Source organism: Nostoc sp. (genome assembly GCF_036917535.1).
Classification (GTDB): domain Bacteria; phylum Cyanobacteriota; class Cyanobacteriia; order Cyanobacteriales; family Nostocaceae; genus Nostoc.
This window is the reverse complement of the sequence record NZ_JBALDA010000006.1, coordinates 1-57671: the sequence shown is the minus strand read 5'-3', so window position 1 is coordinate 57671 and position 57671 is coordinate 1. Positions and strand designations below refer to the sequence as shown.

The 57671-nt window shown below is 41.8% G+C and carries 53 protein-coding genes, 3 pseudogenes and 1 riboswitch (1 of these 57 running past the window's edge); of the genes and pseudogenes, 28 read left to right on the top strand and 28 right to left on the bottom strand.

Annotated elements, in window-relative coordinates:
• Together V7K56_RS01755 and V7K56_RS01750 are read left to right on the top strand one after the other, a co-directional pair.
• Window positions 1-253: the final stretch of an ABC transporter ATP-binding protein gene (locus V7K56_RS01755; RefSeq protein WP_334907016.1), read on the top strand. 608 nt of this gene lie to the left of the window's left edge; only the last 253 of its 861 coding nucleotides appear in the window; its start codon lies off the left edge, out of view; it ends in the stop codon at window positions 251-253.
• Between the two features lie 16 nt (window positions 254-269).
• Window positions 270-508, top strand: a riboswitch (cyclic di-AMP (ydaO/yuaA leader).
• 200 nt (window positions 509-708) lie between these two features.
• Entirely contained in the window at window positions 709-1329 is a 621-nt protein-coding gene (locus V7K56_RS01750) for a universal stress protein (protein ID WP_334907014.1), read from the top strand.
• A gap of 305 nt (window positions 1330-1634) precedes the next feature.
• Here V7K56_RS01750 and V7K56_RS01745 read toward each other — a convergent pair whose 3' ends face one another.
• The 3 genes and pseudogenes from V7K56_RS01745 to V7K56_RS01735 all read right to left on the bottom strand — a co-directional run bounded on the left by V7K56_RS01745 (window position 1635) and on the right by V7K56_RS01735 (window position 2318).
• Window positions 1635-1844 (bottom strand): high light inducible protein, encoded by a 210-nt coding sequence (locus tag V7K56_RS01745; protein WP_334906998.1) that lies wholly within the window; start codon window positions 1842-1844, stop codon window positions 1635-1637.
• 40 nt (window positions 1845-1884) lie between these two features.
• Window positions 1885-2097 carry a high light inducible protein gene (locus V7K56_RS01740; RefSeq protein WP_334906996.1) on the bottom strand — a complete coding sequence of 71 codons (213 nt, stop codon included), beginning with the start codon at window positions 2095-2097 and terminating at the stop codon, window positions 1885-1887.
• Window positions 2098-2137: 40 nt separating this feature from the next.
• Window positions 2138-2318, bottom strand: a pseudogene (locus V7K56_RS01735) (high light inducible protein).
• Between the two features lie 506 nt (window positions 2319-2824).
• Between V7K56_RS01735 and V7K56_RS01730 the strand changes: the two are divergent.
• The 4 genes and pseudogenes from V7K56_RS01730 to V7K56_RS36880 form a co-directional block, all read left to right on the top strand.
• Window positions 2825-5938 (top strand): MFS transporter, encoded by a 3114-nt coding sequence (locus tag V7K56_RS01730; protein WP_334906994.1) that lies wholly within the window; start codon window positions 2825-2827, stop codon window positions 5936-5938.
• Between the two features lie 380 nt (window positions 5939-6318).
• Window positions 6319-6591: a hypothetical protein gene (locus V7K56_RS01725; RefSeq protein WP_334906992.1), complete on the top strand. Its 273-nt coding sequence runs from the start codon at window positions 6319-6321 to the stop codon at window positions 6589-6591.
• 279 nt (window positions 6592-6870) lie between these two features.
• Entirely contained in the window at window positions 6871-7113 is a 243-nt protein-coding gene (locus V7K56_RS01720) for a hypothetical protein (protein ID WP_334906990.1), read from the top strand.
• Between the two features lie 261 nt (window positions 7114-7374).
• Window positions 7375-7508: pseudogene (locus tag V7K56_RS36880) on the top strand (IS982 family transposase); the annotation flags it as partial.
• Between the two features lie 2 nt (window positions 7509-7510).
• Here the strand turns inward: V7K56_RS36880 and V7K56_RS01715 are convergent.
• Window positions 7511-8311 carry a PhzF family phenazine biosynthesis protein gene (locus V7K56_RS01715; RefSeq protein WP_334906988.1) on the bottom strand — a complete coding sequence of 267 codons (801 nt, stop codon included), beginning with the start codon at window positions 8309-8311 and terminating at the stop codon, window positions 7511-7513.
• A 133-nt stretch (window positions 8312-8444) separates the two neighbouring features.
• On the opposite strand from V7K56_RS01715, the gene V7K56_RS01710 reads away from it, so the two are divergent.
• Together V7K56_RS01710 and V7K56_RS01705 are read left to right on the top strand one after the other, a co-directional pair.
• The gene (locus V7K56_RS01710) at window positions 8445-8693 is read left to right on the top strand and encodes a hypothetical protein (RefSeq protein ID WP_334906986.1); all 249 of its coding nucleotides are present in this window, start codon (window positions 8445-8447) and stop codon (window positions 8691-8693) included.
• 47 nt (window positions 8694-8740) lie between these two features.
• Complete coding sequence (locus V7K56_RS01705; RefSeq protein ID WP_334906984.1) at window positions 8741-10123, top strand: aminopeptidase P family protein; 1383 nt, start codon at window positions 8741-8743, stop codon at window positions 10121-10123.
• 118 nt (window positions 10124-10241) lie between these two features.
• Here V7K56_RS01705 and V7K56_RS01700 read toward each other — a convergent pair whose 3' ends face one another.
• On the bottom strand, window positions 10242-11123 hold the full coding sequence (locus V7K56_RS01700; protein WP_334906982.1) for a shikimate dehydrogenase: 882 nt from the start codon (window positions 11121-11123) through the stop codon (window positions 10242-10244).
• A 124-nt stretch (window positions 11124-11247) separates the two neighbouring features.
• On the opposite strand from V7K56_RS01700, the gene V7K56_RS01695 reads away from it, so the two are divergent.
• Window positions 11248-12180: an alpha/beta fold hydrolase gene (locus tag V7K56_RS01695; protein WP_334906980.1), complete on the top strand. Its 933-nt coding sequence runs from the start codon at window positions 11248-11250 to the stop codon at window positions 12178-12180.
• Between the two features lie 1010 nt (window positions 12181-13190).
• Here the strand turns inward: V7K56_RS01695 and V7K56_RS01690 are convergent.
• A complete protein-coding gene (locus tag V7K56_RS01690) occupies window positions 13191-14150 on the bottom strand; it encodes an aldo/keto reductase (protein ID WP_334906978.1) in 960 nt (319 codons plus the stop codon).
• Between the two features lie 85 nt (window positions 14151-14235).
• Between V7K56_RS01690 and V7K56_RS01685 the strand changes: the two genes are divergently transcribed.
• The 3 genes from V7K56_RS01685 (at window position 14236) to V7K56_RS01675 (ending at window position 15892) form a co-directional block, all read left to right on the top strand.
• Entirely contained in the window at window positions 14236-14829 is a 594-nt protein-coding gene (locus tag V7K56_RS01685) for a DUF1802 family protein (protein ID WP_334906976.1), read from the top strand.
• Between the two features lie 163 nt (window positions 14830-14992).
• Window positions 14993-15190, top strand: coding sequence for a hypothetical protein (locus tag V7K56_RS01680; RefSeq protein WP_334906974.1), 198 nt, complete (start codon window positions 14993-14995; stop codon window positions 15188-15190).
• 438 nt (window positions 15191-15628) lie between these two features.
• The gene (locus V7K56_RS01675; protein WP_334906972.1) at window positions 15629-15892 is read left to right on the top strand and encodes a hypothetical protein; all 264 of its coding nucleotides are present in this window, start codon (window positions 15629-15631) and stop codon (window positions 15890-15892) included.
• An 83-nt stretch (window positions 15893-15975) separates the two neighbouring features.
• Here V7K56_RS01675 and ggt read toward each other — a convergent pair whose 3' ends face one another.
• On the bottom strand, window positions 15976-17787 hold the full coding sequence (gene ggt, locus V7K56_RS01670; RefSeq protein WP_334906970.1) for a gamma-glutamyltransferase: 1812 nt from the start codon (window positions 17785-17787) through the stop codon (window positions 15976-15978).
• A 100-nt stretch (window positions 17788-17887) separates the two neighbouring features.
• On the opposite strand from ggt, the gene V7K56_RS01665 reads away from it, so the two are divergent.
• The 3 genes from V7K56_RS01665 to V7K56_RS01655 all read left to right on the top strand — a co-directional run bounded on the left by V7K56_RS01665 (window position 17888) and on the right by V7K56_RS01655 (window position 23048).
• Complete coding sequence (locus V7K56_RS01665) at window positions 17888-18619, top strand: phytochelatin synthase family protein (RefSeq protein ID WP_334906968.1); 732 nt, start codon at window positions 17888-17890, stop codon at window positions 18617-18619.
• 764 nt (window positions 18620-19383) lie between these two features.
• Window positions 19384-22320 (top strand): beta strand repeat-containing protein, encoded by a 2937-nt coding sequence (locus V7K56_RS01660; RefSeq protein WP_334906966.1) that lies wholly within the window; start codon window positions 19384-19386, stop codon window positions 22318-22320.
• Between the two features lie 98 nt (window positions 22321-22418).
• Window positions 22419-23048 (top strand): Uma2 family endonuclease, encoded by a 630-nt coding sequence (locus tag V7K56_RS01655; RefSeq protein WP_334906964.1) that lies wholly within the window; start codon window positions 22419-22421, stop codon window positions 23046-23048.
• 17 nt (window positions 23049-23065) lie between these two features.
• On the opposite strand, the gene V7K56_RS01650 is transcribed toward V7K56_RS01655, so the two are convergent.
• From V7K56_RS01650 to V7K56_RS01615, 8 genes are all read right to left on the bottom strand, one after another.
• Window positions 23066-23980 carry a glycine betaine ABC transporter substrate-binding protein gene (locus V7K56_RS01650; protein ID WP_334906962.1) on the bottom strand — a complete coding sequence of 305 codons (915 nt, stop codon included), beginning with the start codon at window positions 23978-23980 and terminating at the stop codon, window positions 23066-23068.
• Entirely contained in the window at window positions 23980-24612 is a 633-nt protein-coding gene (locus tag V7K56_RS01645) for an ABC transporter permease (RefSeq protein WP_334906960.1), read from the bottom strand. Before V7K56_RS01645 ends, V7K56_RS01650 begins: the two co-directional genes overlap by 1 nt.
• On the bottom strand, window positions 24609-25367 hold the full coding sequence (locus V7K56_RS01640) for an ATP-binding cassette domain-containing protein (RefSeq protein WP_334907012.1): 759 nt from the start codon (window positions 25365-25367) through the stop codon (window positions 24609-24611). The genes V7K56_RS01645 and V7K56_RS01640 overlap by 4 nt, the downstream gene beginning before the upstream one ends.
• A gap of 419 nt (window positions 25368-25786) precedes the next feature.
• Window positions 25787-26725 (bottom strand): ABC transporter permease, encoded by a 939-nt coding sequence (locus V7K56_RS01635; RefSeq protein WP_334906958.1) that lies wholly within the window; start codon window positions 26723-26725, stop codon window positions 25787-25789.
• 177 nt (window positions 26726-26902) lie between these two features.
• Window positions 26903-27967: an ABC transporter permease gene (locus V7K56_RS01630; RefSeq protein ID WP_334907010.1), complete on the bottom strand. Its 1065-nt coding sequence runs from the start codon at window positions 27965-27967 to the stop codon at window positions 26903-26905.
• Between the two features lie 192 nt (window positions 27968-28159).
• On the bottom strand, window positions 28160-28351 hold the full coding sequence (locus V7K56_RS01625; RefSeq protein WP_334906956.1) for a type II toxin-antitoxin system RelE/ParE family toxin: 192 nt from the start codon (window positions 28349-28351) through the stop codon (window positions 28160-28162).
• Window positions 28348-28569 (bottom strand): hypothetical protein, encoded by a 222-nt coding sequence (locus tag V7K56_RS01620; RefSeq protein WP_334906954.1) that lies wholly within the window; start codon window positions 28567-28569, stop codon window positions 28348-28350. The genes V7K56_RS01625 and V7K56_RS01620 overlap by 4 nt, the downstream gene beginning before the upstream one ends.
• 81 nt (window positions 28570-28650) lie before the next feature.
• Window positions 28651-30123, bottom strand: a complete 1473-nt coding sequence (locus V7K56_RS01615) for an ABC transporter ATP-binding protein (protein ID WP_334907008.1) — start codon at window positions 30121-30123, stop codon at window positions 28651-28653.
• Window positions 30124-30713: 590 nt separating this feature from the next.
• On the opposite strand from V7K56_RS01615, the gene V7K56_RS01610 reads away from it, so the two are divergent.
• Together V7K56_RS01610 and V7K56_RS01605 are read left to right on the top strand one after the other, a co-directional pair.
• On the top strand, window positions 30714-30869 hold the full coding sequence (locus V7K56_RS01610) for a hypothetical protein (RefSeq protein WP_334906952.1): 156 nt from the start codon (window positions 30714-30716) through the stop codon (window positions 30867-30869).
• Window positions 30866-31120, top strand: a complete 255-nt coding sequence (locus V7K56_RS01605; protein ID WP_334906950.1) for an HNH endonuclease — start codon at window positions 30866-30868, stop codon at window positions 31118-31120. Before V7K56_RS01610 ends, V7K56_RS01605 begins: the two co-directional genes overlap by 4 nt.
• Before the next feature lie 72 nt (window positions 31121-31192).
• On the opposite strand, the gene infC is transcribed toward V7K56_RS01605, so the two are convergent.
• The gene (gene infC, locus V7K56_RS01600; RefSeq protein ID WP_012412604.1) at window positions 31193-31726 is read right to left on the bottom strand and encodes a translation initiation factor IF-3; all 534 of its coding nucleotides are present in this window, start codon (window positions 31724-31726) and stop codon (window positions 31193-31195) included.
• Between the two features lie 322 nt (window positions 31727-32048).
• Between infC and V7K56_RS01595 the strand changes: the two genes are divergently transcribed.
• Window positions 32049-32189 (top strand): hypothetical protein, encoded by a 141-nt coding sequence (locus tag V7K56_RS01595; protein WP_334906948.1) that lies wholly within the window; start codon window positions 32049-32051, stop codon window positions 32187-32189.
• A gap of 133 nt (window positions 32190-32322) precedes the next feature.
• Here V7K56_RS01595 and V7K56_RS01590 read toward each other — a convergent pair whose 3' ends face one another.
• Window positions 32323-32517 (bottom strand): hypothetical protein, encoded by a 195-nt coding sequence (locus tag V7K56_RS01590; protein WP_334906946.1) that lies wholly within the window; start codon window positions 32515-32517, stop codon window positions 32323-32325.
• Between the two features lie 129 nt (window positions 32518-32646).
• Window positions 32647-33138 (bottom strand): crossover junction endodeoxyribonuclease RuvC, encoded by a 492-nt coding sequence (ruvC, locus tag V7K56_RS01585; protein ID WP_334906944.1) that lies wholly within the window; start codon window positions 33136-33138, stop codon window positions 32647-32649.
• Between the two features lie 174 nt (window positions 33139-33312).
• On the opposite strand from ruvC, the gene V7K56_RS01580 reads away from it, so the two are divergent.
• Window positions 33313-34716 (top strand): gluconeogenesis factor YvcK family protein, encoded by a 1404-nt coding sequence (locus tag V7K56_RS01580; protein ID WP_334906942.1) that lies wholly within the window; start codon window positions 33313-33315, stop codon window positions 34714-34716.
• Window positions 34717-34912: 196 nt separating this feature from the next.
• A complete protein-coding gene (tsaE, locus tag V7K56_RS01575) occupies window positions 34913-35368 on the top strand; it encodes a tRNA (adenosine(37)-N6)-threonylcarbamoyltransferase complex ATPase subunit type 1 TsaE (protein WP_292735393.1) in 456 nt (151 codons plus the stop codon).
• Between the two features lie 144 nt (window positions 35369-35512).
• On the opposite strand, the gene V7K56_RS01570 is transcribed toward tsaE, so the two are convergent.
• Window positions 35513-35653, bottom strand: a complete 141-nt coding sequence (locus V7K56_RS01570; RefSeq protein WP_334906940.1) for a hypothetical protein — start codon at window positions 35651-35653, stop codon at window positions 35513-35515.
• Window positions 35654-36443: 790 nt separating this feature from the next.
• On the opposite strand from V7K56_RS01570, the gene V7K56_RS01565 reads away from it, so the two are divergent.
• Window positions 36444-37070 carry a PadR family transcriptional regulator gene (locus V7K56_RS01565; RefSeq protein WP_334906938.1) on the top strand — a complete coding sequence of 209 codons (627 nt, stop codon included), beginning with the start codon at window positions 36444-36446 and terminating at the stop codon, window positions 37068-37070.
• A gap of 157 nt (window positions 37071-37227) precedes the next feature.
• Here V7K56_RS01565 and V7K56_RS01560 read toward each other — a convergent pair whose 3' ends face one another.
• Together V7K56_RS01560 and V7K56_RS01555 are read right to left on the bottom strand one after the other, a co-directional pair.
• The gene (locus tag V7K56_RS01560; protein ID WP_334906936.1) at window positions 37228-38226 is read right to left on the bottom strand and encodes an aldo/keto reductase; all 999 of its coding nucleotides are present in this window, start codon (window positions 38224-38226) and stop codon (window positions 37228-37230) included.
• A gap of 48 nt (window positions 38227-38274) precedes the next feature.
• Window positions 38275-39024 carry an SDR family oxidoreductase gene (locus tag V7K56_RS01555; protein WP_334906934.1) on the bottom strand — a complete coding sequence of 250 codons (750 nt, stop codon included), beginning with the start codon at window positions 39022-39024 and terminating at the stop codon, window positions 38275-38277.
• Window positions 39025-39231: 207 nt separating this feature from the next.
• Here V7K56_RS01555 and V7K56_RS01550 point away from each other — a divergent pair, with 207 nt between their 5' ends.
• Window positions 39232-40146 (top strand): AraC family transcriptional regulator, encoded by a 915-nt coding sequence (locus V7K56_RS01550; protein WP_334906932.1) that lies wholly within the window; start codon window positions 39232-39234, stop codon window positions 40144-40146.
• Window positions 40147-40217: 71 nt separating this feature from the next.
• Here V7K56_RS01550 and V7K56_RS01545 read toward each other — a convergent pair whose 3' ends face one another.
• Entirely contained in the window at window positions 40218-40904 is a 687-nt protein-coding gene (locus tag V7K56_RS01545) for an HAD family hydrolase (RefSeq protein WP_334906930.1), read from the bottom strand.
• Window positions 40905-41140: 236 nt separating this feature from the next.
• Here V7K56_RS01545 and V7K56_RS01540 point away from each other — a divergent pair, with 236 nt between their 5' ends.
• Window positions 41141-41920 carry a glucosamine-6-phosphate deaminase gene (locus V7K56_RS01540; protein WP_334906928.1) on the top strand — a complete coding sequence of 260 codons (780 nt, stop codon included), beginning with the start codon at window positions 41141-41143 and terminating at the stop codon, window positions 41918-41920.
• A 320-nt stretch (window positions 41921-42240) separates the two neighbouring features.
• Here the strand turns inward: V7K56_RS01540 and V7K56_RS01535 are convergent, their stop codons facing one another.
• Window positions 42241-42732, bottom strand: a complete 492-nt coding sequence (locus V7K56_RS01535; RefSeq protein ID WP_334906926.1) for an orange carotenoid protein N-terminal domain-containing protein — start codon at window positions 42730-42732, stop codon at window positions 42241-42243.
• Between the two features lie 709 nt (window positions 42733-43441).
• Window positions 43442-43825 (bottom strand): hypothetical protein, encoded by a 384-nt coding sequence (locus V7K56_RS01530; protein ID WP_334906924.1) that lies wholly within the window; start codon window positions 43823-43825, stop codon window positions 43442-43444.
• 752 nt (window positions 43826-44577) lie between these two features.
• Between V7K56_RS01530 and V7K56_RS01525 the strand changes: the two genes are divergently transcribed.
• Window positions 44578-44769: a hypothetical protein gene (locus tag V7K56_RS01525; protein ID WP_334906922.1), complete on the top strand. Its 192-nt coding sequence runs from the start codon at window positions 44578-44580 to the stop codon at window positions 44767-44769.
• Window positions 44770-45046: 277 nt separating this feature from the next.
• Complete coding sequence (locus V7K56_RS01520) at window positions 45047-47851, top strand: zinc-dependent metalloprotease (RefSeq protein WP_334906920.1); 2805 nt, start codon at window positions 45047-45049, stop codon at window positions 47849-47851.
• Between the two features lie 199 nt (window positions 47852-48050).
• On the opposite strand, the gene V7K56_RS01515 is transcribed toward V7K56_RS01520, so the two are convergent.
• Window positions 48051-48995, bottom strand: a complete 945-nt coding sequence (locus tag V7K56_RS01515) for an AraC family transcriptional regulator (protein WP_334906919.1) — start codon at window positions 48993-48995, stop codon at window positions 48051-48053.
• 117 nt (window positions 48996-49112) lie between these two features.
• Here V7K56_RS01515 and V7K56_RS01510 point away from each other — a divergent pair, with 117 nt between their 5' ends.
• The 3 genes from V7K56_RS01510 to V7K56_RS01500 are packed head-to-tail and all read left to right on the top strand — an operon-like array spanning window position 49113 to window position 51219.
• Window positions 49113-49988, top strand: coding sequence for an SDR family oxidoreductase (locus V7K56_RS01510; RefSeq protein ID WP_334906917.1), 876 nt, complete (start codon window positions 49113-49115; stop codon window positions 49986-49988).
• Window positions 49989-50027: 39 nt separating this feature from the next.
• Window positions 50028-50390, top strand: a complete 363-nt coding sequence (locus V7K56_RS01505) for a (2Fe-2S) ferredoxin domain-containing protein (protein WP_334906915.1) — start codon at window positions 50028-50030, stop codon at window positions 50388-50390.
• A 40-nt stretch (window positions 50391-50430) separates the two neighbouring features.
• Window positions 50431-51219, top strand: a complete 789-nt coding sequence (locus tag V7K56_RS01500; protein WP_442939900.1) for an IS5 family transposase — start codon at window positions 50431-50433, stop codon at window positions 51217-51219.
• 163 nt (window positions 51220-51382) lie between these two features.
• Here the strand turns inward: V7K56_RS01500 and V7K56_RS01495 are convergent, their stop codons facing one another.
• The 3 genes and pseudogenes from V7K56_RS01495 to V7K56_RS01485 form a co-directional block, all read right to left on the bottom strand.
• A complete protein-coding gene (locus tag V7K56_RS01495; RefSeq protein WP_334906913.1) occupies window positions 51383-53692 on the bottom strand; it encodes an FAD/NAD(P)-binding protein in 2310 nt (769 codons plus the stop codon).
• A gap of 357 nt (window positions 53693-54049) precedes the next feature.
• Window positions 54050-54142, bottom strand: a pseudogene (locus V7K56_RS01490) (alpha/beta fold hydrolase); the annotation flags it as partial.
• A 65-nt stretch (window positions 54143-54207) separates the two neighbouring features.
• The gene (locus V7K56_RS01485) at window positions 54208-56865 is read right to left on the bottom strand and encodes a CHAT domain-containing protein (protein WP_334906911.1); all 2658 of its coding nucleotides are present in this window, start codon (window positions 56863-56865) and stop codon (window positions 54208-54210) included.
• Between the last annotated feature and the right edge of the window lie 806 nt (window positions 56866-57671).

Here is a 57671-nt window from a genome sequence, read left to right as displayed (position 1 = left end):
TAATCGTCAAGCAGTGATGATGATTACCCACGATGTAGACGAAGCAATTTATATGTCCGATCGCCTCGTCTTGATGACCAATGGCCCGGCTGCTAGTATCGGGGAGATTTTAGAAGTTCCTTTTGAGCGTCCGCGCGTTAGCGAAGCTCCTCTGAAAGAGGCTCGCGCCGCCATGCGAAATTCAAAAGAGTATTTTGAACTCCGCAACCATGCCTTAAATTTCCTCGATCAATATTTTGCTCAAGACGAGTAAATTAGATTATCATTTTTTTAGTGGGTAGCCTAATTCAAATTCATGAAAGCTGGATTTGGAACGGAGGAACCAATGTTTGGGGTTAATCTTGTAGAGAGCGGCAATTTTAGAGTAAAAAGTGAAGAATAATTAACTTTCAACTCAACACTCAGCACGAGCTAAACGCCCCGCAGAGAGCTAACAGCACTCCTAAGAGAGAGACACCTTCCAGTCTTAACCCGTCAGCTAACTCCGTAGGCAATGGAAGGAACCCCCAAGACCTTGGCTGTAATACAGTTATTATTGGGGTTTCCTTAACTGATTTTAAGATTTTAAATTTTGGTTATCGTCACTCAATCTAAAATGCAAAATCGTTTGACTGAGCGTAGCTGAAGTCTAAAATCTCAAATTGGTCGCCCTGCTTCTCATTGCTAATTCATTTCATAAGGAGAAGTAAAGCTGTGCAAATTAAGCCAATGTTAGCACGTCTGCAAAGTGCCACAGGTCGAGATGATTTAATTGAACAAATGGTACTGTTGCCAGAACCAAAAAAACCTTTTTCTAAACAACTTTTAAAGGCGAAAGCAGTTAATCTAATTGTTGCTTATGACGCATCTCCTAAGAGTCATACAGCATTAGATATTGCTTTTTGGATTGCCCATCAAACGCGTTTAGCCACTAATGCAGAAGTTACAGTCCAAGCTGTTTATGTGCTCAAAGATAATCAAAGTATTCAGTATCCAAATATCTTGAGTTTTCCACAACAACAGCCTTCATTGGAATGTCAAGTCAGTGAAGTATCAAAGTCTGTCACACAGGTATTAACTCAACCCAAATTACAGACAGCGATCGCTCCCCTACAACAAGCAGATATAATTCTCTGGCAAGCACGGAGTTTGGCTGAAGAATGGCAAGGTTCCTTCAAATCTCATCTGCGCTTTGGCTCCATTGCCACAGAACTTAACAAAGTTGTTGAATCAGAAGCTGCCGATATTCTGTTTCTAGGTTGTAACTCTGTCAATCACCCGATGATTAAGGCTTTAGGTTCTAACTTTCCCTGTGCTGTTTTGGGTATTCCCAGTTCTATTGATGAATAATAACTGTTTAAAATTTCAGTAATTTTTATCAAATTTTAATCATAGATAAGTCACCTAGTTTTAGGTGACTTATTTCGCTTCTATGCAACCAATTAAAGTTCAGGAGGTAGGCTATAGAAAACTGGCAAGCAATCCTCAGTGTTATGACATTTCTTGGCGATCCTATTTAGGAATAAGTTCTCGATTTTGGTTCTGCCTACCAAAACCGAGATTAGCGAGGAGTTAAGAATTGTCAGTAGAACGAGTTTCTTTAGTTGCCATTTTTTTCTCCGAAATCTAGTAGCGTTTTAGGTGTTTAATTTCTACTAACCAATCAGATGTAAAACGTCGCGCAGAACGCTATAGCCAGCTAAATCCCAAAGTAAATAAGCAAGAAAGCCGATAGCTGCCAAGCGACCATTCCAAATTTCGGCTTGGGGAGTCCAGCCAAACAAAAATGCATTGCGATCTACGCCGTTGTATTCGGGTGCAACAACTGGTAAATCAGTAGAAGAACGAGTTTCTTTAGTTGCCATTTTTTCTCCAAAATCTAGTAGCGTTTTAAGTGTTTAATTTCTAGTAGCCAATCAGATGTAAAACGTCGCGCAGAACGCTATAGCCAGCTAAATCCCAAAGTAAATAGGCAAGAAAGCCGATAGCTGCCAAGCGACCATTCCAAATTTCGGCTTGGGGAGTCCAGCCAAACAAAAATGCATTGCGATCTACGCCGTTGTATTCGGGTGCAACAACTGGTAAATCAGTAGAAGAACGAGTTTCTTTAGTTGCCATTTTTTCTCCAAAATCTAGTAGCGTTTTAAGTGTTTAATTTCTAGTAGCCAATCAGATGTAAAACGTCGCGCAGAACGCTATAGCCAGCTAAATCCCAAAGTAAATAGGCAGGGAAGCCAATGATTGCTAAACGACAGTTCCAGATTTCAGCTTGGGGAGTCCAGCCAAACAGAAAATCATTAGCGATCGCAACCATTACCTTCTGCTGCAATTATTGACAAATCTCTGTCTGGAAGAACAAGTTGCCATCTTCGTTATCCTTAACAATTCATTTGTTAACTTTAATGTAGCTATTAATAACTAAACTGCTTTCTGCCTGTAGGCACAAACTACAAGTACATAATCAGACAACATATTGGTGCGATAAATCCACCCTGAGAGAGTGATAAAAATCAAAATATAAAGAAATGTAAATTTTTAGTAATTAAACAATAATTGCAGAAAAATCAATCCTTGTGATTAAGCAATTAAAATTAAAAAGTGGCAGCCAATAATTAGCCAGCTTTTTAACTTCATATTGAACATTTTCACAGTTAGATAATAAAATTATATCTTTTGCTGGATATAGGTTTCAGCCTTTCGAGAGATGCTTTAAACAGCTCAAGTCTACGATTCTGAGCTAAACAGAGTTAGGTATTGCCATAGGTACAGACATAAATACATACTAAGAGTTGCTTCTCAAGAAATTCTTAATTCCCTAAATTAAAACTTAGTAGAAGGAAATCCAATGTTCCAAAGTACGGAAATTATGGTGGGACTCCATAAACCACTGTTGTGGTTAGCACAGGTTCCAGTAGAACGCTCAAACGTCACACCAGAACAAGCATCTGTTCTCATTTCCGGGCCGCGCTTTTTTGTGGCTTTAATCTCCGGTGTGATTCTTGCCTTTGCTTTCCAATTAGTTCTAACTAATCTCTCCCTTGCATTCGGTATTTCCTACCTGGGGCACTCATCTGACTCGGATTCGGATAATAGGGAAGTTGGAAGTTTGGGCGGCAGCATTCGCAAAATCGGCACAGCAGTAGGGATTTGGACATTAGCCACTGTAACGATCGCCTTATTAATCGCTTCTTTCCTGGCAGTAAAATTGAGCCTTGTCATTTCAGACCGAGGATTGGGAGCGATTCTCGGTTTAGTGATTTGGGGTGCTTACTTTTTGCTCCTAGTTTGGGTAAGTTCCACCACCGTAGGCTCCTTAATCGGCTCAGTTGTCAATACGGCAACATCTGGATTTCAGGCAATTATGGGGACTGCTACCGCTGCACTAGGCGCTAAAACTGTGAGTAACCAAGTGGTAGCCACAGCTGAAGCCGCCGCTGCTGCCGTCCGTCGAGAACTAGGAAGCGCCATCGACCCCGTGAGTATCCGGGAAAACATTGAAGATTACTTAGAAAAGATCCGTCCTCCAGAGCTAGATGTGTCAAAGATTCGGAGTGATTTTGAAAATTTACTCAACGATCCGCAATTAAAAGCGATCGCCGGGACTCCAGATATCCGCAACATCGACCGCCAAAAGTTTATCGAGTTAGTCAGCAGCCGCACCGATCTTTCCAAAAAAGATGTTAGCCGGATTGCTGATACCTTGTATAAAGTTTGGCAGCAAGTGGTAAATCAACAACCACCTACTCAAGACCGTTTGGGTGAGTTAATAGATTATCTAAAATCACTTCCACCAGGACAAAGCAAGACAGATGAACTCAATGCCAAGCTGGATCGGTTATTAGCAGAAAAGCGTGATTCCAAGGAATCTGACCAAAAAACCGCTAGCGGGCCAATTCAAAGTACACTCCAGCAAGGATTATCTGCCTTAAGCGCCATTGTGTTGGGACGCACAGATTTGTCTGATTTGGATGTGGAAAAAATCTTGGGTAGTCTCACTAGCGCTAAAGATAAAGTTACCGAACAGGCAGATAAGCTAGGGTTGCCAACACGATCACAAACCTATAGTCCAATTCGGGCTGATGTCGAAAACTACCTGTACAATACTTATGCTTGGCAACTAAGTCCAGAAAGAATTGCCCAGGAATTTCATGATGTTATCTATGACCCAGCAGCTGACCCTGGCATTGTCCGCAGGGAACTAGAACGACTATCCCGTAATGATTTCGTCAAAATTTTGCAACAACGGGGATTGCTTACCCAAGGTCAAATTCAGCGCATTGCAAATCAGCTAGAAACTGTCCGCCAACAAGTGTTGGTAACAGTGAAAGCTATTGAAGAAAGAGATATAGTCCAAGACTTGCAACGCGCAGTAGAAAGTTATCTGCTCATTACTCCGAAGGCAGATTTAACAGCCGAAGGCATTGAGCAGAATTTTAAACCACTGTTGGAAGACTCAGAGGCAGATTATGAAACCCTGACATTGCGACTAGCGCACCTTGACCGCCAAGAAATTCGGCAGATATTGCTACAACGTAACGATGTCCAGTTATATGAAGTAGATAGCATTGTCGATGAGTTGGAAAAACAACGCGATCGCGTCTTGGTAGAATCCAAAGGGCTAGCAGAACAGGCACAATATCAAGCAGAAACTCTGTGGCTAAATGTAGAATCATATCTGCGTAACACCGGAAAATCAGAACTGAATCCTGATGGCATCCGCGCCGACTTCAAAAAGTTACTAGAAGATCCTGAAGCTGGAATTAACTCAATTCGGGCACGCTTGTCTCGCTTTGACCGCGATACCTTAGTACAGTTGTTGAGTCAACGGCAAGATTTGAGTGAAGATCAAGTTAATCAAATCATCAATGCTACTGAGGAGTCCTGGTACAATATTCGCCACACACCCCAAATTGTAGTCGATAAAGCTAAAGAGCAATACGACTCTGTGACGACAACGATCGCAGATTATCTGCGGAATACTGGGAAACAAGAACTGAATCCAGAAGGTATTCAGCGAGATTTGACCAGATTGTTTGAAAATCCCAAAGAGGGAGCCGTCGCACTGCGCCGTCGGTTGTCGCAGGTAGACCGGGATACACTAGTGAAATTGCTCAGTCAACGCCAAGACTTGAGTGAAGAACAAGTCAATGAAATCATTGATTCCACCCAAAATTCGATTCGTAACTTTGTGCGTGCGCCTCGTCGCCTAGCTAGCCGCACACAGCAAAGAGTAGAAACATTCACAAATAATTTGGAAGAGTATTTGCGCCAAACTGGCAAAGAAGAACTCAACCCAGAGGGTATCAAACGCGACTTGCAATTATTATTGCACGATCCGCGAGTTGGCGTAGAAAGTCTTGGCGATCGCCTTGGACAGTTTGACCGTTCTACGATCATCGCCCTGCTGAAAATTCGGGAAGATATTTCTGATGAAGAAGCAGCGCGGATTGCCGATAATATAGTGTCCGTAAGGGATCAATTTGTTGAACAAGTGCGGAGCATCCAACGCGGCATTCAAGATGCAATTGATGGGGTTTTTGCCCGCATTCGTAACTATCTCAACTCCCTGGATCGCCCGGAACTTAACTATGATAGTATTAAGCGCGATATTCGCACAGTTTTTGACGATCCCCAAGCGGGTTTCGATGCCCTGCGTGATCGCTTGTCCTCCTTTGACCGTGATACCCTAGTGGCAATTATGAGTTCTCGTGAGGACATCTCCGAAGAAGATGCTAACCGGATCATCGACCAAATCGAACGGGCACGCAACACAGTATTGCAACGTGCAGAACGCCTACAGCAGGAAGCCCAACGTCGTTTAGAGCAGGTAAAGTATCAAGCACAGCGGCAAGCAGAAGAAACCCGCAAAGCCGCAGCTACAGCAGCGTGGTGGCTGTTTGCCACAGCATTCGTCTCCGCACTTTTCTCTGCATTGGGAGGAGCGATCGCTGTAGTTTAACAAGTTGTCTCCGCTAACTTTTCAGCCTCCCAGTATGGGGGGCTTTTCTATGTTTTGCAGACGTTACGAGTAGAGAGTAATACCAATTCTCTAAAATAAGGCAACAAATGTAAGCCGGAAAAGCCTTACTTGCATCTAAATTTCTCAGTTGCGTTAGCGCAGCGTCTCGTAGAGAGCGTCATTGCGAATTGGTATAGTGCTGCAAAATTTTTCAACATCTTTTATCCCTCTAATCTCAGCAATTAGATAGGTGTAAATAGATTTGCTTTATTGTTTTAATGTTATTAAATAACTTGCAATCAAATTTCAGTCTATTATTAATAAATATGCCTGTAATTTTTGCAAGTTAATAATTCTTACCTAAATAGCAATTTCAAACAATGGAAAATACATTAATTGATAAAACTTTCCGTGACAGCAATGGCAACATTGTTTTGGGTCAAATGCCAAACCCACCACTGATTCTTTGGATAGTTGCTAGTTTACTAACTCTAGTTTTTACAACTGGTAAAATCAATACAATGTTAGATTTTCTGGCAAATGGTTCCTTATTTACTTGGGCGTGGATGGAGCTATTTCAAGGCGTTAATTATTTTCGCAGAGCGCTAGGTCTTGCTGTATTAATCGGGATGATCGCATACAAAATCCAGTAAACATTCGTAATAAGTAACAAATAATACTAGTATAAGAGGAGTTCTAAACTCCCTTTTTTTGTCCAAAATTCAAAATGTGAATAAGGTCATACTGAAATTATGACTTTATTACACTGTGTTTTATTATTCAGCAATTTAAACTGAGAACAATACAGCAAATTAATTAATTCGTGTAACAAACAAAACTTACTGTAAAGTTAATCAGTAAGAACATCTGTTCACAAATTATTGATAAATGCTGTATAAAACTCAAGAAAATTAATTGATGGAGATTTGAATATGAAACACATTCTATTAGGTACATTACTTGCTCTGCCATTTGCAATTTCCTCCTTACCGTCACAAGCATCAGCAGCAGAAATCATTGTCAGACCCAATGTTCATAGAGCTGTTATTGTGCATAGACCTGGTGTTGCCCGATTTGAACGAAAGTTAATTCCTGCACATTGGGAAACAGTACGACGTGGTAACAGGTGGGTTAAAATCAAAGTTCCTGCTCGTTATGTAAATGTCAGAGTTTAGTATCTAAATAGAGGCTAACAACTATAGTTGAGTTGTTAGCCTCTGTTAGGTAAAATTTTTTGGCGTTGCATATTTGCGGGATGTTTTTTAATTTTTGCGAATTAATAAACCTAATTCCTTCGCGCACTTTACGTCTTCACGGTTCAATAATTCATCCCTGTTTTATGCAACGCCAATTTTTTGCTGAGTAAGATCTAAAAAGTATGTTACATCGATGTTAACGATCAACGGTACAAACGATTGTGATGTCCATTCTCAGCTATGTCCACAATTGTATCTCGCCTAGATGTAACCCAGATTTTCTGCGATATAGATGATTTCTGTTTGTCATGGGAGAGGATGTGGGAGTACCGCAGTTACCGTCAATGACTCGAGAGCGTCGCGGCACGCAGCGACATTATGCGGTAAATAACTCACCTCGCAGTACAGTTACCGCTTGTCCAGCGAGAAAGACGCGATCGCCCCCGTCATAATACACCTTCACGACTCCACCGCGGTTGGATGCTTGATAAGCCAAAAATTCATTTTTGTGCAAGCGATCGCGCCAGAAGGAAGCAAGACAGCAATGAGCCGCTCCTGTAACTGGGTCTTCATTAATACCTAATCCCGGTGCAAAGAAGCGAGAAACGAAATCATATTGAGAATCAAAGTCAGTGAGGCTGGTGACAATGATCTCAGAAATCGGTAACGTTTTAAGTAGTTGAAAATTGGGCTGTATTTGCCGTACTAATTCTTCAGATTCTAATTCTACTAGATAACCTAATGAATTGTGCAAGACAGATTTGTAGGGTACACCCAAAGCTTGCTTGAGTTCTGGAGGGGCGACTGTTGCTTGTGAGTGATTCACAGGAAAATCTAACTCAATCCACTCACCTTGCAACTTAGCAATCAGCACTCCGCTTTTGGTATAAAAACGTGCAACTTCATCAGGTGACAAATGTCCTTCTGACCAAAGTACATGGGCACTAGCTAAAGTTGCATGACCACAAAGCGGCACTTCCACCGTGGGCGTAAACCAACGCAGATTAAAGCCATCATCCTGTCTGACTAGAAAAGCTGTTTCAGATAAATTCATCTCCTGCGCTATGTTCTGCATCCAGCGCTCATCTTGAGGAGTAGACACAACACAGACAGCAGCAGGATTACCTGCAAAAGGTGTATTGGTAAAAGCATCAACTTGAGTAATGATTTGTCCCATTAGATAGAGTCACCTTGAAAGTTAGACAGCAATATATTAGGGGCATGGTATGCCGTGCCCCTACTTGTTTAATGAGAACCACTATATACAGTACCTTAGAAATTAGGAATACAATCTCCAAAAACTAGGGTCAATGTTAAAGCAAACCGAAAACGTGAGGATAAAAATCTTCAGAAGCATCTTTGCTGCTGTCAACTTAGCGCTAATTTCTGGAGGATTAGTCAGTTGTGTTGTTGAAGCCCCGCAACCAGTTACTCCCACTGAGCAACAAAAACCAGTCGTACAACCTACCCAGCAGCCTCAGCAGACAAAGCAAAAGGACAAAGATGACAATGATCGCAAGGATGATAAAAAAGATGACGATAAAGACGATAACGACTAAGTACAGGCAAAACTATCACCTTTATTCTTTTCTTTGAGTTTACATTTATGCTTATCCAACAAACTTCTACTTCCCTGGGCGATACTTTACGCCACCGACGGCAACAACTAGCCAACCTTATTGATTTTCCAGCAATTCTGTGGTCGGGTAGCAATAATCCGCGCAACTTTCCTGCCAATACCTTTCCATTTCGTGCTAACAGTCATTTCCTTTATTTCGCTGGACTGCCATTACCAAAGGCAGCAATTCGTCTAGAAGCAGGCAAACTAGAACTATTCATCGACGACCCCTCACCCAGCAGCGCCCTTTGGCATGGAGAAACACCAACGCGCGAAGAAATAGCCGAGAAGATTGGGGCGGATGTGGCTCGACCAATGGCAGAATTAGAGTCTTGGCTAGAAGATGCCGCTACACTTGCCGTCCAAGATGCTGCTACTTGGACGCAGCAATCGCAGCTATTAAATAGATGGGTTTTACCACAAAGTCTTCCCCAAGGAATTGACTTGGAGTTAGCTAAGGCGATTGTTTCTCTCCGCCTCACTCACGATGATGGTGCATTAACCGAGTTGCGAAAAGCTGCGGCTGTCACTGTCAAAGCCCACAAAGCTGGAATGGCAGTAACACCCCAAGCCAAACTAGAAGCTGAAGTTCGGGCAGCAATGGAAGGGGTAATTATTGCCCACAATATGACTACCTCTTACAACAGTATTGTCACTGTTCACGGTGAAGTTTTGCATAACGAGCAATATCACCATAGTTTGCAACCAGGTGACTTACTGCTTGCCGATGTTGGCGCTGAAACTGAGATGGGTTGGGCAGGTGATGTGACTCGCACTTTGCCAGTTTCGGGTAAATTTTCATCTACCCAAAGAGATATTTATAATGTGGTGTTGGCAGCCCATGATGCTTGTATTGCCAAAATCCAGCCTGGTGTAGAGTATGGGGATATTCATCTGCTAGCGTCTACAGCGATCGCTGAAGGTTTAGTAGAGTTAGGCATTTTACAAGGAAATCCCGAAGATTTAGTAGAAATGGATGCTCACGCGCTGTTTTTTCCTCATGGTATCGGCCATCTACTGGGTTTAGATGTGCATGATATGGAAGATTTGGGCGATTTAGCCGGGTATGAAGAAGGACGCCAAAGAAGCGATCGCTTTGGCTTAAGCTATCTCCGTTTAAATCGTCCCCTGCGTCCAGGAATGTTAGTCACAATTGAGCCTGGCTTTTATCAAGTATCAGCAATTTTAAATGATGCTAATGTGCGTTCAAAATATCAGAATGTGGTAAATTGGCAGCGTTTATCTGAATTTGCCGATGTGCGCGGAATCCGCATTGAGGATGATGTTTTAGTTACTACAAAAGGCAGCGAAGTTTTAACAGCCGCATTACCAAACGATGCCGATACTGTAGAAAATTTAGTCAATGGTTGAGTTTACGCTAAATTTTACCCCACCCTAACCCTCCCCTTGGAAAGGGGAGGGAACTAGATTTCTTGCTTCCCCTCTTTGCAAGGTGGGTAATAGCGAGATATGAAATCTGGTAGTTTTATCATTCCTCTAAACCCAAGTGATTTTGTAACGCTTGGTGCATCACTTCTACAGGCAAAGTTTCCTGCTGTAACCAGATTTTTAATGCTGCTACCCCTTGTTGGACTAGCATTTCTAATCCATTGATCGTAATTGCACCTTGTTTTTGTGCCTGCTCTAGAAATTGCGTTGGTTTAGGAATATATATTAAATCGTAAGCGATCGCACCTGTTGGTAAATTCGCGATTTCTTCTACACTCAAAGGCGATTCATCAACTTTGGGATACATGCCAATTGGAGTCGTATTTACCAGCAGATTTGCTTGGGGAATGAGCTTTGGTAATTTCTCCGATTGATGAACCTGGAATTTCTCAGCTAAAGGTGAATTGCTCCAACTATTGCGGAATTCTTCTAATTTCTGCATATTGCGCCCAACAACATAAATTTGAGCAAAACCTAGCTGAGTACAACCTGCTACAACTGCTCTGGCTGCACCACCATTGCCTAAAATTACCGCTACTTTTTGACTCCAATCTTGTTTGTATGTTGTCTGTAAAGGGGCGATAAATCCTTCTATATCTGTATTTGTACCTACCCATTGGTGATTTTGACGGCTAACAGTATTCACTGCTCCAATAGTTTGAGCCAAGGGTGTAACTTCTGAGAGTAGGGGGATGATTGCCTGTTTGTGAGGTATTGTCACATTAAAGCCGACAACCCCAACAGCAGCTAAACCTGCGATCGCCACTTTTAAATTTTGTGGTTCAATCGGAAAAGGAAGATAAATGTAATCTAATCCTAATTGTGCGATCGCAGCATTATGCATCACTGGCGACAGCGAATGCTCTACCGGATGTCCAATGACTCCTAATAGTTTAGTTTTACCTGTAATTTCTTTTGTCATTTGTCATTTGTCATTTGTCATTGGGCATGGGGGATTAGTCAATAACCAATAGCTATTCTTCCCCTGCTCCCTATTCCCCACCTAGCCTACAATTATTAAAAGCTCCTTAACATTTATTTAAATCATGCAGGCAACTACAGCCTCCTCTAAAACTCCAATTCCTGGCAAATATTGGCAGTGGCGTGGGCACAACGTTTATTACGTGCGTGCGGGAGAGAAACAAATGCAACGTCCGCCTTTGCTTTTAGTACATGGATTTGGTGCTTCTACAGACCACTGGCGCAAGAATATCACAGGATTGTGTCAAGATTTTGAAGTATTTGCGATCGACCTCTTGGGATTCGGGCGATCAGCCAAACCAAAATTGGAGTACAGTGGCGATTTGTGGCGCGATCAACTCCATGATTTTATCAGCGAAGTGATTGGTCAAAAAGCAGTATTAGCCGGTAATTCTCTTGGTGGTTATGCTTGCTTGTGTGTTGCGGCACAATGTCCCGACAGTGCAGCTGGTTTAGTCTTGCTCAATAGTGCCGGGCCTTTCAGTGAAAACCAGCCGACATCTGAACCGGAAGCTTTACAAAGCGAAATTCAGCCACCCAAAAAACCCTCTTCTTTAGAGAAACTTTTAGGTGACTCAGTTAAATGGATTTTTCAACAACCTTTAGCTCAGTTTGTATTATTTCAATATGTACGACAACGTTGGGTAATTCGCCAAACTTTAGAAAAGATATACCTTGATAAAAGTGCAGTTACAGACCAATTGGTAGAAGAAATTTATCGTCCTGCTTTTGATCCGGGTGCATTGGATGTATTTGTTTCAGTTTTTAGCAGTCCTCAAGGAGAAAAAGTTGATGTATTACTAAAGCAATTAACTTGTTCATTATTGATGTTATGGGGAGAAGCTGATCCGTGGATGAATGCTAGAGAACGTTCTCAAAAGTTTCGTCAATACTGTCCTCAACTCACAGAGCATTTCTTAATGGCAGGTCATTGTCCCCATGATGAACTACCCGATGGAGTAAATCAACTTTTACGCGATTGGGTTTTGTCTAAATAAGCGAACATGAATGATTTAAGGTTAGTAGTAAGCGGCTTCCGCTGCTTACTACTAATAAGCTTATTTAAAAACGTAGGATTTAATTTCTTGCTCTATTTGGTCGCTAAGAATTTCAGTTTCCATGCCAATTTTATCAAGATTAACCTTCACAAAATTTGTTTTGTCTTCTTTTGTAAACTTTTTATCATCATTCGAGTCTTTAAGAATTTTTAGAAAAATGATTGTTCTTTAATAATTAAATCGCCATATATAAGATTTGGTTGTGGCTTCGGTTTCTCAGTTGCTTTTGCCTGTTCTGCATTTCTACTAACAGAAGACTTACAGGAAAAAGAAAGGCAGCTACAATCATAACTGTAGTAATCTTATTTAAAAAGCGATAATTTATCATCAAATTCTCCTTGCAGGATATATTGCTGTCTTATTTTATTTCCTGCTGGAAAATTAGCTAGAGTCCATCCAATACGCTTGGGTTTGTGAAAAATTGTAGGTTGGGTTAAGCAAAGCTCAACCCAACAAAGTCCCACTGGCACTCGCTGCTGTACAGAGAAAATCATATTACAATAAAATACCAAAAACCTGGTCGAGGTTGACCAGGTTTTATTGAGTTTACAGGTTTCAAGTTTTAAACTAATTAACTAACTGAAGGTTAATAACTAGGGTGGACTGAAAAACTAACAAACTCAGCATTCTTGCGTTTTTCCGCTTTAGGATTTGGCTTTGCTTTCTACATTAGGCTTTTTGCCACTTCTATTACATTTGAACTGCTGAAATTTGCTTGGGTTGATGACAAGGGGACACTAAGTCATTAACCCTTTTTGTTTGGTTTTATTTCTTTTGGTGTCCTACTATCTAAATTATCACTTACATTTGTGAGTTACAACCCTTGGTTAACTAAAGTTGACGTTTTGTTAAATTTTGCAATATAAAATCAGAAATTTAATCCCCAACCCTGTTTTAAAGAAAGTTAAAGGTATTTTGTATAGATTAATCATAGTAACCAAACTGCATTGTCACCAATTCCACATAATCTGATTGTCATCTAGATGGTCAGTGACAATACGGCCAATAGCATCAATTTCTGCCAATTCGGCGGTAGAAAGCTTGATTTGGGCAGCTAATGCATTGTCTCGTGCTTGTTCGGGATAACGCCCTCCAGCGATCGCATTTGTTTGAAGTTGAGCAATTAACCAGGCTAAAGCTAATTGAGCAAGAGTACAATTATGAAGAAGGGCTATAGGACGCAGTTTTTCTAGCGCTTGTTGGGCACGTTCAAAGTTTTCGCCTTGAAACAGTTTATTTTTAGCACGGTTATCTGTTGGGTCAAATTTATGACCGAAAGCAAATCTTCCTGTTAACAACCCCTGAGCTAAAGGCGAATAAGCAAGGATAGAAATATTGTTTTTGATACAATAGGGCAATGCATTTTGTTCTACCTGTCTCCAGAATAAAGAATAGGGTGGTTGTAAACTATCAATACGTCCATAACTTGCTGCTTCTGCTAACTGGACGCCAGAAAAATTGGAAACACCGATCGCTCGAATTTTACCTTGCTTTTTGAGCAGGTTAAAAGCGCTCATAGTTTCTTCGATAGGTACTATTTCACTATTGAAACTGCCGGAAGGCCAATGAATTTGGTAAACGTCAATGTAATCAGTTTTTAAGTTTGTTAGGGAACTCTCACAAGCTTCAATGACTTGTTTATACTTAAGATGGTTAGCAGAAACTTTTGTGGCATATTCCACCTGATGGCGCACATCAGATAAAGCTTCAGCTACAATCTTTTCAGAGTGTCCTTGACCATAAGCTTCAGCAGTATCAATTGTTGTGATCCCAGCCTCAAATGCTGCTCGAATTGCTTTAATCGAGTCAGCATCCTCAATTCCCACCCACATTCTTTTACCAGCTTGCCAAGTTCCCATTAGAATGGGTGTGATTTTGACTTCACTTGTACCTAGCAATCGCTTTTCCATAACTGCTCCCTAATTCATTGCCTTGGACAGGTTCATACTTTATCAGTCTTAGCTTCAAATTAAATCAGAGTTACAGTAGATACCGATGGAATTGACTACAACTTTTCATGCTCTCAAAGAATGGGCAGTTGCCATAAATGCCTTAGAAAGTGGCAAAACAATTATGTTGCTCCGCAAAGGCGGAATCCACGAACGACATGGACATTTCCAAGTTGCCCACAAGCAAATTTTGCTTTACCCTACTTATGAACATCAACAAGCTTTTATGCTGAAAGCTGAATATGCCAATAATGTCTATCCAGTAACATCAGGCTGGCATCCTGAAACTGTTCGCATTGGCAGTTGGGCTGAAATTACAGATATTTTGCCCTGTAGTGACGAGTCTATTGTCAACAGCTTACTTCCCTTCCATATTTGGAACGAGCATTTTATTAGCGATCGCCTCAAATGGAAAGCACGTCAACCCCTTTATATTCTGCTTCTGCGGACATATAAACTACCGCAAGAGCAAGAAATTCCCTATTACGCTAAATACGCTGGCTGCAAGTCATGGATTGATTTAGATCGACAAATTGAGTTGCAAACAGCACAACCAGTTTTATCTAACTTTGCATACAGCCAAATAGTAGAGACAATTCGCCAGATTGTTGGCGATAAGTTGTATGTTCCATCCTTCTAATAACCGAAATTACTGTCTAGATACCCGATTTCTTGAAGAAATCGGGTATTTAAATATAGCTTAAGTAAGTGTTATTTCACCCTACAATTAATTTTATTTATACTCTAATATCAGGTTTGGTTAAACACTCAATAATATTTGTAGCGACTGTTTTAAAAGTCAAGTGATCGCTTTGTTTGTGGAGATTTATGAAAGCGATGCCTACGGCAGGCTACGCCTACGCACCTGTGTACTTGATCGCGGTGCGACAAAGTTTGAAGTACTCCAACACGACTTTGGAGTACCTCAAAACGACTTTGGAGTACCTCAACACGACTTCGAGGTATCTGTTGCTTATATAGCAGTCCTAAATAATTTTTGAGAATTTGAGATCGTTTTAACCCCCCTGTAGTCCCCCCTTACCAAGCTTTGACACGCTACTAAAGTTTTTCACAAAGCCAAGCGTATTGCTTTATAACTAACTTTTAGAATCTGCGCTTATATATCTAAGCAGAAAAACAAATAGTCCGATTGCGAGCCTCAGTTAAAACAGTAGTGATTGTTACACACGATCGCAAAAAACGCGGATAACATGAGAAAAATCTCACCCGATAAGCAAGGTGAGGCAAAGCTGTTTATCTTTACGTCCCGTTAGCAGCTGTCTTCCAGGCTATGAGTTGTTAAGCTATTTTCCCGCAGTGGATAGAACTTAATTACATTTTGTCTAAAGTATTAGGCAAAAAATTATCTTCAAAGGCGCTAATTAGCTTGACAAAAGTCACTTATTATGCATCATTACCTAAAAGCAAAGGAGTTTGCAATGCATCGACAAATGTGTTGGTTATCTAAGTCTGGTGGCGACGGAGAGAAAATTTTGTATTTGCAGACAGAACCCAATCAACCCTGGCGTCCCTACACAGCTTTTGGACATTTTGCAGTCCCAGATTATCAAATACCAGGTGGTTCTAAGGGCTGGGCAACTTATCAAAAACTTTTGAAAGCAGGTTGGACACTAGTACCTAGCGCACGAGCAAACGAGTTTGGCAGCAGCAGTTACACAGAGTCAACAATCCAAAATCAATAGTTATTGGTCATTGGTCATTTGTCATTTGTCATTGGTCATTAGTTGTTCTTTACGTCTCTGCGTCTCCCTAGTTTCTTACTCGCTCACAAACCTCTGGGGGAACCTTCACCGCGAGGATCGGCGGCTCCTTCTAAAGTTCCATCAGATGTAACAGCGATCGCGTTACTATTACCCCAAGGCGTAGTTTCCTTTATTTTGTGTCCCCGACGGCGTAAGTCTTGCATAGTCAAAGCATCCAAACCCCAGGATTCGACGCGCAACTCATCTGGAAGCCATTGATGATGTATGCGTGGAACAGAAACAGCCGCACCAACATCCATATTGTATTCCAGCATATTCAGGATCACTTGCAAAATCTGGGTGATGATTGTGCTACCACCAGGCGCACCTGTTGCCATGCGGAAATGACCATTTTCTGTGACAATTGTGGGAGTCATGCTGGATAAAGGAGTTTTACGGGGCGCAATCGCATTGGCATCGTTACCAACCAAACCAAAAGCATTAGGCACTCCTGGTGCAGAAGCAAAATCATCCATCTCATTGTTGAGGACAATTCCAGTTCTCGGTGTCACTACACCAGCACCAAAACCAAGGTTAATCGTAAAAGTTAGACTTACGACGTTGCGTTGTTCATCTACAACTGTAAGATGACTAGTTTGGGGAGATTCATGCCGACTTGCGTTTGTTTGTAGAGACTGAAGGGATGATGGAATGATATTTTCTCCCCATTTCTGACTATTAGCTTGACTGAAACGTTGTAGTGTCTCTTTGTCTACTGGCTTGACCTCGGTCGAGGGTCGAGCCACTTGCATGTTAATTTCTTGACGACGTTTTTTGGCGTAAGCTGGACTAAGTAGTTCTTGTATAGGGACTTTGACAAAATCAGGATCGCCTAAATATTCAGAGCGATCGGCATAAGCAATTTTCATTGCTTCTACCATTAAATGTATAGCATCGGGATGATGCCATCCCAAAGATTTCAAATCGGTGTCACCAATAATATTTAAAATCTGCAATAGATGAACCCCTCCCGATGAAGGTGGTGGCATTGAGCAAATTTTAGCTTTGCGAAAGTTGCTACAAACGGGAGTGCGCCAGATTGGTTTGTAAGCTTTCAGGTCTTCAAGAGTAATTAAACCACCATTTTTTACCATATCAGAAGCGATCGCCCGAGCAATACTTCCGGTGTAAAAACTTTGGGGATTTTCGGCAATTGCTGTTAAAGTGCGTGCCAAATCACGCTGCACCAGCTTTTCACCTGGTTGATAAAACTCACCATTGCGAGTAAAAATTTCCCGCGCTGCTGGATTGTTGAGAATTACTTGCTTGCGGTTTTCGTACTCTGGGAGCGAACGCCAAGTAATTTGAGGACTGAGGACAAAGCCATCTTTAGCAAGTGCGATCGCAGGTTTCATTACCTCTTGCCAAGAAAGCTTACCATAGCGACGATGCACTTCATAAAGTCCCGCCACTGTTCCTGGTGTCCCTACTGCCAAATAACCATTAATACTTGCATTCGGACGCACCTTTCCTTGAGCGTCAAGATACATATTTCTTGTAGCTTTCAGGGGTGCGCGTTCCCGGAAATCTAGCGCTTTCATGTCGCCAGTTTTTTCAGAGTGCATCAGTAAAAATCCGCCGCCACCGATTCCGGCTGAAAAAGGCTCAACTACAGAAATTGCAAAGGTTGTAGCTACGGCTGCATCCACTGCATTACCACCTTTGCGTAACATGGAAATTCCTGCCTCACTTGCTAGAGGATGGGCTGAAACCACCATTCCCTTCTTACTGCGTAAGGGTAAAGTTAAGGCGGCTGATGCCACTTGGCTGTAAAGTAAGATGGTGAAAGAAAAAATTACGCTCGTAACTCGCTTGGGTTTAGCAACAGTAAACATTTTTATCCCATTTCTCCGAAAATTTTATACTTATTTAGCATCTTGGTGTGAGATTATTAATACGATCTGATTTGAAAATTTTACAGTACTTATAAATGCTATGTTACAAAAAATAAGTAAAACATTTTTCAAAGCTTTAACCATTGGATTATGTATATCTAGTGGAAGCGTTCTCTCTCAAACATTACCGCTTTCCTCTAACTTAATAGGTTTTAATACCCCTGAAGGTGAAAGATTTTTAGTTGAGAGTAAATCAAAAGAAGATTTTTTTCCACTGAGTATGCAATTCATCACTCAAAATAATCAGGCATATTGTGGTGTTGCTAGTATGGTTATGGTACTGAATAGTCTAAAAATTCCAGCACCAGAAGCACCGCAGTACAAGCCATATCGAGTATTTACTCAAGAAAACTTTTTTAGCAATGATAATACCAAAAAAGTCCTAACTCCTGAAGCTGTGTCTCGCGAAGGTATGACTCTAGATCAGTTAGGTCAATTTCTAGCTAGCTATGGCGTTAAAGTTAACGTTTACCACGCTGCCGATACTACTTTAGAGCAGTTCCGCAAACAAGCAGCAGAAAATTTAAAACAACCGCAAAACTTTATTTTAGTAAACTATTTACGCAGAGAAATTGGTCAAGAGAAAGGCGGACATATTTCCCCTGTAGCAGCATATAATGAGCAAACAGATAGATTTTTAATTCTTGATGTTTCTCGTTACAAATATCCACCAGTGTGGGTAAAAACAACAGATTTATGGAAAGCAATGCTGACAAATGATCCCTCATCAAAGAAGAGCCGTGGCTTTGTATTTGTAAGCAAAAGCCTTTAATTTAATAATTTGTTAATTAAATTTATGAATCCTGCGATCGCTTATCCTCGATGTAATGCGATCACCAATATCTAATTAAGCTAAAACTTAAGCTAAAACCCTTTTCAAATCTCGTTTCCATCCTCTGGCTGGAAATGCACATCATTGCAGCAGAGCCGCAAATCTTGAGGCGGAGCCTCTAGGACGGCATTTCCAGTCTCCGACGGGGAACGAGACAAACCAGACAACGAGACAATATCTAAAAGCTGGTTCTAGGCTGGCTTTCACATTAAAGTTGACACCAATACTCTCTTACCCCTCCCCACTTGAACGATTATAAATATAAAGAGTATGCAAAGATTTTTGGAAAAGATAGACATCTAAGTAAATATTCGGTATTTAGTTATTGTTGGGTTATTTTGATGTTTCCTATTTTCTAGATAGAAATTCAAGGGCGATTGCCGACAACAAATGCATAAAGATTTCCTGTTTTATGCTGTCTCAAGTGTTCCCTTCTTTGAACAGGGTAAAACTTATGCATTGACAAACCAACTAAATTTTGTGTAGTGCCTAAGACTTAAATAATCCTCAATACTGGGATAAGTAATGTTTCCAGGTGAATTAAAGGGAAATCTTTAATGAACAATTTGCAACTCTATCTAAAGAGTGAATAAAGTTTCCTGAAAGCTTCAACTTTTGGTACATTATTTGTGCGCTCAAACAGCACTAACTCGATTATTGACAACTAAAGTTACTCTAAAAATCGATTCAATCAGGAAAAACTTATGGCAATTATTATTGGAACCAGCGATAACGACACCCTACGGGGCACTTTAGATTACTACGATCACTATGACACCCTAACTGGTGGCGGTGGCAACGATATATTTTTTGACAGCGACTCAAACTATATTAATACGATTACCGATTTCGATGGGGTAGGTAAAGGAACAAACCCAACAGCAGCAGTCATTACCGAAGTGGATACCCTAAGTTTCCAGAACAATAGTGGTTTTACTGCCCAAAACTTGCTCTTTACCCAGAATGGCAATAATCTGGAAATCAGCTTTCAAGGGTTTGGTAAATACAAATTCATCCTGGAAAACTTTGCCCTGTCCAACCTTGATAACCTAAGCTTATCCACTGGAGCCAGCGTAGATTTGGGCAATATTCTGTTTTATGGGCAAACTACGATCATCGATAGCTTTGATGTATTCGATGCCAACTCCACCCAAAGCACTGTTTTTAGAAAAAACACAGTCACATTTTTAAACGAACTCGACAACAATGTAAGTGGATTTGACAATTCCAATGATGTCATTAATGGTCAGGGAGGTAATGACATTATTGAAGGTTTAAGTGGCAATGACATATTGAGGGGTGGCGCGGGCAATAATACCCTCAATGGTGGTGTTGGTGATGATACTTTGTATGCTGACTCACCCTCAAGTAATAATCTGCTTAATGGTGGCGATGGCAATGATTTTCTCTCCACCTCTGGCAGCGACGAATACAACACCTACGCACCAGAATACAACGATCGTTCTTTAGGCAATAATACCCTCAACGGTGGTGCTGGTGATGATACTTTAAATGCTAGCGGTTCATTAGGTAATAACCTCTTAGATGGGGGCGATGGCAATGATTCTCTCTCCATCTCTGGGTTTGAAAGTAGTGAGGAGTATACAGCGTCTAACTCTCGCTCAGATGGCGATAACACCCTCAATGGTGGTGCTGGTGATGATACCTTAAGCGCTAGTGGTTCAAATGGCGATAACCTGCTTAATGGTGGCGATGGCAATGATTTTCTAGATATTTCTGGCTATATTTACCGATATACTGACTCCTACTTCGACTCCCGCTCATCTGGCAAGAACCTCCTTTCTGGGGGCGATGGCAATGATACTCTAACAGCTTCTGGTGCCACTGGTAATAACACCCTCAACGGTGGTAATGGTGATGATAGCCTTACAGGCGGTGGTGGTAAGGATAGTCTTACAGGCGGCGGTGGTAAGGATAAATTTGTTTACAAAGGCTTAAGTAACGACACGATTAATAATGGCACTCATACAATCGCCGATTTTACTGGAGTAGGTAAAGGAACAAACCCCACAGCAGCAGTCATAGCCAAAGTGGATACTCTGATATTTCAGGACAATAGTGGCTTCACTGCCGACAATTTGCTCCTCACCCAGAATGGCACAAGTTTGTCAATCAGCTTTCAAGGGTATGGTAATACCAGATTTATCCTGGAAAACTTTGCCCTGGAAAACTTGGATAACCTAAGCTTATCTACTGGAGCCACTGTAGATTTGGGCAATATTCTGTTTTATGGGCAAACTACGCTCACCGACAGCTTTGATGTTTTCGATGCCAACTCCACCCAAAGCACTGTCTTTAAAAAAAACACAGTCACCTTCCTAAACGACCTCGATAACAATGTTAGTGGATTTGACAATTCCAATGATGTGATCAATGGTCAAGGAGGTGATGACATTATTGAAGGCTTAAGTGGCAATGACATTTTGAGGGGTAGCAATGGCAATGATACTCTCAACGGTGGCGATGGCAATGATACTCTCGATGGTGGCGATGGCAATAATACCGTCAATGGCGGGAATGGCGATGATTCTTTAAATTTCTACTCCCTATCTACATCAGTGACTCAAACAGTAGACGGGGGAACAGGTAACGACACCTTGTCTTTGAGTTATAGCAGTGCTACCACCGGAATTACTTCGACTTTTGATCCGACTACTAACATTACAGAAATTTCGACAACGGCGGACACAACAGTGTTTAGCTACAAGAATATCGAACAATTGAATATCACAGGTACAAACTACGATGATTATCTTTTGGGAAGCAATGGTAATGATACGCTCCGCCCAGGCAATGGTAACGATACAATAGATGGCGGCGCTGGTGAAGATTTATTGGATATTAGTTTTTCAAAAGGGAATCACCTCCTCAATGGAGGCGATGGCAATGATTCTTTACAAGCCCGGAGTAATATTTACGACGAATTCGGAAATTACATTGGAAGTAGCGCCTCTGGCGATAACACCCTCAACGGTGGTGCTGGTAACGATATATTGGATATTTACGGTTCAGCAGACGATAATCTATTAGATGGGGGCAATGGTAATGATTCTCTGACAGCCAATAATACCTCAGGTAATAACACCCTCATCGGTGGTGTTGGTGACGATACATTGGAGATTTACGGTTCAAGTGCCAACATCTTAGATGGGGGCGATGGTAATGATTCGCTGATAACCTCTGGTGCCATTGGTAATAACACCCTCGAAGGTGGCAATGGAGATGATACCCTCAGAGGTGGCAGTGGCGATGCTATCCTCATCGGTGGCAAGGGTAATGATCGGCTGTTTGGAGAAGGTGGTACTGATACTTTTGTTTTTAATAGTTTTGATGAAGGTCTCGATTTGATACGTGACTTCGGTGCGATTAATGAACCTAATGAAATAATTCAAGTGTCGGCTGCTGGTTTTGGTGGCGGTTTATCAGCAGGTGTACTTCAGGCAAATCAGTTTACACTTGGAGAATCTGCAACTACTAGCAGCCAGCGATTTATTTATAACTCCACTACAGGTGCATTGTTCTTTGACTCTGATGGTAGTGCAGGCGCATTTACTCAGGTACAATTTGCCGGATTATCTCCTGGGTTGTCACTCACGAACAACAATTTTGTGGTTGTTTAATCTTATCCTCGATGTAATGCGATGTCTGGCGACAAGCCGCTTCTCTACGAGACGCTGCGCGAACGCGTCTACGCTAATATCTCAAATGTGAGCTAATTATGGATACTGTAATTACACAAGATAGAATCCAGTTACCACCTGGCGCGCTGTTGAAGCTTTTGGGAGATTGGAAAGACTATCAAGTATTGAGTCAGCAACTAGGCGATCGCTCCTCGCCTCGGATTAAATATCGCACAGGAGAAATTTTACTGATGGCACCCCTCCCAGAGCATGGAAGAGATGCGAGTTTGTTGGCAGATATTGCTAAGGTTTTGCTGGATCATTTAAACCGCGCGTACGAATCATTTACGCCTATTACCATGAGCTTGCCAGAAATTAGTGGCATTGAACCAGATTTTTGCTTTTACATTGAAAATTGCAGAGCAGTAGTAGGAAAAAAAAGAATTGATTGGGAATCAGATCCACCACCAGATTTAGCAATTGAAATAGATGTGACAAGCTACACCGATATTAATGATTACTTGCCCTATAGAGTGCCAGAAATTTGGATATTAAAGAGTAATCGATTGTTAATTTATCGGTTGCAGGCAGAAAGTTATGTAATTACAGAAAGCAGCTACTTTCTTAACGTCGGAGAAATTGTACAGCAATGTCTCCAAATGGCCAATGAGCAAACAACAAGTGAAGTCATTAGGTGGTTAAGGAACTATTTGCATGAACAAGAGTAGTAGTTCGACTGCTATACTTATCCTTGAGATAAACCTAATCCCTTCGATTTCCGAAACTCCTGGACAACATCTTTAACATTACGTAATTCTCCCTCAACTAAATAGTTTAAATGTCGCATTTCATCTGCCGAAATCTTTCCGGCAAGTGATGCGATCGCTGTTCTTAATTCGGGATATTTTTTTAAAGTTTCTTGTCGAACAATTGGTGCAGCTTCATAAGGTGGAAAATATTTTTTATCATCTTTTAGTACTACTACATCTAAGCGAGAAATCTGCCCATCTGTGGAACTACCCGCCACCATATCTACTTGTTTTTGAATCAGAGCACGATATACTAAACCCAAGTCCATAATTTGGGGAGGTTTAGCAAAAAATAACCCGTAGGTTTTAGCTAATCCTGGAAAACCATCTTCCCTTTCCAAAAATTCATAGCCAAAACCGCCGCGCCAATGAGGTGTATATTGAGAAACTTGAGAGAGAGTTTGGATATTGTTACGCTTGGCATCTTCACCCCGGATAATCATCGCAAAAGTGTTTTCAAAACCCAAGCTTGGCATCACTTCCAAATTAAATTGCTGGGCATAAAGTTGTTTTAACTTCTGATAAACTTCTTTAGGATCATTAACTGCTTTTTGCTTTAAAATCCCAGTAAAAGATGTACCCGTGTACTCAATATATGCATCAATTTTTCCAGAAGTAATAGCACTGTGACAAATGAAAGAACCACCCAAACGGAAACGGCGCTCCACTTTTAAATTAGTTGTTGCCTCAATTTGCTGGGCTAGAAGTTCACCTAAAATATCTTGTTCGGTAAAATCTTTGGAAGCAACGATAATATTAGCATCGTTATTACTATTTAAATTCGGCGTACAACTAACGGTTAACAATAACAAGGCAAAAGTTAACAAGCAAAGCATGAAAAATCTTTTCATTAATTTTTAATTTTTAATTTATTCTCCATCCAACCAATTGCAAAGTCAGCTAGTAATGCAATTACTGCCGCCGGAACTGCACCAGCTAAAATTAACTGATCGTTTACTACTGATATGCCGCGAAAAATAAACACTCCCAAACCACCAGCACCAATGGCTGCGGCAATAGTTGCAATACCTATGGCAATTACCGTTGCGACTCGCACTCCTGCCAAAATTACTCCCATCGCTAAGGGAATCTCAACTTGCAATAACAATTGTCTATCTGTCATTCCCATGCCTCTCCCAGCTTCTCGAATCGCTGGATCGATGCTAGCAATACCTGTGTAAGTATTACGAATTATCGGCAGCAAAGAATATACAGTCAGGGCAACAATTGCTGGTACTGCACCAATGCCGCCAATTATGGGAATAGGAATGAGTAAGCCAAACAGCGCCAAACTAGGAATAGTTTGGAAAATATTCGCTATGCCAAGAATTGGTTGACGGAGATAGGTTTTACGTGTAATTAAAATACCTAATGGAATGCCTACAAGTATGGCAATTCCAATTGCAATGCTTACTAAAAATAAGTGTTCTAGAGTATGCTGAAGAATTTCTGGGGCATACTTAACGAGGAAGAAATTTTTCATAAAGTATCTTGCAGGGAACGCAGACATTGGAGAAAGGCGAGGCTTTCTGGATGTTGCGATCGCATAAATTCATCTCTCGTCCCCAATACTATCAATTCTCCGCCAGACATTAAACCAATTCTCGATGCCAACACCAAGGCTTCTTGAATATCGTGGGTGACAAACACAACAGTTTTACCTAACTCTTGCTGCAAATGTCGAAACTCTTGTTGCAGTTCTAGCCGCGTAATTGGATCGAGTGCGCCAAATGGTTCATCCATCAACAACACTGGCGGATCTGCTGCTAAAGCCCTGGCTACACCAACTCTTTGTCTTTGTCCTCCCGAAAGTTCGTGCGGATAACGTCCCGCAAATTGTGTTGGTTCTAAGCCTACCAATTGCAACAATTCATAAACCCGCATTTTAATTTGTTTTGGTTGCCAACCTTCTAAAGATGGGACTAAACCCACATTGCGTTCGACAGTGAAATGGGGAAATAAACCAATTTCTTGAATGACGTAACCAATTTTTCGTCGCAGTTTAATTTCATCCCATTGAGTTGTGGGAATGCCATTAAATAAAACTTCGCCTTGTGTAGGTGTAAATAAGCGATTAATTAACTTCATTGTCGTGGTTTTGCCGCTACCACTGCGCCCAAGTAATACCAGTGCTTCTCCTTGGCGGATGGTGAAATTGAGATTTGACACCAATGAGCGATGGTTGCGGCTAAAGGTGACATCACGAAATTCGACGGCGGTTTGGTTATTTTGCGGCATGAGTGGCTTTTGCTGGACACTAGCTATTGTATTATGTGCTGATTTTGCTAGCTGTGCTAACGCCCAATTTGCTTTTCCCTGATTAGCTTGTCTACTCACTTACCATCGCTATCCGCGTCACCCCATTTTTGTCTAAAGCCAAAACTTCCCCTCCCCTCAGCAACTACCGTGTACACACAAGTTAAGTTACCCCCCTTAATCCCCCTTGGAAAGGGGGAAAAAAGAAATCTAGTTCCCTCACGCCACTTGCTTCTCCCAAGGGCAGACGCTGCGCGAACAAGTCGGGCATTGCCCGCCCAACACAGTGGCTCCCCAATACATACGGGGAGGGTTAGGGTGGGGTAAAACGTAAAACGAGGCGTTTAAGCTTAAATTGACACGTATGTACAGCTATCTCTACTCTGCTATTGCGAACACCATTAGTCTGAGTGGTGATTTTCTCCAAAGTAGGGAGTACCTAAAGCTTTCGGGGGTGTAGATTTCCCCAATTTACCCACTAATGCTAATAAAGCGATCGCATAAGGTAGCATGACTAAAAATTGGTAAGGGATATTTGCCCCTAATGCCTGAATTCGCAGTTGTAAAGCTTCTGTAGCCCCAAATAGCAAACAAGCCAAAGCACTACCTATAGGATGCCATCTGCCAAAAATTAATGCTGCGATCGCAATAAATCCTTTACCAGCACTCATCCCTTCGGCAAAAAATCTTACCTGTACCAAGGCTAAATAAGCACCTCCTAAACTCGCAAGAGTGCCACCAATCACCACAGCGATATAACGGACAAATGATACGGAAATTCCAGCTATGTCAGCAGCTTTTGGAGATTCACCCACTGCCCGCAATGTCAGTCCAAAGCTAGTTTTAAATAAAATGTATGTAGTTAGAAGAACTAAGATAAATAAGAAATATACTAAAATATCTGACTGAAATAGTAGCGGCCCAATCAACGGAATATTAGCTAAACCAGGAATCATAATTGCCCCGATTCCAGGTAACTGCTGCGTACTACTGCCACTAAACGCTAATCGGGCCAAAAACGATGTTAATCCAGCTGCGACAAGATTAATTGCTAGCCCAGATACTAATTGATCGACACGCAAAGTTACACATAAAACAGCATGGAGTAGTCCGACTAATCCTCCAGCAATCAAGGATACAAGGATACCAAGCCAGGGATTACCAGTGTATAAAGTAGCCGTAGCACTAGTAAAAGCACCAGTAATTAACATTCCTTCTAAGGCGATATTTAACACCCCCGAACGTTCCGAGTACAATCCTCCAAGGGCTGCAAATGCTAGAGGGACGGCTAGACGCAAAGTAGCTATTAAGTAATCAGAGAAGAAGTTGAGATTATTCATAAAGTTATAGCAGGAGGCAGGAGGAAGAAGGCAGGAGGCAGGAGGTAAAACTATCACTGTTCCTAGCATTTACGCTTGTCATGATGTCCTAAAGGTTGTGACTACGACTATATTTTTTAACGCAGAGGTTTGCAGAGGGAAGCGCAAATCGCAAAGTTTTTTCCGTGTTCCTCTGCGTTAAACCTTCGCGTCCCTCTGCGTTTTTACTCTTATTTCTCTTTCCACTGCAAAACTGATAGCAATAAATAACACCATAAACCCTTGAATCGCGTAAACTACAGTTACCGACACACCTGCACTACGCTGCATCACATTCGCACCACTGCGAAGCGCTGCAAAAAACAAAGAAGTTAATACTACACCGACAACACTACCACGACTTAAAAAAGCAATGGCAATGGCATCAAATCCATAACCTGGAGAAACTTGTTCAAATAGCCGATATTTCAACCCCATCACCTCACAACTCCCAGCTAACCCAGCTAAACCACCCGCAGCAGCCATCACTAGCATAATGGTACGTTCAACAGATATGTGGGCATAACGGGCGGCAATCGGGTTAAATCCTACTGCCGTAATTTGATAACCTAGAGGCGATCGCACTAACAATACCCATAAAATACTTGCGACAATTAAACCGAATAAAATCCCAGCATGGGCGAGGCTTTGGGGTAATATAATCGGTAAACGCGATGTTTTGGCAATTAATGGCGAATAAGGACTAGGCGCACCTGTCGCCATTAATGGATTTTGTACGAGGTAGCTAACTAAATTTACGGCAATATAGTTGAGCAATAATGTAGTAATCACCTCATTCACTCCGCGCATGGCTTTGAGATAACCAGGAATCCAACCCCAAACTGCACCAAAGAAAAATCCTGCTAAAAATGCTAAGGGGATATGAATCACCGCAGGTAATCCTTGCACGTACAACCCAATTAAAGTACTTCCCAACGCACCCAGATAAATTTGTCCTTCTCCACCGATATTAAATTGCCCAGCCCGCAATGCTACTAACACGCCTAAACTAGCGAACAGTAGCGGTGTCATTTTGGTGAGGGTGTTACCAAATCCAAAGTAGGTAGAGAGAGATTCTTGAAATAGGATGCTGTATGCAGTGATCGGATTTGCCCCAGCAATTAGCATGAGGATAGCACCGACGATCAGGGCGCAGGTAATGGCAATGAGCGGTGATAGTATAGGCAGCAATCTAGGATGAATCCGATTAATTAATGTCAGCACAAGCCTAACCCAATAGAACGCTTGTACTGAGGCATAACTGGAAACATAGAAAATTGCATTTTGAAACTTTCCTAAAGCGATCGCCTTCTCTGGATTTCTCAATAAACCTCATCATGAGTACCAATATCAATTAGCACGATCATATCTTCATCCTCATCAGGATTGGGCTGAAACGTGTAAATAATACGGCAATCATACTCGACACCAACAAGCCCACAAACCCTCTAAGTCACCTTTTAACTTATGTGATTTTAAAGTAGGTGCAAATGGATCACTTACGAGTAATTCTACAACTTCAAAAATTGTTTCTTCTAAGCGAGGATTTTTACGAATAACTCGTTTAAAAGCACGCTTAAAGCTACTATCCCAAACAAGAACTCTCATCCTTCACTTAACAAATCAGCCCGCAGATCCTTAAGAGTACCATGCTTGGCTGTACCTGTTCTAATTGCTTTCTGGGTTTGTGCAGCGTTTGTCGCAATTTCTTTACGCCGTTGTTCAATGCGTCTTTTAAAAATTAGTTCAAGTAGTAAATCTTGCTCTTCGATTGACAGAGCCTCTACATATTCAATAACTGTCTGAAAAGATACAGAGTTGCTCATCAGCAGTGTTGATATCTTTGAAAAGTTCAATACTTTTTCATCTTATACCATTGTAATTAGACTCCAAAAAGATTTAGTATTTTACTCCCTATTTGTTCCTCCAGCCATCAACAAACCAATTTCTTCCACTTTCGCTGTCTGTGCATCCAAAATAGCCACAAACTCACCTCTGTAGATTACGGCAATGCGATCGCTCATTGTCATCACTTCTTCTAACTCAGTAGAAATATACAAAATTCCGGCACCGCGATCGCGTTCTGTTAATATTCGAGACTGGACGGCTACTGTCGCCCCAACATCTAACCCCCTTGTGGGTTGCATAGCGATAATTAAAGCTGGTGCTTGTGCCAATTCTCGCGCTAACACCACTTTTTGTTGATTTCCTCCCGAAAGCTGACTTACCTTGATATCAATCCCATTCGCCCGAATATCAAACTCTTGCATTGCAGCTTGGGCACGATTAGCGATCGCTTCTTGTTGTAACAAAAAACGCCGACAAAATGGCAGATATTTAAAAGCTTTTAAAATCAAATTTTGGGCAATGCTAAATTGCAACACCAATCCCATTGTCTGCCTATCTTCTGGGATGTAGCCCACTGAGGAATACTTAGGCGTAAACTCAATTTTACCTTGCTTAATAGTCCGCAAAAGAGCGATGGCATCAGCTAATTCTCGCTGTCCATTACCATCGACACCAGCAATTCCTAAAATTTCTCCTGCCCGCAGTTCAAAAGAGACGTTATTTACAGTAAGAATATTTCTTTGATCAGCAACTTGTAAATTTTGCACAGACAGGATAATTTCTCCTGGAAACTTAGCACTTTTATTTAACTGTAAAGCGACTTCCCGTCCTACCATCAATGTTGCTAACTGCTGAGGTGTTGCCGCTTCAGTTGATGTTGTTGCTACTACCTTTCCCTGGCGCAAAACTGTTACTGAATCACAGAGATTCATTACCTCTTCTAATTTATGACTGATAAAAATAATTGTGTTGCCTGCGGCTGCCAATTGGCGCAAGATAACAATTAATGATTCTACTTCTGGTGGTGTCAAAACTGCTGTAGGTTCATCAAGAATCAACAATTTTGCTCGACGGTAGAGAACTTTGAGAATTTCTACCCGTTGTTGTGCCCCAACAGATAAATTTTCAACTTTGGCAGTGGGGTCAATTTCTAACTTATAAGCTTGAGATAAAGCGGCGATTTCTTGCTGTTTATATTGGAGATTTAGCCGCCAACTTTTCTCAGTCCCTAAAATAATATTTTCTGTAACAGTCAATTTTGCTACAAGCATGAAGTGTTGGTGAATCATGCCAATGCCTAATTTAATTGCCTCATTTGGTGAGGTAATTTTTATTGGTTCTTCTTGGAGATAAATCTCACCAGCATCGGGTTGATAGAGTCCACTAATAATATTCATTAAAGTACTCTTACCCGCACCATTTTCTCCTAGTATTGCATGAATAGTTCCAGATGCAACAGAGAGATTGATATTATCGTTAGCAATAAAAGACCCAAAGCGTTTGGTAATATTGTTTAAGCGTAAATAGTTCATACTCACAAAACCAATAGCTTGTAGTGAAGACTTTAGTAGACCTCTTACAAAAGTCCCTAACACCCCACCCTCAACCCCTCCCCGATGCTTTGGGGCTACGGTGTACACACAAGTCCTCCTCACCCCCTCTAACTCCCCCTTGCTAAGCAGGGCTGTTTCATTGCACAAAGGATAAGAGTTTGTCAATATCATTAGAGGTAAATCTCTGGGCTTGGGTGATGGAGGAATAACCATTTCGGCGCAAAATATTGAGTGCGTTGGCGAAGCCTTGCTGAAGGCATCGTTCGCATCACCGACATATTTGCAGGGGCGTTACCCATACGTATAGTCTAGTTCGCGGTGCGAAACTAAATTTCCAAAAAATAAGGATACGGATTTAAGATACTTCCAGGAACTAAAACCAAGGTTTTTAGGCTTTATAGAATGAGCCTTCTGAGTTTCGCACCGGGAACTAGTCTAATGATCGTTAAATCATGAAAAACTTCTACAGTACGTTTTGTGACTCGGTTTCGAGTTTTTTCAACTGTGATCTACCGACTTGTTGGTTTGGAGTTCTCCGTATGATGTCGAATTTGGCGATATAAGTATTTTTGATTTGCTTTAACTGCGATCGCATAGTCATTGCCAACATCAAGGTAGAGCGATACATCAAGGTCAAAGGCAACGCCTCACCTTATGACGGAAACTGGACATACTGGAGTCAGCGCAAAGGTACATCCCTGGAATTTCCCAGACCGTCGCAATGACGCTCAGGAAGCAGAAAGGCAAATGTGCCGAATGTGGATTATATTTTCACCCGGATGACCGTGTAGAAATTCATCATATCTATGGAAACTACCGCAACAGACGGAAAGAAAACTTGACTGCCGTTCATGGTCACTGTCATGATCGGATACACCAAGGACAAGGCAGCCCCACAGCGCAAATTAGTACCCATGCCAAGAGTCAACTTGCAGAGGAGCCGGATGAGCGGAAACTCTCACGTACGGTTTTGTAGCCGAGTCGGAAGGGCGACCTTCCGGCTTAGGTCAACGGATTTTCAAACTTGGTCTATTAAACAGTTAGAGAATTATTTTTTAGGCGAGATGAGCATCATCATGTTTCGTCCTTCTTTTTTGGGCGCTTGTTGAAGCTCACCAAAAGGCTCCAAATCCGTTGCCATTCGCTTGAGCAAATCTTCTGCTAGGTCGCTGTGTTGAATTTCTCGACCCCGGAACATCACAGTCGCTTTGACTTTATCGCCATCTTTCAAAAAGCGCTCTGCTTGCTTAACACGCACGTTGTAGTCGTGTTCTTCTATTTTGTAGCGCATCTTAACTTCTTTGACATCAGCCGTGTGCTGCTTTTTCCGGGCTTCCCGCGCCTTTTTTTCCTGTTCAAACTTGTATTTCCCGTAGTCCATAATTCGACAAACTGGCGGGTCAGCTTTATCGCTGATTAGCACTAAATCTAGCTCTTTTTCTTCTGCTAGTTGTAGTGCTTCCTGTGGGGGCATAATTCCCAGTTGGGCACCGTCAGTGTCAATCACCCGAATTTTCGGGAAGCGAATTCGTTCGTTAATTTGGGGCAGATCGCGAGTTCTTTTCTTCTCAATCACAGGCATTATGATTTGTGGGAGCTCTTAAATGAAGGATTTGGTGTGGTCTAAATTGGTATGCCTCAGAGGCAAAATACAGAAGTAACTCAGGACTGAAAACATAGTCTTCAGTTCTAGGGTAACTAATCTATAAAATAGTTGCGTCGTTGTATTTGTCATTTTACTCAGTCTGAGAGAATTTCTCTGCAATAGTTAATCTAAATTAGACAACCTAGACTCATATTAAATATTATTACAATTATTTAGTAAAACTTTTTGCAATGGCGTAACCGGCCACCGTAGGTGATCGCATTGAGTAACATTATCTGGACTAGCCCTTGAGCGTTTTATGAAAGAGAGTCCAGTATCGGTGATGGTTCGTGGTCTTTTAGAGAAAGCATTATGTCCCCAAACCCAAATCTTTGATGAACTATTTTTGTTCGTAGTGCCAAAACGCAGTACACTCGCGATCTATTCTTCTCCACAGTAGTTAATAAGATTCGCTTTGTCGTCTGTAAAGTCTATCCATCAGTACACGTAGCACACCAGGCATCAGCTGAAAAAATGGCTTTGAAATAAGGTTTCAAGTCTTGATAGAAAATCTCTGCTACAAGATTAATACGCTAGTACAACACGGCGTAAATAAACATACCATTCAAAATGACGTGAAAGCCCGGAATACAACACTTTTGAGAGCCAGTTGCTTGGCTGTCGGCAGAGCCGACGACAGTCGCCTCAAGTCGGGAAATCCTTTCGGCAGTTCCTCTTGGGGGGAACCCCCTCTGAGCGACTGCCTCACCACGGCGCTGTCTCCCCAACGCACTGGCTCCTTTTGACTTCCGCGCAGCGGTACTAGGCTATCCAAAAGCTGCTTTGTTTCTCTTCTGCATTGCTTTAGTAGCCTATAACGTGCTGTCTACTAAGAACTTTATTCTCTTTTTACAAACTTACAGTTGATAACAAGCCGTTAAAGCCACTGCCAAAGCATCCGCAGCATCATCCGGCTTAGGAATTTCATCTAAATCCAACTCCCGCGCCACCGCTTCTTGCACTTCTGACTTATCAGCATTGCCATAACCTGTTAAAGCTTGCTTAATTTGAGCCGGAGTAAACTCTACATAAGGAAGACGACGCTGACCCAACACTAAAATGACTATACCCCGCGCCTGTGCAACCAGGATTGTACTTGACATACGATAGAAGAATAGTTTCTCGATCGCTACTAAATCTGGCTGAAATTCCTCTATCAGGGTGTGTAAATCATCAAACAAGGTACATAGGCGCTGTCCCATTTCTACATCTGCTGACGTTTTAATGACTCCAAAATCCAGCATATTTACTGTAGTCTCTTGCACCTTGTTGAGATTTTGTGTGCAGCTAATTGCCCCAAATCCTAAAATTGCCAGTCCTGGATCTAATCCTAAAATTCGTTTTTCCATTAAATTCACTTTTACCAAGCCAGGATATTGTTTAACTAAAAATACTGGCAATCTTCACGACTTGCTTTTAGTCTAATAGGATTGACAAATATAATAGTTTCACGCCTGGTGTTTTAAACCAAGTGGTGTAGATTTTCTGTTAATTATTGTTTGTAGCACTGCTCCAAATCAGGTATGTCAATTGGTTTTCTTAGACAAGCCCTCAACGCCCTGCAAAAGCAGTCGCGCTCTCGTACTTCTTATCGGGTTAACCAGTGGTTCAAATGGTTATCCCCTGGACTATCGGTAAAACGTTGGTTATTGATTAGTGTTGGGGGTGTACTGCTGGCGAGTTTGGGGTTAGCCATTTGGATTAAGCTGACCCCAATTTTTTGGATGATTGAGTTGGTTAGAGGTTTTTTGGGAGTGATCACCAACCTCTTACCGAACTATATCAGTGGGCCTTTGGTGCTGCTTGGCGGCTTGCTGTTAGTGCTTTGGGGGCAAACTCGCACCGTAGGCTCAATTACTAAGGTACTAAGAGCAGAAGGCGGAGAGGAACTCATTGATGTCTTGCTGGCCCATCGTCGATTGTACCGAGGCCCAAAAATAGTGGTAATTGGTGGTGGTACGGGACTTTCCACGTTGTTGAGGGGGCTGAAAACCTACAGCGCTAATATTACTGCAATTGTCACTGTTGCCGATGATGGTGGCTCTTCTGGGCGTTTGCGTCAAGAATTTGGAGTGCTACCACCAGGGGATATTCGCAATTGTTTGGCTGCACTAGCAGATGAAGAAAAGTTATTAACAGAATTGTTTCAATACCGTTTTCGGGCTGGAGATGGATTAACGGGTCACAGTTTTGGCAATTTGTTTTTAACGGCAATGAGTGATATTACTGGAGATTTAGAACAAGCAGTTGCAGCCAGTTCTAAAGTTCTAGCGGTGCGAGGACAAGTACTACCAGCAACTCTCAGTGATGTTCGCCTCTGGGCAGAATTAGCCGATGGTCGTCGGATTGAGGGGGAGTCTAGTATTCCCAAAGCTGGCGGTAAAATTGTCAAAATTGGCTGCATTCCGGCTAATCCTCCGGCGGTACCAGCAGCTATTAAGGCAATTAAAGAAGCTGATTACATTATTATTGGCCCAGGTAGCCTTTATACAAGCCTAATTCCTAATTTATTAGTACCAGAAATTGCCGATGCGATCGCTCAATCAGATGCCCCCCGTATTTATATCTGCAATATAATGACTCAACCAGGAGAAACTGAAGGCTACACTGTTGCCGACCACATCAGAGCAATTGATGCTGCTTGTGGACAAAGACGGCTATTCGATGCTGTATTGATACACAAAAAATCCCCCTCAGAGCAATCACTCATCCGCTACGCCCAACAAAACTCTCATCCCGTTTTCCTTGATAGAGAAGCAGTAACTCAGCTAGGGCGACGGATTGTTCCAGCTAATGTTTTGTATGAAGATGAAACAGGTTTTGTACGTCACAATCCCCAGAAACTAGCACAAGTGTTATTACGGTGGTACGGTAGAAGTCAACCCCTTCGGGGAATTCAAAATTCAAAATTCAAAATTCAAAATTAAGGAAAATGAAAATTAGTCATTAATCTAAACTAGGACTTACGCACACTCTACGAATTCTTCTCTACGAGACGCTACGCGTTCCGTTGGCGCAGCCTCTCGTAGAGAAGGAAAGGCGGTCGACAAATTAAGCTTTTGGGCGATTCTTTGCGTAAGTTCTATAAACAAAGGACTAATGACAAATGACAAATGACAAATCATGAAAATTTTTCTTGCAGATACAGAAGCGACGCTGCGCTTAGGTATTACTCTTGGCGAATCCCTGACACCTGGCAGTGTAATTTTACTAGAAGGTGATTTAGGCGCTGGTAAAACTACTTTAGTTCAAGGCATTGGTAAAGGTTTAGGAATTGCTGAACCCATTGTCAGTCCCACTTTCACGCTGATTAATGAGTACACAGAAGGGCGCTTTCCCCTTTACCATCTAGATTTATATCGCTTAGAACCGCAAGAAGTTGCAACCCTAAATTTAGAAAGTTACTGGGAAGGTGTTGAAGTCATACCAGGAATTGTGGCAGTTGAATGGGCAGAACGATTACCCTACAAGCCAGATAGTTATCTGAGCGTGAGTTTGACTTATGGACATGAAGGCACTCGTCAAGTCGAACTCACACCATTCAATTGTGCCATTAGCAAAGTCATTGCCGCGATTTAAGTTCATCTCCCGACTAAAGTACGAGAGATTTCACTTTTTTGACCGTAACACTCAAAAATTCCTGCAAATAATCGAGGGAGAACTTTATACTCGTCCTATCTGCCACTACCACGTTCGCCACTGTCAGTTACTAACATTGTTATCTTAACCCAAACAAAAATATTTAATCAGCTTTTCTTCAATAGAAAACTGGTGGTAAGCTTTGCTAACACCTGTTTCTATAGATTTAGGAAAGTTGGCAACACACTGGCTTTCTTTTAAAAGAAGACTATTTTTTTCTTTCACTCCCTTGAATCCAGGCGAGTTTATATTATCCGAATAGTATTGAACCTAAAGTGAGTCTTAACTAAACGGGATATAGGCATCTACTAGTTTTATTGCTGTAATAAGCAGTTAAAAACTGATTTAGATGGTTGGTATACGAATTAAGCAAGTGTAAATAAACTGTTGTTGGGTTCTATGAGAGTTTTGAGAGAACTTAGTCAGCTTCGATTGAACCTGATTAGTTCCCTACTGTAGTTCAAAAAAGGAATCTAGATTATTTAGCAGTGAATGCTATTAAAAAAAGTTAAGCAATCATCAGTTTCTGTATAACTTTAACTTTTCTCACTCTTAGTATTCCCAAGTTAAGTTCACAATCTATACAAAAAAGTAAAGTATTTTATAAACTTATAAAATTAGTTGTAATAATTTTAACTAGCAATAAATTCTTATATTTACATCTGTAATTAGCACCAATCTCAAGGAAATATTAACTAAAATATCTGGTATTTATACATATTTTATCTGGAAATACAAGATGTATTAAGTAAGTTGGTATGAAAAAACCAAACCATGTAAGGATACAGGGTTTGGTCTATGGAGCGAACTCTTTGTTACACCTCTTACTTCATAGTTAAGCAAAAATGCCTAATCAACGATTAAGCGTTGTAGATAAAGTCTTTTGTCGCCCCGTCAGGACTCTTAGCTAGTCGAAGTTGATTTCGTTACAAATCTTCATCAAAATTTTATTCCGATATATCGTGATATATTCCGATATATCGTATATTAGAGAAAGTTGATTTGAGATTCACTTATGTTTAGACATTTTCGGTCACGTTTTGGCGCGCCTGCATGGGCAGGAGTTAGCGAAGAGGATTCATTATTTGTCAGGTCTTGGTTTCAACATGGCAAGCATCATGGTAGACATCATGACAAACGCTTTGATAATGAAATGTTTGGTCGTGGTTGGGGAGATGAATACCGGACTCGTCGGGGTGACATCAAGTTCATTCTGCTGGAATTGTTATCTGAGAATCCTAGTCATGGTTACGACCTGATTAAAGAGATGGAAACTCGCTTTGGTGGTTTCCGTCGCCTCAGTCCTGGCTCAGTGTATCCAACACTCCAATTGTTGGAAGAAGGTGGTTATCTCAAGAGCGCACAGGAAGGGGGCAAGCGGATTTATACGATTACGGATGAGGGCAAACAATTATTGGCAGAACGTGCCCAACAAGAACCTTCAGACACTCCTTGGGATACCTTCAAAAGTTTTGTTACAGGTAAACCCCAAGAGTTTATTGAGTTGCGGAATGCCGCCACACAGTTAGCTGCTGCGGTGGTACAGGTTGCTCGTAGTGGCAATATGGAGCGGGTAAATCGCGTACGGGAGCTTTTAGAGCAAGTTAAACGGGAAATTTATGCGATTCTGGCTGAAAAATAAGTAGAAGCTCGTAGTAAGGATTTTAGTCTTTATTTTCTAAACACTAAACTGCTTACCCAACGGGAAAGTTAGTCGCTCATGGGGAAACTTTTACGAAGCGTTTCGTAGAGCAGAACGCCCTAACTCACTACAAACCCTCTAAGTACTTTGTTACGCATTAGCGTTCGCTGTCTAGCATTTGCATCTGATGTTCATCATAACGAGTACCTGCGATCGCAGATGCGGGAATTGCTGCTTCAATGCGGGTTAAGTCCTCTGGGGATAGGTTTACATCCAAAGCCGCCAACGATTCGGAAAGTTGGCTGCGCTTGCGTGCCCCGATGACTGGCACAATGTTTCTACCTTTGGCAAGTACCCAGGCAATAGCCAACTGCGAAGGAATAACTCCTTTCTCGGCGGCAATTTGCTTCAGTTCTTCGATCAGGCGTTGGTTCTGGGCAAGGTTTTCTTTGCTGAAGCGTGGTAAATAGGCACGAAAATCGCCCTGTGTGGCTGGAGTGGAGCCACTCAACAGTCCTCGTGAAAGCACGCCATAGGCAGTCACGCCAATACCAAGTTCTTCCAGTACAGGAAAAATCTCGCTCTCAGGACTACGGCTAATCAGGGAGTACTCGATTTGTAGGTCACTGATGGGGTGGATAGCGTGGGCGCGGCGGATGGTGTCCGCTCCCACCTCCGATAACCCAATATATCGGACATAGCCAGCCTTGACTAGCTCGGCGATCGCGCCGATGGTGTCTTCAATGGGAACTTGCGGGTCTAATCGAGCCGGGCGGTAGATGTCAATGTGGTCTACTCCCAATCGGGTAAGACTATAAGCGATAAAGTTTTTCACCGAAGAGGGACGCGAATCTATACCAAGCCATCCGGCATCGGGAGTACGTAAAGCGCCGAATTTCACTGAAACCAAGGCTTTGTCTCGACGATCCTTGATTGCTCGACCAATTAACATCTCATTGTGCCCGCTGGCATAAAAATCGCCAGTATCCAATAATGTCATCCCGTGGTCGAGAGCTGCCTGGATAGTTGCAATGCTTTCGTTTTCGTCTGCTGCACCGTACACACCAGACATACCCATACATCCGAGAGCTAGGGGGAAAACAGTTAGACCTTTAGAACCAAGTTGGCGAGGTTGAATTTGATTTTGGGTAGTCATATTTAGATTTTCAGTTGTTTTGCTTTTTTGCTGGGTTTAAAACTCTTTTTAATATGGACTGGCTGTGTGGCGGACAATGATCTCATTGACATCAACGTCATCCGGTTGCTCGATTGCAAAGGCGATCGCTCTGGCGATCGCGTCAGCCGGAAGTACAATCTTGCGGAATTCCTCCATTCCTTTGCCAGCTTCTGCGTCAGTTATACTATCTGCCAATTCCGACTCTGTTGCACCCGGCGAAATAACCGTAACGCGAATGTCGGTATTTTCCTGACGCAGCCCCTCCGAAATTGCCAGCACGGCGAACTTGGTAGCCGAGTAAACAGCGGAGGTTGGCCACACCGCATGTCCCCCGATGGAGGACAAGTTGACGAATTGGCCAAATCCCTGGCGTTTCATCAGCGGTAGCCCAGCAGCAATGCCATTGAGTACGCCACGGATATTTACGTCAATCATCCAGTCCCATTCATCAACCTTCAGTGCTTCTAGTTTCGAGAGCGGCATCACGCCTGCATTGTTGACGATCGCATCAATGCGGCCAAATTTGCTCTGAGCAAATTCTACAAAGGTTTGGAAATCAGCGCGATGAGTAACATCAAGGGTCTGATATTCCGCCAAGCCTCCCTCAGAGCGGATTGTAGCCACGAGGGTTTCTAGCCGCTCCGTGCGTCGTGCGCCCAGGATGACGTGGATGCCCTTACGAGCGAGTAGACGTGCTGTCGCCTCACCGATACCGCTGCTTGCACCTGTAATTAGTACGACTTTCTGTTCTTTGCCAGTGTTTTCGTTGGTAGTCATAAAACCATGTCTGCAAGTGGTTGTACTTTCTAGCACACTTTTAATCTAAGAGAGTCAAAGCTTGATGCGGTAATCTGAACCTGCGGAATTCTTGCCTAATCCTGCATTTTCCTTTATTGTTTATCATAAAAAGATAAGCTGACCAAAGCGGCTGAATAGATTGCGGCTGCCTTGAATGTTAGTTTCATAGGGATTTTAAACGACATTATGGAACAGACTGTTAGAAAGCAGCAGTCCGAGCTAGCCGCTCTGATTGCACAGAACAGTAATGGAGATGGTGTCCATCCCACAGCGATCGAGCGGTTATTCCTGATCTGCTCTTTACAACCGACTGCGCCTCTCCATGCCTTGCATGAGCCTGCCCTGTGCATCGTCGCTCAGGGCAAGAAACAGGTAATGTTGGCAGACAATCTGTATGTTTATAGTCAAGACCAATATTCGGTGGTATCCATCGATCTGCCTGTCGTCAGTCAAGTGATTGAGGCAACGCCAATCGTTCCGTATCTGTGCCTTCGGCTCGATTTAGATCTGGGAGAACTCAGTACACTGATGATGGAGGCAAAACTAGACGCTCCCGCTAACCAACCACTAAAACCGGGCTTGTCTATTAATCCTGTTAGCCCCCAACTGCTTGATGCAGCAATAAGACTTGTACGGTTGTTGGAAACACCTCAAGATATTGCTATTCTCGCACCTTTGATTATTCGAGAAATTCTCTACCGTTTGTTATCAGGCGAACACAGTGCTAGATTGCGACAGATTGCTTTAGTCGATAAACAACTCCAAGCAATTAGCAAAGCGATCAACTGGCTAAAATGGAACTACGAAAAACCATTTCGGATCGATACGATCGCTCGTGAAGCGTGCATGAGTCCCTCGTCCCTGCATCATCACTTCAAGTCAGTCACCACCATGAGTCCTTTGCAATATCAAAAACAGCTTCGGCTTCAACAAGCCCGTCGCCTGATGCTGGGGCAAGGTATGGATGCGGCAACAGCTAGTCATTACGTGGGTTATGAAAGCCCCTCACAGTTCAGCCGTGAATACAGTCGCTTATTCGGTGCACCACCGTTGCGTGATATGGCTCGGTTAAAAAGTGGAGTTTTTGAGGATGGGGAATAAGGGAGCAAGGGAGAAATCAATTCAAAATTCAAAATTCAAAATTGAAGATTCAATCCCAATGCCCAATGCTCTCAAAAATTAGAAGCGATCGCACTTGAATTTTGCTCAATGAGTGAGTTTAGGAATGTCCACAATTGCAAATCAGTAAAGTCTGGTATTGCCATAAATGCACCGACTAACTGTAAAATTTGCGGATCGTGGGTGGAGGCGATGCCAATGGTGCGGATCTCTGCGCCTACCGCTGAACGAATACCAGAAGGAGAGTCTTCTAAAGCGATCGCTTCTTCTGCTGTAATCTCCAATTTATTCAGGGCAACTTGGTAGGGTACAGGGTCGGGTTTACCTGCAATACAATCATCCGCTAAAACAACTGTGTGGAAAGCTTCTTTGATACCCAAAACTTCTAGCATAAATTCTGCATTTAGTCTAGGGGCATTAGTTACTAATGCACGTTTTAATTGATATACATCTGTCCATGCTAGTATTTCAGAAAATCCACTTAGCGGTTTGATATCTGGGGCGAGTTTGCGGAAAAGCATCTCTTTTTCGTCTGCAAATCTTTGCCCTTCTAATGCTGATAATTGTGGCAGAATATCCTTAACAATTTCTGGATTTAGCCTTCCACTAATTCGGGATTTATAAAATGTTTCATCTATTTCTATGCTGTAATTTAACAGCATTTCCTGCCAAGCTCGGTAATGTATAGGGTCAGTGTTGACAATAGTGCCGTCTAGGTCAAAGAGAATTGCAGCTAGCATGATTTATTGGGTATAATGTAAATAATTGTTAACTTAATTTGAATAGTTTACATTGTTTTTTGTCTTTAGTGATTGATCCTTCGTTAATACGAGGATTGAGGACTGAAGAATAAATTTCAAGAGTCAGAAATTAATCTGCTAAATCCTAAAATCTATACTGGATAGGGCATATAAGGGCAGACAGATAAAGCCTCAGGGGAAACTGCCGTATAATCGATAACCTTCTTCGTAAGCAAATGGTAGCCGCCACAAACTTTTTTCGTGTTGATGATTTACTAGTGCAGATTTACAACTCTGAAGTTGAAATGGCCGAGGATGTTGCCAAAATCGTGCAAAAGTATTTACAACAAGTTCTCAAGCAGCAGGATACAGCTGCTGTATTGTTAGCTACAGGTAACTCCCAACTCAAATTTCTTGATGCTTTGATTGCATTAGATGGTGTAGATTGGTCACGGATTATTCTGTTCCATCTAGATGAATATTTGGGAATTACTGCTGACCATTCTGCTAGTTTTCGGCGTTATATGCGAGAACGTGTAGAGAAGCGAGTTAATCCTAAAAAATTTCACTATATAGAAGGTGATACATTACAACCAGTAACAGAGTGCGATCGCTACACTAAATTATTGCAAGCACAACCGATTGACTTATGCTGTCTTGGTGTTGGCGAAAATGGACATTTAGCTTTTAACGATCCGACTGTAGCAAATTTTCAAGATCCTTACAGAGTTAAACTGGTAAAACTGGATACTGTGAACCGTCAACAACAAGTAAGTACAGGTCACTTTCCGAATTTAGAATCCGTGCCACAGTATGCTTTTACCGTCACCATTCCAACAATTTGTTCAGCTAAAAAAATTATCTGTCTTGCTCCAGAAAGACGTAAAGCGAATGTAGTAAAAGAAATGCTGGAAAATTATGTCGGTAAAGACTGTCCGGCTTCTATTCTCCGTCAACAACCCCAAGCGACGTTGTTTTTAGATGTTAATTCTGCTAGCTTACTAAAATCAACTTAAACTTATCCACATCTTCAATCTTTCAAGCTAATTATTTGAGCGATCGCTGGAATTGCATTAGTAGTTTCAGTATACAATTAACCTATAACTGTCAAGCGATATTCTATATCTAAATTCGCAAATTCTGATACACTTTGTTCTACAAATTTGATGTTTTTACAAGTCGTAAACATCTCAAAGTAATAAAATAAAAATTTCTAAATACGCCAGTCATCAAAATTTAGCTTTATATTAAGCGACTGGCGAATCTAGCAAGCTTTAAAAGAAGGGTATAAATAACTTAATAGATACCCTTAAGCATCCTCAAAAGTTCAAGAGTGCTAAATTTCAGCACCTGATTTTGCTTCAGTACCCATTGGCGAAACATAGTCGCGGAAAAGAGTAATCTGTTGTTCAAACTCTAATCCTTGAATTTTGCTAAACAATGGTTTAGCTTCAGAAGGAAGTTGATAATCATCAGGTACAGGAATTATAGTACCATTTTCCATCCCTTGAGATAATCGATACCAAAATAGGAGTTTTGTAGTATCACCCAAAGAGCCATATTCACGAGAAATTTGGGTATCCGCTTTATTAATCAAATCACGCTGAACTTGTAATTGTTGTTCGTGAGATAATTCCTTAACTTGATTAAATAAACCTTCAGCTATTTCTGGAGAAACAGTACTGGCTCCAGGAGCGGCTGGAGTAATTGAACTCCCCATTTCTTTATAGACAAACCAAAACAAAGCAAGTTGTTGATCTACATTTAAATTTTGCCAAGCTTGAACGTGTTCGCGAATAGTTGGATCGTTGGTTTGTGTAGATGTCATGATTAACTCCAAATCGCAATTATTTATTTATTCTTAAGAATGTTATCAAATGTACATTTGAAGTTTTACCCTACTGAAGACAGATGTCTTAAAATCATAAAGAATATTGTTCAAAGCCAAAATAATGCTTGACAAGTGCCAAATGAAAGAGTTAGCAATTATAAGTCTGTTGCCAAATTAAAAGATTATTAAAAGGTATTTCCTTGGATAGATGTTAGCTTGATTATAATAGTGGGTAAAGCACTACTTATTAATCTTTGAAAAGGCTAAATTTATGATTTACGCATTGACAGAAGCAACCAACTGTGGATTAAATCTTGTTGGAAGGCTCTGCATTGTAATCCTCTTGTAAATGTGTTACTGTCTTTAGTCAAATCAGTAGGTCGCAGCCTCTAATAAGCCAAAGCAACGGTAAACAAAGTATAGTTTTGAGTCTTTGTGATTCTTCGAGTTTAATAGTAATCAAACGGACATGAAATTATAATACGCAGTAGGGGTGTACAGCTAGCTGTACGCCCCTAATAAAAACCTATATTTAATGCAACTGACGAAACGCTACAATCTATCATCAGTAAAGGTGAACGCTTTTACCCAAATATTAGAAGAGTTTGTTGGTTAGACACCAGCCTTCCTAATATTACTCATTTATTGGCGAAAAGTTATTAGTACTTACTGCCAAGTAAAGATTGGAATGCATTTAACGTCGAACTTAGTCAAGTATTTTTTTGCCTGTTTGTGCTGCACTGTCCCCGACATCATTAGCAGTTTTTTGAGCACCTTCTACGTAGCCAGATCCAAATTGTTTAAAGGCTTCTGCTGACTCTTTTCCAATCTTTTCAAGTCGTTTACCAGGAGCACCTTCCGTTTCACGAGCTTCTTTATTCCACTCCCCTAGTGTTCTCGGTCTTTGAGAATCATTTTGCTGTATCTGTTCGCGAACTCTTTCTTTTAAGCCTGTGTTATTTTGCCCAGCAGCAATATTCGTCGTCAGCATTAGAAAACCAACTATGACAACAGCCAAAAAACCTTTTATTTGAAGTCCTTTAAGGAGGGAACTGATTTGACTAATAGTCCTAGAAATCAAATTTATCATGCCGAATTAGTTTGTTTTTTGGAGTACAAATAAAGATTAGCTATAAAAAAATAATTATCCTTCTAACAAAAGGCATATCTCAGTTATGAAACATCTTAGATGAGACTATACCAATCATCCGCAAGCAAATCAACTAAATCAAACTATTCTTCGAGGTGAAAAAGAATCTATAAACCTAGCAATGCTAGGTCTCTACAAGGGTTCTGGATAACGCATATTTAATTTCGCCAGATGTGTGTTAACTGCAATATTTAGTTAACCATGATATTTTTTATAGATTGCTTGATTTTGACATCACCCAAGCGGTAGAAATTGGTATACTCACTTTTGCTTGTACACAAAATAACTCCAAATCACTCAAAATTGGTTTGTGGTTGCCTAGAGCAAAATGTCGATATTTAGGCAAAAAAGCTGATTTTGCGTGGTAATAACGCTTTGAAGACCATTGAGAATAATTGACTATGTGAGAAAACGGTTGAGATGGCATAAATTTCCAAAATTCATCCGAAAAAAAGCATTCAAATGCTCAATAATCGCTTTCTTATCAGTATTACTCTTTGTTTATAAATCATGCTTGAGATTCCTTGGGTTGCTAAATGTAGCACTAAATACATTTTTCATACAACATTTGGTTTTTAATACAGGTAGAAGTAAAAAAAAACATATATCTTTGGTTGTAAAAATTATCAACATTAAAAGATAGATGCTTATGGATAATTCCTAAATAGTTACTAATAACAATCAACAGTCACATGACTTTTAGGTTAGTACCACTGCGCGGAAGTCAAAAGTCAAAAGTCAAAAGAGTTGTCTTCTGGGCTTTTGCACCATTTGAAATGGTGAGGCAGTCCGGTCTTGGGGGTTCCCACGCCAGTTGCTTCAAGTCGCCAGAGCCGCCCAACGCACTGGCTCCCCATGAGGAACTGCCGTTAGCGCAGCGTTAGCGAGCCTGCGAGCGTCACCCGAAGGGGTATGTTTATTTATGCCGTGATGTACTTGTACACTGTGGCGGAAGTTTGCCTACCTTTAACAAGTTGCTTGAACAATTTGTCTAGTTAATTAAGATGGTAGCTGGATTTATACTGTGCTGTACTAGAGGCATTGTTTATCTGACCGAGTGAATTTATATTGTAATTCCTAGATATTTGAAGGGCTTACAGACGAAAAACTACTCGATATTTTTCCTTAACACGAGAATTGCTTCAGGTGGAAAGCCAAAGGATGAAATACTGGATAACGAAATTAGCAATCTGTATAGTATTACTGTATAGCTTGTTGCTATCAAATGATTATGCAGGAGCAAACCAACTTTCAAATACTTCTAATATTGATATACAGCAATTAAATCCACTGCCAGGAGTTGAAAACGTAGCAAGTGCTGACAAGAATCTTGCTGAGATTAAAAAGGAAGATTTTTGCCGATTTAATGGGATTGTAAATCAGATAGATAAATTAGAAGGACTCTTCACACTTTATTGCAGCGAGGATTCGGGAAAAGTTTTCTTAGAACTTAAGCCAGAGCAGCTAAATAAAAACTACCTAGCTATAGTAACATTAGAATCAGGCATTGGGGAAAGTGGGATTTATAGTGGATTACCTCTTTCTGATTTTATTTTTTATTTTCGAAGAATAAATAATAGATTGCATTTTGTTGTGCGTAATGTAAAATTCCGTACAGACAGTATAGCAGAACAGCGATCGCTTGCTCGTTCATTTAGCGATTCAGTTCTTTATTCACTCGAAATAGCTACTATCGATCCAAAAAATCAAAATATTCTGATCGACCTGAATGGACTGCTAATGCAGGATTTTCCTGGATTAACTTCTTTATTAAAATACTCCTTGCAAGCTGATTACCACTTAGATGCACGCAAGTCATATTTTGGTGATGTTAACAGTTTCCCAGAAAACATAGAGATTGATTCGATTTATGGTTTTTCATCACTAGAAGGCTCAAATTTAATCACCGTACCCGATAGTAGGGCACTCACTTTAAAGGTACACTACAGTTTTTCTCAGTTGAGAGAAAACAATGGTTATATTCCCAGACTTGCCGATGATAGAGTTGGATATTTTACTACTGCTTTCCAAGACTTTTCTGATAATAATGCTCGCGAATCATTTGTACGTTACATTAATCGCTGGCATCTAGAACCATCCAATCCTAATGCCCCTTTATCTCCACCGAAAAAACCAATTGTATATTGGATTGAAAATGCTGTACCGCTAAAATACCGAAATGCGATTCGTGAAGGCGTTTTGATGTGGAATAAAGCATTTGAAAAAGCCGGATTTCAAAATGCGATTGAAGTGCAGCAAATGCCAGATGATGCTGATTGGAAACCAGCAGATGTACATTACAACACTATTCGCTGGTTCAATTCTTTAGATGCAGGTTTTGCCAAAGGCCCGATGCGCGTCAACCCATTCACCGGGGAAATATTGGATGCAGATATTATTGTGGATGCCAATATGGTGCGTTTAGTTCAACAAGAATATCATGCATTAATGGAGGCAAATTCATGTCCAGAAAAGATGAAAGGACATGAACACGCAAGAAAATATCTGGATAGATTCTTTGCATCATCTTCCTCTGCTTTGTTTTTTTCCTCTGAGTCCTGCTATGGTATGGAGTCTTCAAATCAAGCAGCTATGGGGGCGCTAACGTTGTCAATTTTGCCAAACACTACACCTAGTAGTGAAACGATGAAGGAGTATGTACATCAATATTTACGTTCTCTTATCGCTCACGAAGTCGGACACACTCTGGGTTTGCGTCACAACTTTTATGGCAGCACCATGTTAGCGCCACAAGAATTAAATAATACTGAAATCACTCACACCAGAGGTTTAGTAGGTTCGGTGATGGACTATGTACCTGTGAATATAGCACCACAGGGAGTACGGCAAGGTGACTATTTCCCAGGAGTTATTGGGCCTTATGACGAATGGGCAATTGAGTATGGTTATAAAAAATTTCCAGCAACAGTACTTGAGGTAACGATTCCAGAATCAGAAAAAAGTTTTTTAGACCAGATTGCACTAGCGTCGCCTCAACCAGAATTATCTTACGCAACTGATGAAGATATCTGGGATATCAATCCTTTGGCAAATATTTGGGATATGAGTAGTGATGTGCTACTTTATTCACAGTGGCAAATGGATAATGCTCGTTTTATGTGGCAGCGTCTTGATCAGGGTTATTTATCGAAAGGAGAAAGCTATAGTAACCTACGCCTTAAATTTAATAGAGTACTTAAATATTATTTTCGGAACGCCACTTTGCTTTCTAAATACATTGGTGGACAATCCTTTCGGCGTCTCCATACCAGTGACGATGCTTGGGCATTTGTACCAGTTTCACTTTTAAAACAACGTCAGGTATTGACAAAGTTACAAGAGTATGTATTTGCTGAAGATGCTTTCAGCTTTTCACCACAATTGCTCAATCAACTAGCACCGTCACGTTGGGAACACTGGGGTAGTTCTGCACCTAATAATCGCCTTGATTATCCAATTCACGATCGCATTTTGAGTTTTCAAAGTGCGATATTGCGATCGCTATTAGACAGCGATCGCTTAAATCGGTTACAAGATATAGAATTAAAAACTCTGCCTGGAGAAGCGCTTTCCATACCAGAATTGTTCGACACCCTGCAAACAGGCATCTGGACAGAAGTTTTCGCCCCAGGAGAACCAAAGCCAATTTCTAGCATCCGCCGTTCATTGCAACGGGAACATCTGAATATTTTGTTACAGATGATGTTGGGTACTACTAATGCACCTGAAGATGGTCGGACATTGGCTTGGTATGAATTGCGCCAACTGCAAAAAGCCATTGATGTCAGACTCAAACAACTTGGCGAACAGATCATTAGCGGGGTTCCTTCCCTGGAAACCACTGCGTTAGCGAGGAACGAGCCTCATCCTGACCAAAAAAGCCTCGATCTTTACACCTTAGCTCACTTAGAAGCTTCTGGCGATCGCATTACTAAAGCATTAAATGCACAGTTACTCTCTAGGTAAGCTGATGCGCGTGTAGGTTGTACATTTTTGCATTCAGACCGTCCTAAGTACAACATTTCATTAATTCGTACCGAATTCTTTGTGTACCTTTGCGCTTACCTCTGCGCTCCTACCCTGCGAGAAGGCGAAGCGCCTATGCGTTTAAATTTCAACCCTCAATTCGCCACGATTTTATGCAAAGCTGTACTAAGAATCTATCTCAAAACTCTAAGTGCTTGTGGCGATACAGCCCAGGAGGATAGCCACTCCAACGCTTAAACACCTGACTAAATACAACTTCTGAGGAATAACCCACCTGGACGGCAATCTCTTTCATCGTTAGCTGTTTATCCTGTAATAGCTCCACAGCCTTATTCATTCGCCAGTTCATCAGGTACCTCAACGGCGGCACTCCAACTAATTGGGTGAAGCGAGCCGCAAAACTAGAGCGAGACATGGATGCACGTTGAGCTAACGAAGAGACTGTCCAATCTTGCTCAGGATAGCGATGCATTACACTCAAAGCGTTGCTAATTCCTGGTGTACGCAGCGCTCGTAACCACCCGCCTTGATGATTGGGTAGTTGAGCGATGTAGCTGCGAATCGCTTGGATGAATAAAATATCAGCAAGTCGCGTGAGCACAGTTTGTCCACCCGGTAAATCAGTAGCCGTCTCGCAATCAAACGATTGTAGCGTTGTCGTTAGCCACGGTAATGATTGTCCTTGTTCACCCTTGACATGAATGAGCGAGGGCAAAGCAGCAAGTAGTGGATTGGTTGGCGTATGATGAAAGTTGATTCCGCCAGAAATAATCACCGTTGTTCCACTTTCTTGATTTCCACCGTACTTGAGAAGTTTGAAGCCGCTAACAGGTTCAAGCGAAAGAATTTCCTCCAAATCAGTGACAGGGCTAGTCAACGCATCACAAAGCGTGTGCGAGACCCGATGTGGCAGGACCACTAAATCTCCAGATGACAAGTGTACGGGCGTGTCCAAATCCTCAACTCGTAACCAGCCTTGCCCACTTGTAACGATATGGAACTTAGCTCCGTACTCTGCGCGTAGCCGCACTCCCCAGGGTGGAGACAATATGGAACGACACAAAAGTACGCTCTCTAGGTGCATCGTTTGCAGAACTTCAGTTAGGGGGTCTAATGCCAGCATCAAGAATTGGACTCACACTTAATAGTATTGGCTTTTTACTTATTGTTTGTCTATAGTCTCTAAGCTTATCTTAATTTACAGACTGCTTTGTCAATCGAAGTCAAGGAGAAAATTGAGATGAGTTCACTCAGCAGGATAGCTGTTATCGGCGCTACAGGCAGTTTAGGCAAACCTGTGGTGCAGGAGTTAGTTCGAGCAGGTTTTTTCGTTCGTGCGATCGCGCGTGATCCCGTCAAAGCTCAATCTTTATTGGTGAAGGAGGTTGAAGTGATCAAGGGTGATCTACAGGATGTTGACTCGCTTGAACGGGCTTTCTATGAAATGGATGCTGTGTATTTGAATCTAACTACACCCAGTCGCAAGGCAGCCTTCTATCCTGAAAGAGATGGAACAAAAAATGTAATTCAAGCAGCACAGGCGGCTGATCTTCAACACATTAGCAAAATCTCTGGATTAGGAACGAGAAAGGTCAACGAAACGAAATGGTGGCAACATCAGCAGAAGTTTGAAGCTGAACAGGCAATTATCGAATCTGGAATTCCCTACACAATTTTTCAGCCGACGTTTTTCATGGAAACGCTGTTAATGTTGATTCGCGGAAAGTCCTTGACGCTCATTGGTGATCCTGCCAACCCGTTCTACTGGATTGCGGGAGAAGACTATGGAAAACAAGTTGTTGCCGCTCTAAAAAGTGAACAGGCACATAACAAAAGGTATGCAATTCAAGGCTTAGAACCCTTGACCATGAAAGAAGCAGCATTGAGATTTATTCAGGTTTACGACCCGACTTTGAAAGTGAGTTCAATTCCTTTGGCTCTAGTCAAGATGTTGGGGCTTTTTTCAGACCAAATGCAATTGGTGAGTGAAGCAATTGGTGTTTTGTCAAAGACCAAAGATGAGTTTGTATCGCGGGAAACTTGGAACGAATTGGGTCAACCCCAGATGAAAATTGAGGATTTTGCCCAAGTGATGAGAGGGTCAGGAGCACGATAAATCTGTCTTTGTATTAATGAACTTTTATTGGAGAACAAAATGGATAACGCTACTCGGTATCGAGTCTTTGTCTGCACGAAACAGCGCGATCTCAATGATTCTAGGGGATGCTGCTATAACCGTGATGCGGTCTCAATTTACCAAGCTTTCGTGGATGAAATTAGACAGCGACAGTTGGAACCTCGTGTTGAAGTTTGTTGTTCGGGTTGTCTAGACCGTTGTGAAGTTGGAGCCGTTGCGTTAGTGACTCCAATCAAGGGCATTGCTCCCAAATGGTTGCCAACTAAGTTGAAGCGGCAGATGCTCACAGAGAAGCATTGGCACGTTCGCTTAGCAGTCAAAGATATTCCAGCAATTCTTGAGCGTCATTTTGTCAATGTTGAAGTTGAGCCAAAAACATAACAGGTGAATTGTTCTTTTCTAGCGCACTGGTAAAACAGTCCTGAAAGCTCTGCTGCATGGGTACTCTACTGAGGAATCTGACCCACCCAATCCGATTGGGCGTAAACGCATTGATGCTCGTGCCGCGTTAGACGCGATTATTTTTCGGCTTCGCAGTGGTTGTCAGTGGAACCAACTGCCAAGTGAGTTTCCTGATGATAGTTCCGTTCATCGGACTTTTCAGCGTTGGGAACAGAACGGTGTGTTAGACCAAATCTGGGCAACGTTAGTTGAGGAGTGCGATGAACTGGGCGGTGTTGATTGGCAGTGGCAAAGCGCAGATGCAGCAATGGCAAAGGCGCGATTTGGCGGCGATGAAATAGGTCCGAACCCCACAGACCGAGCAAAGCCCGGAACCAAACGAAGTGTGTTAGTCGAAGCCGACGGCGGTCCGCTTGCAGTTGTGATTGGTGCTGCCAATGTTCATGATTGTAAGTTGCTCGAATCAACCCTGAAAGCAATCATCGTAGAACGTCCCAGTCTACAAAAGATTGAACAGCATTTGTGCTTAGATAAGGGCTATGACAATCCTACAGGTCGCAATGCTATTGAAAAACATCAGTACATTCCGCATATTCGTCGCATTGGCGAAGAGAAGTTAGATGAGCAGCACCAAAAACGCTATCCTGCTCGTCGGTGGGTTGTAGAACGAACACTGGGTTGGCTCTCAAAGTGCCGAGCACTCCTGGTACGCTACGATAAGAAGGCGTGTAACTATCTTGGTATAATCAAGATAGCTTGTACCTTGCTCTGGTATCGTCGTTGCTGGCGTTTATCGAATGCAGGTTAATTTTTGTTCATCTAGCTTTTTTCGCATTCTGGTTTACTTATTTTGAGATAGATTCTAAGTCAATTGGTCATCTGGACTTTGAAATACAAATGACTAATGACCAATGACAACTCTCACGACTAAATATACAAATTAAATGCGTAACAGCTTAGCCACGATACTCCTAAATGTACATAGCAAAGTAGTCCTCATAAATTTCAGTATTAGTTGATAGCATTTTTTCTACTTTTTCACGATCTACATCAATCGCCGAACTCGTGCCATTGCTCAGACTTTCTTCGGGCATGAAATCGCCACAGTATTCATTGGCGGGTACGGCTTGGTTCATCTTTTTGGGATAGCTCAAACCCAGATGGCTCATGATTGCGATAAATTGCTCGCGGCTGCGATTGGCAAATCGGGGATTGAGGCGTTTTTCTTCACCAATAGTGGAAACAGTGCGCCCTTTATAGTCATGGGCGGGATAAACCAGGGTGTCCTCTGGGAGAGTAAATAACTGTTGCGTCACTGTCTCGTACAGAGTACCTGCATCGCCCGATTGAAAGTCTGTGCGTCCACAGCCGCGAATCAATAAGGCATCCCCCGTTAACAGATGGGTATTGTTGACTAAATAAGCCAGATGGCTGTCGGTGTGCCCTGGTGTAGCGATCGCCTCAATCCGCACCGCCCCCACGATTAAGGTTTCGCCATCGGCAAGGGAGTGATCCGCAGACCTAGCAGTGGCATTTCGGGGTACTATCACCTGACAACCTGTTTGTTGTCTGAGTTTGCCAGCACCAGTGATATGGTCAGCATGGATGTGAGTTTCTAAACAGTAGCAAAGACTCAACCCCAAGTCATCCAGCACTTGTAAATCACGGTCAACCTGCTCTAATACTGTATCTATTAGCACCGCATCTTTTGTCTGACTGTCCGCAATCAGATAAGTGTAGGTGCTAGATTCTGGGTCAAAGAATTGGCGAAACAATAGTGTTGACTGGGGTATGGCAAGTCGAAGGTCGCTATATTCTTGTTCAGCGGTGCGAGAAATGGGCGAAACAGGACGCACCCGCATTGGTAGCGAATGCAACACTGTTGTTGCCAATGCCTGGGCCTGCTCGCGCAGTTCGGGAACAGCAATCGTTTCCCACAAATTGCCTTTGCGGGGAGTGCCCAAAGTATAGAGTAGGCTTGAAGGTTTACCCTGGGCATCTAATACAGCACCATCGGGGGTAGTATCCAAACCCAAGCCAATATCGTTGGGGCGGATCAATTCCTGGGTGCGTAAATTGGCAATTAGGGATTGGGGCGATCGCTGATAATTTGCCTGTATCCCGGTGCAATTCACCACGCGGCTGACTTGCAAGACCTGATTTTTTTGCGTTTGGCGCTGGCGAACGGTCACTGCCACCGCGTCAGATGCCGCCTGATAGCGCTGAATACGCCCTCCGGTAATAGTTAGTTGCCCAGAATCCAGCATTGCCTGGACAACCTTGCCAATTTCGGGGGCAATTCGATGGCGATGTACATCCCAATAGGGGGTGATATGGCGCAAAAGCCGTTTTTGCTCCACAAGGGGCAGTTGTTGCCAGAGTTGCTGGGTAATGGGACGGAGGGAATCAATCACCGATCGCCAGTTGTAGCCCTGCACTGCTGCCGTTTGCACCTCACGGCGAATGCGCCGCAGCAAGCCGCGAACTGTTTTCGGCGCGGTATCTGGGGTCAAAAAGGCGGGGTAGGGTTTAGTCGATTGATGCGGTAGCGGAAACAATCCCCGGCGAGACACGGCATAAATTTTGCCTTGATGGTGGATATGGTGGAGTGACACCACCATATCCACCATCGTCAGTCCAGTGCCAATCAGCAATACAGGCGCATCAGGCTTCAGATCTGCCAACGCCTCGGCTGACCAGGCATGACGTAGGTAGGGGGTGTCATTGTCCTCAGAGGATTGCGATCCTGGAGGGGGAGAAGGGGCGTTTCCCAGTGCCAGTACAATTTTGTCTGCCACGAAAGTACGGCTGCTACTCAAGGAGATGATCGCACCTTTGGCTTGTGGCTCCACTGCCACCACCTCATCGATGACGCGCTCTAGCCGGACGTTACTTGCTGCCGTGGCTTCAGCTTCCTCCAAAATCGACTGGATATAAAGCCCGAATATCTGACGGGGAATAAAGCTGCTGGCATTCAAATCACTGGGCAGAAATGTCCCTAACTCACTGCGGTTATAGTTTAACCAGCGCAGCAGATGACTAGGATCGTTGGGAAAGGCACTCATCTTGCCTACGGATACATTCAGCAAATGGCTGATGGTATCGGTGCTGTAGGCGACTCCCTTGCCAATGTCGTGACTGCGCTCAATCAGTTTAATCAATAGAGGGCGGTTGGCAGTTTTTAATAGGTGAGCCGCTACTAAAGAACCACTAAAGCCAGCACCAACAAGGGCGATCGTGGTGGTTGAAGGATGTGTTATCAGGACATTAGAATCTATCACAGTGCTAAATAAAGTGTACGGTAACTACTTTCTCAATCAGACTTTTGCTAACAACAGTGGTAAAAGTCAGGAGGCAGGAGGCAGGAGTAACCCCACGCTTAAAAGTATGGGACTTAGGCTGTAAACGCTTTGTATCTTGCGGCACTTTCCGCTCGATACCAATTGTTCTTTTCAAACTGGGTAATGAGCCAAAACTAAAGTTTGTTTTCATTCATACTTCTTTCCTCCTACCTTGTGTTATAAGTTTGTTCACTCAAATACTATATACCTATCGGTTTTGTGCTGTATAATCCTAGTCGTTATCTATTGTAACTAGATTATTTAGGTTGGGTTGACTATGAAAATGTCTCTTAATTCTTAAAGATACCGTTGCAATAGACCAATGAAAACTTCTGATATTTCTAAATGAGGTAATATTCCGGCATCTGCGATCGCATAAAATTTTAAAATGAAAGCAATATTATTAGCTGCGTTAGTTCTTTATGAAAACATTGATTGGCAGATTTTTTCAAAAATTATAACCAATTGCCCAGAAGAACATAAGGGGCCCAAAAATATGGACGATTTTCTTTAGCTAAAATCGCAAGTTGGGCGCGTTGCAGAGCTTGGGCTTTAGTTACTCCAGCATCTAATTGCCGGTATAATTCACCCATAAAGTCGCGAGTATATTCATCATCTACTGTCCACAAAGTTGCTAAGGTACTGCGTGCGCCCGCCCGCACTGCTACTCCAGCTAACCCCAAAGCAGCTCGTTTGTCTCCTGTGGCAGTTTTACAGGCACTAAGGACGAGTAATTCAATTGTTCCCCGTCGATTTTCACCCCTAGCTCGAAGTAAATTATCTAGCTCTCTACCCCTGAGTAACTTATCCCAGATAAGAATATAGGTTTCTTCAATATCTGAACTAAATTGCCCATGAGTAGCTAGATGCACTACTGAAAAGGAAGTAGATTGAATTTGCTTTTGCAGATTAGCTATAGTAAACTCTTGATTTAAGAGTTCTTTAGTTGATTTCACTTCAGATCGGACTAGTTTTAATTCCTGTGTGACATTTGAGAGTTTGGGAAAAGATTTACCTTCAATCAAGCGTTCTTGCTCAACCCCAGCAATTAAAGCGTTTAGCCGCATGTTGTGTAAAGGTTTAGGATCGAGGAGTTGCAGTCCAGGCATTAAAGAAATAGCATACTTTTCTACCAGATATTTCTGCTGTTTTTTATCATAAAGAATCGCCATTGGAATGTTTCGCAAAGAGCCATCAAGCACAAACACTAGAGACGTGATATCTGCATTTGCTAAATCTGATTCAATAGGTTTAATTAACCAGTCATATAACTGTTGCGAATGCTGCTTAACATCAGGCTCTCGGCTAACAATGGGTAATTCTTTTCGTAGTTGTTCTACAACGTTTTCTAATACATCTTTAAGGACTTTAGTTGTTTTACGGTAGATTGCATCTTGCCCTGGCAACCTAGTAATAATTTCCAGTCGATTATCTAAAATAATTGGATAGATAACAATCGTAGATTTTTGCTTTTCAACTAATTGATCGAGGTCAACTCTTGGTAACAAACAGGGCGAACGAAAAAAATTATCTAGTTCTGCTAACTGGAGAGATTCAATTACCTGACGGGCTTGAACGAGATTATCTGGCCTTTGAAGAGTATTTTCCGGAAGTTGCAGCAGTAAATCAACGTACTGTCGATATACGGGTTCTACGCTTTCGCGGAAAGAAAATTGTACGTCAGGATTAATTGCAACTAAATCATTACGAAGGGATTTGAGGGCATTATAAGCTTGATTATAAGCAGCTGTTGCTGCTGGGATATTGGATTGCTTTTGCAGTATCCGTCCCATCTGCCAATGCCATTGATAGGCAATGTCTTGAGCATCAACAGACTCGGCTTTCACCAAAGCTTGCTGTGTCAGGCTATTAGCATCAGCTAGCTGTCCGCTTTGTTCGTACAAACCACCAAGAGTACCAAGGGCATAAGACTCAGTTCGTTCATCTTTTAAACTCTTAGCTATTTGGACAGCTTGCGCTAGCATTTTAGCAACATCTTTTGGCCCAACTGAGTTTTGTCTCATTTTGCTCAGACTTTGGGCAAAGTTAATTCGGTAATTAACAGCCGTCCGACTTGGAGGCAAACTGTCTATCTGAGATTGAATTTGAGGTAATAATGCCTTTACTGTGCTAAATTCCTTTTGCTCTACCCGTAGTCTTAATAAATTTAGTTGAGCCAAAAGACGTACAGTAGGTTTTGCAGATGCAATCTGCGCTGCCTGTTGATAGTATTGAATTGCTGTTTGAGTGTAATCTTTGGCTCTGCTTGAGTTACCCAAATTAAGTTGAGCATAGATTTGAGCGCGGGCTGTATTACCTAAACTAAGTAAAGCATTACTTTGGGCGATCGCATCTTTCACTCCTATAGCCATAAAATAACTTTCTTCGAGAATTGTGTGCGAATCGTCTAAATAACCCAAACTTCGCCGGACATTCCCTAAGTTATACAATCCTGTCGCTTTAACAGGAGAGTCTGGTTGTTTTTGGAGAATTTCTCGGACTGAGGTTAAGGTTTTATCTGCTTGGAGATAATTTCCCAAAGCTTGCATTGCTTGGGCTTGATTAACGCGATCGCGAACCTGTGCAGATGTATCATCTAAGCGTTGATAAATTTCAGCTGCTGATTGCCAAGTATTCAGGGCTGCTTCAGTTTGCCCTTGTTCTAATTCCAGTCCACCTCGAACATCTAAAGCTTGGGCAAAGATTTGTGAAGAATTTGCATCTTTGAGATTTTGTAATAGTTTAATACTTTGTGTAATAGCTTCAGTTGCCTCTTGCCATCGTCCTAATTGCTGATAGGCTAAAGAAAGATTGCTTAAAGCTATAGCTTCATTCAATACATCATTAGTAGCTTTAAATTCAGCTACTGCTTTTTTGAGAAGTTGTACCCCTTCTACAAACTGTCCTGCTTCATAAAGTGCTTGACTTTGCTGTACTAAGCTAGAAGTCTGGGTTGGGTTGACAGCAGGTGTAGTTGCTAAAACAGAATCAAATCCAACTTTAGATTTTGCAAATGCTGCTGTTAAATAATTAAATGAATCAAAAAAATATGGTAAAAACGCACAGAGTAATACAGTCAATAATGCTATAAAAAAATGCTGGAAAAATTTCATATAATTTTAAAACTTACTTTCTTAAATAGTATAGCCGTAGTCACATAGTTTAGGGCAATTTGAAAGCGTGAAAACTAGGAATAGTAATAGTTTTACCTCCTACCTTCTGCCTTGTGCTATATTTAATCCTTCTAATTAGGGTTTGCTGAAAAAGTCATAAAAAAGCAATCTTAAGAGGTGACTAGTTATTTAAGCAAGGTCAAAGATAAGTTTTTGTTGTCTATAGCTTGCAAAAGCATAACGCTAAATTATGTCAATCTTTAAAAAAGGTCTATTTTTGAAAAATAGACATCAAAAGGCACAAAAAACCCGTGACAGGTAAGTAGAAAGATTCATTACTATTTCAGGATTTAAGCATTGGCTGAAATAGACAAAAAACGACCAAATACAAAATACCTACTTTTGAGAACCTTAATCCCCCCTTCCCCTTATAAAGAAGGGAAATTAAGCAAGTTTACTCCCTCTCCTTGGCAAGGGGAGGGTTGGGGTGGGGTTTTGAGGATTCATGCAAGAGATCTATTTAGTAGGTGAGTCAGTATTTTGCTTTTTGCAAGGTAATTCTCTACTTTCTTATTCAGAATTCTGGATTCTAAACTTTTCTTCAACAGAAATTTTGAGCACTTTACAGGTTTTCTTTCTGTTGTCTAAGTTCTTGCTGTCGTCTCTGTTCTTGTAATCTAAATTGTTGCTGTTGTCTAATTTGTTGATTTTGTCTGGTTGAGTCGATGGGGGTTATTATTCCCCGCACCTCTCAGTTAAATCTGGGCGTGCGACTTTCACCGCACCCAGCTTCCGATGTTCTCAGC

Excerpts from the sequence above, each read along its gene's own strand:
- V7K56_RS01750 (WP_334907014.1), top strand. The coding sequence starts at position 709 with ATGTTAGCACGTCTGCAAAGTGCCACAGGTCGAGATGATTTAATTGAA.
- V7K56_RS01745 (WP_334906998.1), bottom strand. The coding sequence starts at position 1,844 with ATGGCAACTAAAGAAACTCGTTCTTCTACTGATTTACCAGTTGTTGCA.
- V7K56_RS01740 (WP_334906996.1), bottom strand. The coding sequence starts at position 2,097 with ATGGCAACTAAAGAAACTCGTTCTTCTACTGATTTACCAGTTGTTGCA.
- V7K56_RS01730 (WP_334906994.1), top strand. The coding sequence starts at position 2,825 with ATGTTCCAAAGTACGGAAATTATGGTGGGACTCCATAAACCACTGTTG.
- V7K56_RS01725 (WP_334906992.1), top strand. The coding sequence starts at position 6,319 with ATGGAAAATACATTAATTGATAAAACTTTCCGTGACAGCAATGGCAAC.
- V7K56_RS01720 (WP_334906990.1), top strand. The coding sequence starts at position 6,871 with ATGAAACACATTCTATTAGGTACATTACTTGCTCTGCCATTTGCAATT.
- V7K56_RS01715 (WP_334906988.1), bottom strand. The coding sequence starts at position 8,311 with ATGGGACAAATCATTACTCAAGTTGATGCTTTTACCAATACACCTTTT.
- V7K56_RS01710 (WP_334906986.1), top strand. The coding sequence starts at position 8,445 with ATGTTAAAGCAAACCGAAAACGTGAGGATAAAAATCTTCAGAAGCATC.
- V7K56_RS01705 (WP_334906984.1), top strand. The coding sequence starts at position 8,741 with ATGCTTATCCAACAAACTTCTACTTCCCTGGGCGATACTTTACGCCAC.
- V7K56_RS01700 (WP_334906982.1), bottom strand. The coding sequence starts at position 11,123 with ATGACAAAAGAAATTACAGGTAAAACTAAACTATTAGGAGTCATTGGA.
- V7K56_RS01695 (WP_334906980.1), top strand. The coding sequence starts at position 11,248 with ATGCAGGCAACTACAGCCTCCTCTAAAACTCCAATTCCTGGCAAATAT.
- V7K56_RS01690 (WP_334906978.1), bottom strand. The coding sequence starts at position 14,150 with ATGGAAAAGCGATTGCTAGGTACAAGTGAAGTCAAAATCACACCCATT.
- V7K56_RS01685 (WP_334906976.1), top strand. The coding sequence starts at position 14,236 with ATGGAATTGACTACAACTTTTCATGCTCTCAAAGAATGGGCAGTTGCC.
- V7K56_RS01675 (WP_334906972.1), top strand. The coding sequence starts at position 15,629 with ATGCATCGACAAATGTGTTGGTTATCTAAGTCTGGTGGCGACGGAGAG.
- ggt (WP_334906970.1), bottom strand. The coding sequence starts at position 17,787 with ATGTTTACTGTTGCTAAACCCAAGCGAGTTACGAGCGTAATTTTTTCT.
- V7K56_RS01665 (WP_334906968.1), top strand. The coding sequence starts at position 17,888 with ATGTTACAAAAAATAAGTAAAACATTTTTCAAAGCTTTAACCATTGGA.
- V7K56_RS01660 (WP_334906966.1), top strand. The coding sequence starts at position 19,384 with ATGGCAATTATTATTGGAACCAGCGATAACGACACCCTACGGGGCACT.
- V7K56_RS01655 (WP_334906964.1), top strand. The coding sequence starts at position 22,419 with ATGGATACTGTAATTACACAAGATAGAATCCAGTTACCACCTGGCGCG.
- V7K56_RS01650 (WP_334906962.1), bottom strand. The coding sequence starts at position 23,980 with ATGAAAAGATTTTTCATGCTTTGCTTGTTAACTTTTGCCTTGTTATTG.
- V7K56_RS01645 (WP_334906960.1), bottom strand. The coding sequence starts at position 24,612 with ATGAAAAATTTCTTCCTCGTTAAGTATGCCCCAGAAATTCTTCAGCAT.
- V7K56_RS01640 (WP_334907012.1), bottom strand. The coding sequence starts at position 25,367 with ATGCCGCAAAATAACCAAACCGCCGTCGAATTTCGTGATGTCACCTTT.
- V7K56_RS01635 (WP_334906958.1), bottom strand. The coding sequence starts at position 26,725 with ATGAATAATCTCAACTTCTTCTCTGATTACTTAATAGCTACTTTGCGT.
- V7K56_RS01625 (WP_334906956.1), bottom strand. The coding sequence starts at position 28,351 with ATGAGAGTTCTTGTTTGGGATAGTAGCTTTAAGCGTGCTTTTAAACGA.
- V7K56_RS01620 (WP_334906954.1), bottom strand. The coding sequence starts at position 28,569 with ATGAGCAACTCTGTATCTTTTCAGACAGTTATTGAATATGTAGAGGCT.
- V7K56_RS01615 (WP_334907008.1), bottom strand. The coding sequence starts at position 30,123 with ATGAACTATTTACGCTTAAACAATATTACCAAACGCTTTGGGTCTTTT.
- V7K56_RS01605 (WP_334906950.1), top strand. The coding sequence starts at position 30,866 with ATGACGCTCAGGAAGCAGAAAGGCAAATGTGCCGAATGTGGATTATAT.
- infC (WP_012412604.1), bottom strand. The coding sequence starts at position 31,726 with ATGCCTGTGATTGAGAAGAAAAGAACTCGCGATCTGCCCCAAATTAAC.
- V7K56_RS01595 (WP_334906948.1), top strand. The coding sequence starts at position 32,049 with ATGAAAGAGAGTCCAGTATCGGTGATGGTTCGTGGTCTTTTAGAGAAA.
- ruvC (WP_334906944.1), bottom strand. The coding sequence starts at position 33,138 with ATGGAAAAACGAATTTTAGGATTAGATCCAGGACTGGCAATTTTAGGA.
- V7K56_RS01580 (WP_334906942.1), top strand. The coding sequence starts at position 33,313 with ATGTCAATTGGTTTTCTTAGACAAGCCCTCAACGCCCTGCAAAAGCAG.
- tsaE (WP_292735393.1), top strand. The coding sequence starts at position 34,913 with ATGAAAATTTTTCTTGCAGATACAGAAGCGACGCTGCGCTTAGGTATT.
- V7K56_RS01565 (WP_334906938.1), top strand. The coding sequence starts at position 36,444 with ATGTTTAGACATTTTCGGTCACGTTTTGGCGCGCCTGCATGGGCAGGA.
- V7K56_RS01560 (WP_334906936.1), bottom strand. The coding sequence starts at position 38,226 with ATGACTACCCAAAATCAAATTCAACCTCGCCAACTTGGTTCTAAAGGT.
- V7K56_RS01555 (WP_334906934.1), bottom strand. The coding sequence starts at position 39,024 with ATGACTACCAACGAAAACACTGGCAAAGAACAGAAAGTCGTACTAATT.
- V7K56_RS01550 (WP_334906932.1), top strand. The coding sequence starts at position 39,232 with ATGGAACAGACTGTTAGAAAGCAGCAGTCCGAGCTAGCCGCTCTGATT.
- V7K56_RS01545 (WP_334906930.1), bottom strand. The coding sequence starts at position 40,904 with ATGCTAGCTGCAATTCTCTTTGACCTAGACGGCACTATTGTCAACACT.
- V7K56_RS01540 (WP_334906928.1), top strand. The coding sequence starts at position 41,141 with ATGGTAGCCGCCACAAACTTTTTTCGTGTTGATGATTTACTAGTGCAG.
- V7K56_RS01535 (WP_334906926.1), bottom strand. The coding sequence starts at position 42,732 with ATGACATCTACACAAACCAACGATCCAACTATTCGCGAACACGTTCAA.
- V7K56_RS01530 (WP_334906924.1), bottom strand. The coding sequence starts at position 43,825 with ATGATAAATTTGATTTCTAGGACTATTAGTCAAATCAGTTCCCTCCTT.
- V7K56_RS01525 (WP_334906922.1), top strand. The coding sequence starts at position 44,578 with ATGACTTTTAGGTTAGTACCACTGCGCGGAAGTCAAAAGTCAAAAGTC.
- V7K56_RS01520 (WP_334906920.1), top strand. The coding sequence starts at position 45,047 with ATGAAATACTGGATAACGAAATTAGCAATCTGTATAGTATTACTGTAT.
- V7K56_RS01515 (WP_334906919.1), bottom strand. The coding sequence starts at position 48,995 with ATGCTGGCATTAGACCCCCTAACTGAAGTTCTGCAAACGATGCACCTA.
- V7K56_RS01510 (WP_334906917.1), top strand. The coding sequence starts at position 49,113 with ATGAGTTCACTCAGCAGGATAGCTGTTATCGGCGCTACAGGCAGTTTA.
- V7K56_RS01505 (WP_334906915.1), top strand. The coding sequence starts at position 50,028 with ATGGATAACGCTACTCGGTATCGAGTCTTTGTCTGCACGAAACAGCGC.
- V7K56_RS01485 (WP_334906911.1), bottom strand. The coding sequence starts at position 56,865 with ATGAAATTTTTCCAGCATTTTTTTATAGCATTATTGACTGTATTACTC.